The organism is Pseudomonas sp. CGJS7 (assembly GCF_036961695.1).
Map to the genome: position 1 here is coordinate 57,672 of NZ_JBAMDI010000026.1, position 42,228 is coordinate 99,899.

The window sequence follows — 42,228 nt, forward strand, 5'->3', positions numbered from 1 at the left end:
AGTTGGTGGCCAATCTTGCGACGCGGGCGGAGGTCGTCGACGACGGCGAGCGCCGATACCCGGTCAGCGTCGACGATGGCGATGCGGCGGGCAATGCCTGGGTGTGTTCGCCGCGCACCACGTATGGCGATTACGCCATCGAGGAAGCCGTGCGCTATGCGCCTTCGGTGGTCGCCCCGTTGTTGCGCGCTACTGGGAAGGGTCTGGACGGCTTGTTACGCCGTGCCGGTATCGACCGCGCCGTGGCGATCAATAACTGGTGGCTGTCCACCAATCTGTATCCGCGTTGGCGCGAGCGCAGTGTGGCCCGGCTTCTGGACCGGGCCTTGCAGCGCTGGCCGACGCATGCGGTTTGGCTGCGTTCGCTCAATCATTCTCAGCATTCGAACTGGTTGGCCGAGTGCGAGGCGCTGGGGTTCACATTGATCCCCTCGCGGCAGGTGTATTTGTTCGGCGATGTTGCCGAGTCGGCGCGGCAACGGCATAACCTGCGTACGGATCTCAAGCTGTCGGGCAAGCAGCCGCGGCGTGTTCGCGATGGCGACATCGGCCCGGACGATTACGCGCGCATCGCTTGGCTGTACGGGCGCCTGTACATGGATAAGTACTCGGGTTGCAATCCGCGCTATACCGAGCGTTTTCTGCGCGAGTGGCATCGCGCGGGGCTGCTGCGCTTCGATGGATTTCGCGATGAGGCGGGGAAACTGCTGTGTGTGGCCGGGGTGTTCGGCTTCGGTGGTACGCTGACCACGCCCATCGTCGGTTACGACACCGATCAGCCGCAGCGCATGGGGCTGTATCGATTGCTGACCGCAACCACCTTCGAGCGTGCTATCGCCGAGGGCCAGGCGATCAACTTCAGCGCGGGCGCGGCCGAATTCAAGCGCTTGCGCGGCGGGGTTCCGAGCATCGAGTACAGTGCGGTTTATGCTAAGCATTTGCCGCGAGCTACCCAGCGTGCGCTGGGGGCGTTGTCGGCGATCACGCGCGGGGTCGGTGTTCCGATCATGCGCAAGTATGGTTTGTGAAAGAAGGCGGCACCGGAGGGGCGACATGGAAGATCCAACGACCGCGAGTATTTCCCCAGGCGATGTTTATGAGGATGCCTTCTGCCATCCGTGCCTCTGCTTTGGTATCGACGACGCGGGTTTTGTCTGGGGCGTCTCGCTTATCGACGGCAGCTATCCGCGAACGACCGATCCGCATGGCAGTGGGATTCGCCGTTTGACGATTGAGCAAGCCTGGGAATGGAAGCAGCGCGGACCCGAGTCGATGGCTCAGGCCTGGAAGACGGAGCACGGGTTGGAGGACTAGCCGATGAATGAAGCCGTCCACATTCGCGCTTCCAATGGATGGCATCCATCCCATGCTTCGCGCTGGTTCGCGGTGCTGTGTTCGGCACGGTTGCGCGCCGCGCCGGTAGGCGTGACGGTGCTGGATCGTCCGATCGTGCTCGCTCGCACTAAGGCCGGCTATGCGTTCGCATTGGAAGACCGTTGCCCGCATCGTCATGCGCCGCTGTCGGCGGGCTTGGCTACAGGCGAGGGTATCGCTTGCCCTTATCACGGCTGGCGCTTCGATCCGCAAGGTCGGTTGTGCGCAATCCCGGGTATGCCGCCCGAATGCGTGTTGCCGAAGGTTCGCGTTCGCGCTGCGGCGGTGCGCGAGCACGATGGTTTGATCTGGCTGCGCCTGGATGGCGTCGACGAAGGCGATTTGCCGGTGATGGTGCTACGCAATCCGGCTGGGTCGCGGCGCTTTCTGTGGCAGACCGAATGGCGCGCGCACGTGGTCGATGCGGTCGAGAATTTTCTCGATCCGATGCATACGCATTGGATTCATCCGGGGCTGGTGCGGCGTGGCGGTGTGCGCGATGCGGTGACGGCGTGTTTTGAGTCAACCGAAGCCGGTTTCAACGTCTTGTATCGAGGCCAACCGCAACAGTCCGGGCTGCTTTACCGCTTGTTCGAATCCCCCCGGGAAAGCGAACGCGCGATCTTCGACGCGCCCGGCAGCGCTCAGATCGAGTACCGCTATGCCAACGGCGGGGTGGTGCGTATCAGTCTGCATTTCACGCCGCAGTCGGCCGAATGCACGGCGGTGTTCGCCACCCTGCACGTTGAGAATCGATGGGCGCCGGCGTGGTTGGTGCGGGCGGTGGTGTGGCCGTTTCTTAAGCGCGTCAACGATCAGGATGCGCGGATGTTGGGGTTGCAGGCCGACAATCTTCGACGGTTTCCGGGTGTGCGTGGGGCGTCGACTCAGCTCGATTTGGTTCGGCCCTGGGTCGAGGCGTTCTGGGAGACCGGGGCCGCGCCCGCGGAGGTGCGGGCGCGAGAGGTTGAGTTGTTGTTGTGAGGTGTGCGGATCAGGAGTGCTGAAAAGCAGCGCTGCGCGGGATGGGAAGGGCAAGATCAAAATGGATTCCGGCTTTCGCCGGAATGACGGTAGGTGGGTTTTCGCGTCGCCGCTTGTGTGGTCGGTCTGCGTTGGCGGGAAAAGGCCAAGTCAAAATGGGTTCCGGCTTTCGCCGGAATGACGGGGTGGGGGTGTGCGGGGCGGTGGCGACGATCAGTTGGCGCGGTCTTTCTGGTCCACTTCGATCGATATCGTCCGTCCGTCTTCACCCAGTTGGAAATCGGCCCAGCGACGCGGCATTGCGCGGACTTGGTTGGCGCGCATCGCCTTTGCGAGGTCTTCGGAAGTCGTGGTCGGATAGGTGTTGGCGCGGCCGATCTTGGTCCACACGCCTTGTTCGCGGGTGTAGACGTAGCAGCCCGAACCCCAGCGTTCGGCGTTGCACAGCAGGTAGTCGGCTTGGCCGTCGTTGTCCAGGTCCGGCGTCATCAGCACGCAGTCCGAATCGGCGTTGAGGCACTCGGGCGTTTCCAGTTTGCGGTCGAGCACGCCTTGCAGCCACGCTGAGTCGGGTGCGGCGACGCCGGTCGCGGGCTTGATCCGCTTCAGCGCTTCGGCGGCGGTGCGCGCTTGCTGGTCGCGTTTGTCTTCCTGGCGGTATTCCCAGGAGTTTTCCATCTTCAGTACCCGCTCGATGTGCGCGCGCCGCTGGGCGTCGAGTTTCGGGTCGGCCTTCATCGCCACCAGCGCCTGGTATCCGCGTCGGCCGGTGTCGAAACGCAGGTGGGTCAGGTCGAAGCGGCCGGTTTCGGTGCGGCCGTCGCGCAGCCGCGCGAGTTGGTCGTTGACGCTGAGGCGGTGCGGGTCGAGCAGCCACGAGTTCGCCAGCACCGCCAGCAGCAGAATCCCGAGCGATACGCCGACGTTGACGCGCTTGAGGTCGTGCAGCCAGCCGGCGCGCGGGCGCAATGCGGCGACGGCGTAACCGACGGCGTAAGCGGACAGCGCCAGCGAGGCCAGCACCGCCCAGAAGCGTTCGGTGGTCCAGCCGTATTGGCCGATGCGCAGGCTCAGTGCGTACAGGCCCAGGCCGGCGTAGATCGGCAGGCTCAGCAAGGCGGCGTCGACCACGCGGCGCAGCCAGCTCGGGTACGGAGGTGCGTCGTCGCCGTCTTGATAGACGGCGTTGACGAACAGCACCGTCACCGCGATCAGGCTCATCAGGATCAAGGTCGCCGAGCGCGTGCTCCACAGCGCGTCCAGGCCGGTGAACGGCAGGCTGACCACGAACAGCAGCGCGATCAGCGCGACCAGCGGCAGCAGGCCCTTGAAGATCGCGAACAGGATTTGCCGCGCCACTTGCACCGGTTTCTGTTGGGTGCGGCCGACCAGCACGCCCAGGCCGATCATGATCCCGGTGGCCAGGTGGATGAAGCTGCGGGTGCCGAACAGGTCGGCGAAGAAGCCGATGCCGATCAGCTTGAACAGCACCGCGCACAGGCCGAGCACCGCCCAGCAGATGCCGACGAAGACGGCGGTCAGGATCAGGGTGAGCGCGTTCTGCCAGCCGTGTTCGAACAGCGCGGTGTAGGGGGCGCGCCAGCGGCCGCTGTCGAGTCGGCATTGCAGGTAGGGCAGGGCGACGAACAGGGCGATGGCCAGGCTGGCGCCGAACGGCCACAGCACCGCGCTCTGCTTGATGTGCGGCGCGCCGGTGGCGCTCCAGCCGGCCCATAGCGCCAGCAGCAGGTAGATCGCGCCGACGCCGAGGGTGCCGGTCCAGAAGCGGGCGTCGTTCAGGCGTTGCACCGACAGCAGCATCACTGTCGGCACCGACAAGGCGATTACGTATGAGCACACTTCCAGGCCCGAGCCGTCGGGGGCGGCGATGCGGATCAGGTACAGCAGCAGGCCTTGCAGCAGGGCGACCAGGACGATGAAGGAGCGGGTCGCGTGGGAGAGCGAGGCGGGTGCGGGTTGCGGGGTGGGGCTCATGCGGTTCCTTGGCCTGGGCCTGTAGTGGATCGAGGCGCGGTTGCGATGCAGCGGCGCTGGTGCGGAAGGATACCCACGTATCTTGGGAGCAGGCAGATCTGCTCCCTCTCCCGCTTGCGGGAGAGGGTTGGGGTGAGGGGGGGAGCGTCTTAGGCGCGAATGCTTTCGCCCAGAAAGTTACGCGATCTGACGTGCCCTCACCCCAACCCCTCTCCCGCAAGCGGGAGAGGGGCTCAGTTGCGCTATTTGGCTGCGGGCTTCGTGGGCTTTTTCGCGGCGCTCGCAGCGGTCCGCTGCCAATACGGCTTGAGCTTCTCGATCCGCTTGTACGCCGGACAGGTCTCGCGATGCGCACCCGGCAAATAGCTCAAGCTCATCAAGAACTCGTTGGTGATCTCGCCACCAGTAAAACGGAAGGTGCGCTTGAACAACTTGATCCAATCGGCTTTAACCCGCGGCTTCCCGTCCAGCAACACATGCGCATCCAGCCATTGCGCAAACCCGCCGTGGCTGACGCGCAACTGCTGAATCACCTGAGCGTTATGGATAGCCGCATCGACCTTGAGCCGATTGCGGATGATCCCTGCGTCTTCAAGCAAACGCAGACGATCGGCCTCGCCGTAACCCGCGACGGTGTCGACATCGAACCCGCCGTAGGCACGGCGAAAGCCCTCGCGCTTGCGCAGGATGGTTTCCCAGCTCAAACCGGCCTGATTGATTTCCAGGATCAGCCGCTCGAACAGATCCGCTTCGTCGCGCTGCGGAAACCCATACTCGGTGTCGTGATAGCGGCCGTGAACGGGATGGCCCGGGGCGATGTCGCAGTAACCGGACATACGGTCCTCATGAGATAGACGGTCGGATCGGATTGTCGGCGGCGCGGGGGCGGGAAGCCAGCGCAGTCTCCTCGTCCCCGATGCGGCTCTCAGGCCCGAGGCGATCAAGGCGCTGAGCCCTTTTGCCTGCGCCGGTCCCAATTTGTGGCCACAAGACGGCGGTGAAGTTGGCCGGAACCGACCCGATTCGGCGTACCGCCACCCCGGCCACCGCCCGGTCCGGGCGCCCCAGCCCGGCCTGAACCTGCGGCGGTCCGCCCGTTTTCGCGACCCGCAGCCGCGCCCGGCACGCTAGAATGGCGCCATGCAAGTGACGCCCACGCCCCTCGCCAGTCAGGTTCTGATCGCGCTGCCTTCGCTGGCCGACACCAATTTTTCGCGCAGCGTCGCGCTGATCTGTCAGCACGACGACGACGGCGCGATGGGGATCGTGGTCAACCGGCCGTCGGAATACACCCTAGGCGAGGTCTTCGGCCAGATGGGCGTGGACGGCGGCGACGATGCGCTGCGCGCCCAGATCGTGCTCGCCGGCGGCCCGGTTCATCCCGAGCGCGGCTTCGTGCTGCACGACGGCGGCACCCGCTGGGATTCGACCCTGGTGATCGGCTCGGCGCTGTACCTGACCACCTCGCGCGACATCCTGGAGGCCATGGCCAAGGGCGAAGGCCCGGACAACGCCATCGTCGCGCTGGGTTGCGCGGGTTGGGGTTCGGGGCAGTTGGAACACGAGATCACCGAAAACGATTGGTTGACCGCGCCGGCCGACGCCGAGTTGCTGTTCGAGCTGCCGCTGGACGTGCGCTGGCATGCCGCGGCCGGCCGCATCGGCGTGGATTTCGCCCACCTGGCCGATTACGCCGGACACGCATGAGCACTGGCGCTTCCGATTCGATCCGACGCGACGGCACCGTCCTCGGATTCGATGTCGGTGCGCGCCGGATCGGCGTGGCCGTGGGCAGCGCGTTCGGCCATGGCGCGCGCGCGCTGGCGGTGATCGACGTGCACGGCGCCGGCCCGGATTGGGGCGCGATCGACCGTGTGTATAAGGAATGGCGCCCGGACGGTTTGATCGTCGGCGACCCGATGACTTTGGAAGGCGGCGACCAGCCTGCGCGCTTGCGCGCCCACGCCTTCGCGCGGCAGCTGCGCGCGCGCTACAAATTGCCGGTGGTGTTGGTCGATGAGCGTTCCAGCTCGATCGAAGCCGCACACCGTTTCGCCGCCGACCGCGCGGAAGGGCGCAAGCGCCGCCGCGACGCCGAGGCGCTGGACGCGGTGGCCGCGGCGGTGATCGTCGAGCGCTGGCTCGCCGCGCCCGACGATGCCACCGACATCGATCACATTTCGCATCCTTGAAGCGCCGCACATCATGACGACCCACGTTTCCGCCGCCGGCGGTTCGCGCCACCTGCTGAGCCTGCGCGAGGCTTCGCGCGAATCGCTCGAAGCCCTGCTGATCCGCGCCCAGGCCTTCGCCGAGGGCCATTACGACGCCCGCGCGCTGGCCGGCACCGCGGTGTGCACCTTGTTCTTCGAACCGTCCACGCGCACGCGCCTGAGCTTTCAGCTGGCCGCGCAGCAACTGGGCGCGCACGTGCTCAACTTCGACGCGTCCACGTCCTCGACCAGCAAGGGCGAGACCGCGCTGGACACGCTCAAGAACATCGAAGCGATGGGCGTGCGCGGTTTCGTGATCCGCCATCGCGAAGACGGCGCGGTCGCCGCGCTGGCCGCGCAGGCGCGCGCCGGCACCTGTCTGGTCAACGCCGGCGACGGGCGCAGCGCGCATCCCACGCAGGGGCTGCTCGACATGCTGACCTTGCGTCAGGCCAAGGGCGTGGATTTCTCCGGCTTGCGCGTGGCGATGATCGGCGACGTCAAGCATTCGCGGGTGGCGCGTTCGGACTTGCAGGCTTTGCGCGCGCTCGGCGCGGGCGAGATCCGGGTCTGCGGCCCGGCCTCGTTGTTGCCCGATGACGGCACGCTGGACGGTTGCGTCGTCACCCAGGATTTCGACGCGGCGCTGGACGGCGTGGACGCGGTGATGATGCTGCGTCTGCAGCGCGAGCGCATGGAAGAAGGTCTGGTGGCTTCGCTCGACGATTACCACCGCGATTACGGTTTGACCGTGGCGCGGCTCAAGCGCGCGGCGAGCGACGCGGTGGTGATGCATCCCGGTCCGATGAACCGCGGCGTGGAGATCACCGATGAGGTCGCCGACGGTCCGCAGTCGTTGATCCTGACTCAGGTCGCCAACGGCGTGGCCGTGCGCATGGCGGTGCTGGAGACCTTGCTCAAGGGTTGAGGCGGCGGCCCGATCCTTTATCGGCTGCGCTGTTGGGCGCGGCTGTTTTCATCGCTTTATTTGGAATTCGACATGATCGTGAAAGACAGCAACGGCACTGCGCTCGCCGATGGCGACTCGGTGTTGGTGATCAAGGACCTCAAGGTCAAGGGCACTTCGGTGACGCTCAAGCGCGGCACCTTGTGCAAGAACATTCGCTTGACCGACGACGAAGAGTTGATCGAGTGCAATGTCGAGAAGGTGAAGGGGTTGGTGTTGCGCACGGAGTTTTTGAAGAAAGCTTGAGGGCAAGAGCAAATCCCCCTTAATCCCCCTTTTTCAAAGGGGGAGAGCTTCGGGTGGGTTGCTCGCGGGCTGGGCGATCATCGTTTCGGGCGCAGCAAACCAACCACCACGCCAGCGTCTCCCCCTTTGAAAAAGGGGGATTAAGGGGGATTTGCTTTTAGCTCCGCAGCCCTCAAAGCCGCTGCGCGAACACCCAACTCCACAGCTCCGGCGTCGCATAGGCCCGATCCCAAGAGTCGTGGCCGACCCCAGCGAACTCGGTGTAACGCGCATCGCGCGCACCCGCACGCTTGAGCGCGGCAGCCATATCGCGCGACTGCGTCACCGGCACCGCATCGTCGCGGTCGCCGTGGAAGATCCAGACCGGCGTGTGCTTCAACCGCGCAGCCGCATCGTCGAACGCATCCCCGCCGGGCTTCACATCGCGCACGTACAGATCGCCGATGGCGGCCGGCGCGGTGATGCCGCCGCACACCGGCACCAGCGCGGCGAAGCGTCCGGGCTGCATCAACGCCAGTTCGTAGACGCCGTAGCCGCCGCGCGACAGGCCGGTCAGCGCGATCCGTTTAGGGTCGCCGGCGAACTCGCGCGTGGCCGCATCCAGCGCGGCCAGGGCCATGCGCGCGGTGTCGCCGGTCCACGACGCGTCGGCGGGCGACTGCGGGAAGACGGCGATGGCGGGAAATTGATCGGGGATGGTGCGGATATGCGGAGCCAGGCCGACCGCGAGTTGTCGCCGATTGTCGTCGCCGCGTTCGCCCGAGCCGTGCAGGAACAGCACCACCGGCGGATGCTCGCCGCCGGCGCTGCGTGCGGGCACGAACACCTGATAACGGTGGCGCGCGCCGTCGGCGGCGGTGAGTTCGCGTTCGAGGAAACGGCCGTGTTGGCGTGAGTCGGTCATGGCGGCGGAGGACGGAGCGGAAGCGGTAGGCGTGCCGGCGCAGGCGGAAAGCGTGGCGATCGAGGCGAGCAGCAAGGTGGCGAACAGGGCGTGGAGCGGACGACCGGGCATGAGCGTCTCCGGAACGGGCTGCCGGCATCATTGGCCGATGGCGGCGCCGGATTCAAGTGCGCGAGGCGCGAGAGCGTGCCCGCGAATCCGGACGCGCGATCAGACCGATTCGGCAAGACGCTGCCGCAGCAGGCTCTGCGCGGCCAGAACCGCTTCGGCGCTGAGGCGGAACTTGCGCTTGGGCGCGCCTTGTCCGGTCCAGGCGAAGCGACGCCACAGCGCCAACGGCACCCCGGTTTCGGTTTGGCCGCCGCGCAGGCGGCGCAGCAGCAGTTCGGTGTAGGTGTACAGCGCCAAGGCTTCGCGGAATGCGGCGTCGCGCATCAGCGCATCGACTTCGTGCTGCTCCAGCAGACGGTCGCAATCCAGCGCGATTTCGTCGAGCCAGTAGCGCATGGTCTTGTCGGCGCGATGCCTGTCCACCGGGCGCAGCCGGGTTGCGCGCAGCGAGGGGTTGTTGATGTACCAGCTGCATATCTCGCAAAAACAATGCGCGTCCGGCGAGTACAGCCGTTGCCCGGGGTCGGCCACCAGGCGTTGGCTGTCGCCGATCCGGCTTGCGAACAAGCGGCAAAACGCCTGCAACTGCTCCAGCGGCGGGCGCGCCGACGGCGGCAATTCGGCGTAGTAGCGTTGAATCCATTCCGCCGCGGCTTGTCGATCGGTGGCGTAAGCGTGCGCGGCCTGGAAACCGATGAAGCCGCGCTCGATGGCCTGGGCCATCCACTTCAACAGCGCGTAGCTTCGCGCCTGCAGATCCACTGCGTACTCGATGTCTGCTTCCTGCAACATGGCGCGATCTTAGCGGCGTGTTGCAAGCGGAGCCGAGGCCGTTCGTCGGTGGCTGAGCGGTTGCTTGCGGTTCGTCGATGCGGTGGGTTCACCGCGCAAGCTCATGCCCTCATTCCCGCGAATGTCGGCCCCGCTTTGCTTCGGCGGACCCGAGCATACAAAACCTTCAGCGTCATCCCTCCAGAACGTCATCCCCGCGAAGGCGGGGATCCAGAGACTTCAGCGCCATCCTTCCAGGCCGTCATTCCCGCGAACGCGGGAATCCAGCGACTTCAAGCGTTCTCGCACGAAAGGCACTGGATGTTCGGCTCCGCCGAAGTAAAGCGGAGCCCGCGTTCGCGGGAATGACGTTCTGGAAAATTCGATCGGGGTGGATGTTGTTGTTATCTCAGCGTCGGTATGCGATGACGCGCAGCCCGCTCAACAACCGTGGTGGCACGTTCATCGGCTCGTAGCGCCCGATCAACTCAACAAAATCACCGTAGCCAACCCAAGGAAGCTCAAGAACCCCATCACATCGGTCAGCGTAGTCAAAATCACGCCGCCCGCCAGCGCCGGGTCGAAACCCAAACGCTTGAGCGTGATCGGCACCAGCACGCCGCCAGCAGCGGCCGTGAGCAGATTGATAGTCAACGCGGTGCCGATCACCAACGACAAGCCCGGCTGGCGGAACCACAGCAGCACGATCAAACCCAGCCCGATGCCGAGCACCAGGCCGTTGATCAAGGCCACCGACAGCTCCTTGCGCAGCAGCACGCCGACGTTGGAGGCGCCGATCTGGCCCAGGGCCAGGCCGCGGATCATCAGCGCCAGCACCTGGGTGCCGGCGTTGCCGCCCATGCCGGCGACGATCGGCATCAGCGCGGCCAACGCCACCAGTTTGGCGATGCTGCCTTCGAATTGGCCGACCACGCTGGCGGCCAGGAACGCCGTGCACAGGTTGACGCTGAGCCAGATCAGCCGGCGCCGGAACGCGCGCCGCACCGGGCTGAACAAGTCTTCGTCTTCGTCCAGGCCGGCTGCGCTGAAGGCCTGGTGTTCGGCTTCTTCGCGGATGATGTCGACCACGTCGTCGATGGTGATGCGGCCAAGCAGGATGTTGTTGTCGTCGACGACCGGGGCGCTGATCCAGTCGTGGTCGGAGAATTGGCGCGCGACTTCGCCGGCGGTTTCGCCGACGTCGATGGCGGGTTGTTCGTCGTCGATCAGTTTGTTGATCGCGGTGCCGGGCTCGTGGGTCAGCAGCGCAGCCAGGGCGATGCGGCCCAGGTATTGGTGGCGGCGGCTGACCACGTACAGGTGGTCGGTGTGCTCGGGCAATTCGCCGCGCAGGCGCAGGTAACGCAGGACCACGTCGATGGTGGTGTCGGCGCGCACCGTCACCACGTCGGGATTCATCAGGCGGCCGGCGGTGTCTTCCGGGTAGGACAGCACTTGCTCGAGCCGCTCGCGGTTCTCGCGGTCCATCGACTTGAGCACTTCGTCGATGACGGTGTCGGGCAGGTCTTCGACCAGATCGGCCAAGTCGTCGATGTCGAGGTCTTCGACCGCGGCGACGATTTCGTCGGTGTCCATGTCCGCGAGCAGGCTTTCGCGCACTTCTTCGCCGACGTGGACCAGCACTTCGCCGTCGTCTTCCGGATCGACCAGCCCCCACACCACCACGCGCTTGCCCGGGGGCAGCGATTCGAGCAGGTTGCCGATCTCGGCCGGCGACAGGGTGTTGACCAAGCGCCGCACCGGCCCCAGACGACCGCTGTCCAGCGCATCGGAAAGCAGGCGCAATTGACGTGCGGTCTTGTCGTGGCGGACGGCTTCGGCCATGCGGTACTTCCTGGCGGGGGACGGGCGCGGCCACGAAGCCGGCGTGGGTCTGACGATACCGTCGCATTATCGCCCGCGATGGCGGCAAAACCCAGTGAAATCGATGGGGCGCGAGCAGGCGGGGCGCGGACGGCCCGGCGCCGCGCGCGGGCGGTGAACGTCAGTGAATCAAAAGCGCGGCGGCCGTCGATAAGCTCGCCCGACCGCCCGGGAAGGGCTCGCAAAGGAGCGCACACAGTGGCATTGGATCCGACGCAGATCGCAACGATCGTCGAGCGGCACTTTCAACCCTTGGTCGCGCCGCTGGATTGCGCGGCGCCGGGCAAGGCCCCCGGGATTCTGGTCGGCCTCACGCAGGGCACGCAGGTGCAGTACTTCCAGTTCGGCGAAGTGATGCTGGCCGAGCCGACCGGCGCCAAGCCGGCGCCGGAGGAGATCGTGGTGTGGATCGGCTCCAACACCAAGGTGGTCACCGCGACCTTGCTGGCCTTGACCCACAGCGCCGAGTCGCCGGCGGTGATTCCGGTCGGGCTGTACACCCCGGCCGCGCAGTTGTTGCCCAAGGGCATCGGCATCGGCAGCTATCAGGACCAGCCGATCCTGCTGCGGCATCTGGCCAGCCACAGCGCCGGCTTTCCCGATGGCCCGTGCGGGGAACAGAAATTCGGCGATTACACCTTCGAGATGACCACGAAGTTCTTGCGCACGTTCGCGCCGCCGTATCCGCCCGGGCAGCTGTATCACTACAGCGATCAGGGCTTCGCCTTGCTCGGCGCGCTGTTGTCGCACGCCTATCGCGCCGATGGCGACATCCTCGCCGGCGCGGATTGGGACGTCAGCTACCAGGCATGGCCGCAGATCGCCCGCCAGTACATCACCGCGCCGCTGGGCATGAACTGCACTCAGGTCGATTACATGCCGGTGATCGACCGGGTGGCGCAGGGGTTCGGCAACGGCGTCGCGGGGCAGGCGTATCCGAAGGTCGCCTCGCCGGTGTTGGTACTGGATTCGGCCGCGCTTGGCGCGGGCGCGTTGTCCTCGACGCTGGCGGACATGGTGCGGTTTTTGCAGGCGCAGATCGCGCCGCCGGCGGGGCCGCTGGGCGAGGCGATCGCGCTGACGCATCAGTTGCAAGGCGAGCAGTTGGCGACCGGCCTGGGTTGGCAACTGGGCAACGGCTACTTTTACAAGGACGGCTTGGTGCCGGGGCATGCCTCGTTCATGGCGTTCGATCCAGTCGACGCCATCGGCTTGTTCGCCTACGCCAACAGTTGGGGCGGCGATCATGGCGCGAGTTTGGGCGTGGCGACGCGCGAGGTGTTGGGAGAGTTGCGCGGGCCGCCGGCTTGGCCGGGGAAGCCGATGCAGCCGGTGTGGGCTCCGCAGTGTCCGGTTTAGTGGTGCTGGGGGAGTGGGATCAAGATCAAGATCAAAATGGGTTCCGGCTTTCGCCGGAATGACGGTGGGGAGGTTGCGCGGTTTATTGCCAGCGTGCGGGGTTATTGGCGGCGCTGGCCGCGAGACGGATGGATGTCCGCCTCGCGCGCGGTCAGGCTTTGAGCCAGGCCTCGATGCCCGCGCGATCCTTGGCCCGCAACAGCGCCGGCGCGCGCTTGCGCAGGGCGTCCAGGTTCAAGCCGCGGATCGCCCGGCGCAGTTCCAGCAAGGTCGCCGGGTGCAGGCTGAATTCTTCCAGCCCCAGCGCCAGCAGCAGCGGCGCGAAACTGGCGTCGCCGGCCATTTCGCCGCACACCGCCACCGGTTTGCCGCGTGCCTTGCCCAGCCGGATCACGTCGCGGATCACCCGCAGCACCGCCGGATGCAGCGGGTGGTACAGCTCGCTGAGCGCTTCGTTGTTGCGGTCGGCGGCGAGCAGGTACTGGACCAGGTCGTTGGTGCCGATGGACAGAAAATCGATCAGGCCGATGAAACCGGGCAGGGCGATCGCCGCGGCGGGCACTTCGATCATCGCGCCCAGCGGTACGTTCTCGGCGATCTCGTGGCCCTGCTTGCGCAGGTCCGCGGCGACCCGGGTCAGCAGCTTGCGCACGCTGCGCACTTCTTCGGTCGAGCTGATCATCGGCACCAGCACCCGCACCGGGCCGTAGCCGGAGGCGCGCAGGATCGCGCGCAACTGGGTTTCCAGCAGGCCCTCGCGCGCCATCGACAGGCGCACGCCGCGCACGCCCAGCGCCGGGTTGGGTTCATCGCGCAGCGCCAGACCGGTCTTGTCGGCCTTGTCCGCGCCCAGATCCAGGGTGCGGATGGTGACGGTGCGGCCGGTCATGCCGAGCACGACGTCGCGGTAGACGCGGAACTGCTCGTCTTCGTCGGGCAGCTCGTTGCGCTGCAGGAACAGGAATTCGGTGCGGTACAGGCCCACGCCCGCGGCGCCGAGCGCGTGCGCCTCGGCCACGTCGTCGCGCGATTCGGCGTTGGCGTAGAGCTTGATGTCGACGCCGTCGAGGGTGCGGGTGGGTTCGCGGCGCAGGCGGTGCAGTTGCTTGCGCTCGCGCGCTGATTCGCGCACCCGTGCGCGGTGCGCGCGCAGGTCGTCGGCGTTGGGTTCCAGGATCACCGTGCCGGTGAGGCCGTCGACCACCAGCGCGTCGCCGTCGTTGACCTTCAGCAGCGCCTGCGCGGCGCCGACGATCAGCGGCAAGTGCAGGCTGCGCGCCAGGATCGCGCTGTGCGACAGGGTGCTGCCGGCGGCGGTGACGATCGCCATCACCCCTTGCGCCTGCAACTGCGCCAGTTCGGCCGGGGCGACGTTGTCGGTGACCAGAATCTCGCCGGCCACCCCCTGGGTGTCGTGATCGCGCCGGTGCAAGGCCGCGTGGATGCGCCCGATCACCTGATCGATATCGTCCACGCGGCTGCGGAAGTACGCGTCGTCCATCGCCTCGAACACCGAGGCGATGCGGTCGCGCTGCAGGCGCAGGGCGTAGTCGGCGGCGTAGTGGCCGGTGCGGATCAGTTCGTCCAGGCCTTGCAGCAGTTCCGGGTCGTCCAGCAGCAGGGTGTGCAGGTCGAGGAACTCGCCGACCTCGTGCGCGAGCGCGCCGTGCAGGCGCTCGCGCAGGGTGTGCATTTCATTGCGCACGGTGTCGATGGCTGCGTGCAGGCGCGCCAGTTCGCCTTCGACCTGCGCATCGCCGATGCGTTCCTCGGCCACTTCCAGCGCGTGCGGCAGCCTGACCCGGGCGCGGCCCAGCGCGCTGCCTCGTGAGGCGCCGTGACCTTGGAATTCTTGCCGCATCCGCGCCTCCGGCTCAGCTGTCTTCGTCGAAACGGCGGTCGAACAGCGCGACCACGGCTTCGGCCGCGTTGGCTTCGTCTTCGCCGTCCACGCGCAGTTTGACGTGGGTGCCTTGGCCGGCGGCGAGCAGCATCACGCCCATGATGCTCTTGGCGTTGACCTCGCGGCCCTTGGCGGTGAGGGTGGCGTTGCTGCGGAAGGCCGACAGCACCTGCACCAGCTTGGCGGTGGCGCGGGCGTGCAGGCCCAGTCGGTTGGAAACGGTCAGGTCGCGTTCGATCATGTCGGGGTCCTCAGGCATTGGTCGAGCGCATCGTGTTCGATACGGCCGTGGCGCTTGGTTCGGTTGTGGCGGTAGTGCTTTATTGCGGTTCGCGTCATGCGTTCAAGGGGCTTGCTGAAAATGGATGCGGCAAACGTGGCCGCGCTCACGCATCGCCGCGCTAAGCCTCATCGAGGATCACGCCGTTGCGGGCGCCGGCGGCGGCGACCGCGGGCAGTTGGTCCAGGCCGAGCTCGGCGTAGTTCATCACCCGCATCAGCATCGGCAGGCTCAACGCCGACACCCGCCGCACCGGCGTGCCCAACTGGGCCACGCGCGCGGCCAGATTGCTCGGCGAGGCGCCGTACAGATCGGTCAGCACCAGCACGCCGTCGCCGTCGTCGACGCGGCGCAGCGCCGCGCTGGCGACCGGCAGCATCTGCTCCAGGTCCGCGTCGAACGGGACTTCCAGGGCTTCGGTGCGCAGCGGCAGCGGATTGAGCAGACGGCCGGCGACAGCGACCAGCGCGCTGCCGATTCCGGAGTGGGTGATGAGTAGGACGCCGACGGACATGCGACCAACTTAACAGAGCACGGTGACGGGCCGAAAGCGTCCGGGCGGTCGCGCGGCGATTTATCGCGGTGGGGCCGCGCCCGGCGGCGGATCGATGCCGCAGCGCAGCGTGCCGCGTCGGCGGTGGTGCGCCAGGGCGGGCGCGAAACTGCGGCGCGTGGTGGCGCGCGTGTCGGGCCGGTATCGAAACGCGCCGGCGCTGGGTTCGTCCGAACCGATGGTCGGCCGGCCAATCGAACGGGCCGCCCGTGGGCGGCCCGTTGCGGTGGACCCGATCGCCTCGCCCAAGCCTGTTCGGCCGGAGCGGGGCGGCGCCGTTACTGCTTGGGCGGCGTTTCAGTCTGGTCCTTGTCCGGCGGCGGCGGCGCGCTGTCGGTGGGTTGCGGATTGGCCGGCGGCGCGTCGGTGGGCGGCGTCTCGGCCGGCGGCGGCATGTCCGCCGGGGGCGGAACGGTGTCGCTCGGCGCGGTGGTATCGGCCGGCGCGGTGGCCGCCGGGTCGGGCGCCGGAGTCTCGGTCGGCGGTTTGTTGCAAGCGCTCAGCAGGCCGGCGGCGAGCAGGGCGCTCAGTGCCAGGGCGAGAGTGCGCGGGCGGGGACGCTGGATGTTCATCTTGATCCTTTGCTGATCGACTCAGCGGTGGGGAGAAGAAGGCGCGGGTCCGGTCGTGGCTGTGCGGACCGGCCGCGGGTCATTTGTCGCCGACGCGCTTGTTCTGGCCGGCCTGATATTCCGACAGCGAGATCGCGCCATCGCCGTCGAGATCGTGGACGGAGAAATTGGCGGCCAGGCGCGCGTCCATCGCGGCTTCGTCGCGGCTGATCTTCTGATCGCCGTTGGCGTCGAGTTCGCTGAACTTGGCCGGGCCGACCGCTTCGCCCGGCGGTGGCGGCGTGCGTGCGTCGTTGACCGGCGGTTCGGTGCGTTGCATGGCCGGATTCGGCGATACCGTGCCGGGCGGAGAACCGTTCTGAGCGAACGCCGATGGCGCGGCGGTGGCGGCCAACGCGACTAGCAGGGCCGAACTGAGGTTTCGACCGAGGCCGCGGATCATGAGGTTCATGTCGCTGCTCCGTGGTTGCGGGAACGCCGGGTCGGTGCATCCGGCGCAATTCGAACCTACGGGGCGCGGTGCAAGCGCGGCGGCACGGGGATGGGAAAATTTCGTAAGCGGCGGTGGGTTCCGCGGCGGGGGAGTCACCGCCGATTCACCTGTGGGGCGATGTTTGGCGAATTATTCGCGGTCGCGGTCGCGGTCGCGGTCGCGGTCGCGGTCGCGGTCGCGGTCGCGGTCGCGGTCGCGGATCGGTCACCGTCGCCGTCGCGGCTGCTGCTGCCCGCTGCATCGAAACTCCCCCACCCGTCATTCCGGAGAAAGCCGGAACCCATTTTGATTTTGCCGTTGCTCGAAACTCGAGACAGCAACAGCAACGTCAAAATGGGTTCCGGCTTTCGCCGGAATGACGGTGAAGGGGGTTTGAGTTTTCGTTTCGCCGGAATGGCGGTGGGTGAGGTTTTGGCGGGAATGGCGGTGAAACGAGCCTTACCCGCGCTCAATCCAACTCGCGATGATGCACCGCCACTTCATTCCACCCGCGCAGCCGCGCATGCTCGGCCAAGCGCTCGGCCAAATACACCGAACGATGCCGCCCGCCGGTGCAACCGAAGGCGATGGTCGCGTAGCTGCGGGTGCTGTCCGATTGCAGGCGCGGCAACCAGGTGTCGAGGAACTGGCTGATCTGCTCGACGTACAAGGCCACGTCGGCTTGCGATTCCATGTACTCGCGCACGCCGCCGTCGCGGCCCGACAACGGCCGCAGCGCCGGATTCCAGTGCGGATTGGGCAGCGCGCGCGCGTCGAACACGAAGTCGGCGTCGGCCGGCACGCCGCGCCGGTAGGCGAAGGATTCGAACAGCAGCGACATGCCGGCCTCGCCGTCGAGACCGAATTCGGTGATGACGTGGCGGCGCAGCTGGTGCACGTTGAGTTCGCTGGTGTCGACGATCGCGTCGGCGATCTGGCGCAGCGGCTTGAGCACTTGCCGTTCCAGCGAAATCGCATCGGCCAGGGCCAGCCCGAACTGGCTCAGCGGATGGCGCCGGCGGGTGTCGGCGTAACGCTTGAGCAATACCGAATCGCTGGATTCGAAGAACACCAGTTTCGGATCCGCGCCCAATGCGCCGACCGCCGACAACCACTCGGGAATATTGGCCAGATCGCTGTGGCGGTTGCGCACGTCGATGCCGACCGCGAGCTTGGTCGGCATGCCGTCTTCGGCCTTGATCACGTTCTGCACGAACTGCGGCAGCAATTCCGCCGGCAAATTGTCGACGCAGTAGAAACCCAGGTCTTCGAAGGTGTTCAAGGCCACCGACTTGCCCGAGCCGGACATGCCGCTGACGATGACCAGACTGAAGCCGCTGGCTTCAGGCAAAGGCTCGGCGTTCGCGCGCGTGGCGGTGGACGCACTGGCTTGGGGTTCGATGCCGCTCACGATTCGCCGCGCTCCAAAAAGTTGCTGTGCCGGGCGATGAACGCTGCGGCCGGGTCCAGGCCTTTCATGCGCAGGCTGTGCAGGCGCGTGGCCGCTTCGGTCAGCACGGCCAGGTTGCGGCCGGGCATCACCGGCAAGGTGATCATCGGCACGTCCAGGTCCAGCACGCGGCGCAGGCCGGTGTCGCCGGTCAGGCGTTCGATGCCGGCCGGTTTGGGTTCGCTCATCGGCTTGGTCAGGTGCACGATCAGACGCAGGTATTTGTTGTTCTTGACCGCGGTGTCGCCGAACATCTGGCGGATATTGAGCACGCCCAGGCCGCGCACTTCCAGCAGGTCCTGGAGCATGTCCGGGCAGGTGCCGTCGAGCACGTCCGGCGCGATCTGGGTGAACTCCGGCGCGTCGTCGGCGACCAGCCGATGCCCGCGCGTCACCAGTTCCAGGGCCAGCTCGCTTTTGCCCGAACCCGATTCGCCGGTGATCAGCACGCCGATCGAATAGATTTCCATGAACACCCCGTGCAGGGTGATCTGCGGCGCCAGCGCGCGGGCGAGGTGGTATTGCAGGTGATTGAGCAGTTCGTGGCCGCGTCGCGGCGACACCCACAGCGGCGTGTCGGTTTCTTCCGCGGCGATGCGCAGGTCTTCCGGGCAGGGTTGGTCTTTGCTGATGACCAGCGCCAGCGGGCGGAACTGGATGATCTTTTCGATGGTTTCCCAGCGCAGGCGCGAATCCAGGCCGTCGAGCCAGGTCAGCTCTTCGGTGCCCAGGATCTGCACTTTGTTCGGATAGATCGCGTTGAGGTAACCGGCGAGCGAGGGGCGGCGGGCGACGGTGTTGACCGCCTCGACCAATCGGCCTTCGCCGCGTTGACCGGCCAGCCAGCGCAAGGCGAGGCGCTCGCGCTGTTGTTCGAACAGTTCGCCTGCACGGATGCTTTTGCTCATGGACGCGAAGTCTACGGGATTCGGGTTACGCGAGCCTGATTGCCCCCTTTTAAAAAGGGGGCGGCGACTGCGGAGCGGGCTCGGGGGATTTGCGCGGGAGTAGAGCAAAAGCAAATCCCCCCTGGCCCCCCCTTTTTCAAAGGGGGGAACGCTTCGGGGAGGTGTGGTCGGAGCTCGGGCCGCGCTGCGGCGGCAATATTCGGGTTGCGCGGGTCTGATGGTTTCTGTTGCCCCCTTTGGAAAAGGGGGCGGCGACCGCGGAGCGGGCGCGGGGGATTTGCGCGGGAGTAGAGCAAGAGCGAATCCCCCCTAGCCCCCCTTTTTCAAAGGGGGGAACGCTTTCGGGGAGTTGCGGTGGGAGTTCAGGCCGCGCTGCGGCGGCAGTGGTCCAGCAGGCGGTAGCTCAGTTCGGCCACCGTCGGCGCCGAGCGCAGGTGTTCGCGGAAGCCGGCGTCGGCGAAGCGTTCGGCCAATTCGGCCAATAGCTGCAAATGTTGCTGGACGTGGTGTTCGGGCACGGCCATCGCCAGCACCAGATCGACCGGGCAACCGTCGGCGGCGCCGAAATCCACCGGTTGGGCCAGACGCAGGAACACCCCGCGGCTGGTTTCGAACAAGGGGCTGCGCCCGTGCGGGATGGCGACGCCGTGGCCGATGGCGGTGCTGGCGAGTTTTTCGCGTTCGCGCAGGCCCGCGTTGAGCGGGCCGGCGATCAGCGGGCTGCCTTCGGACAGCATGCGCGCGGCGGTTTCGAGCACCGCGTTGCGATCTCCGGGTTCTACCAGGATCGCAACGCGCTCCGCGCTCAACAGTTCGTAAAGCGGCATGACGGCGTTGTGGGTGGCTAGCGGTACGTGGCTGGCGCGGAGTTTACGCTAAGCCTCAGCTGAGTTCGCCGCTGCGGGCGAGGCTTTCGCCGCGGTGGTGGTCGACTTGTTTGCTTTTGTGCTTCATCAACAGGCGGTCGAGCTTGTCGGCGAGCAGGTCGATGGCGGCGTACATGTCGATCGCGGCGGCATCGCAGTGCAGGGTGCGGCCGGCGATGAGGATGGTGGCTTCGGCTCGATGGTCGGGCTTGTCGAGGCTGAGCTGGGTTCGCACGTCGAAGGGATGGTCGTAGTGGCGTTGCAGTCGGGCCAGCTTGGTTTCCACGTAATCGCGCAGGGCTGGGGTGACTTCGAGCTGCTGGCCGTGGGTTTCGATACGCATCGGGACCTCCTTCACGTCGCGGATGAATGCGGAACTCGAGGTTCCGTCCGGCCTTGCCGGACCTGGACGGAACCGGATGACGCCCTGGCCGAGGCCAGGGGGTCCAGCATCTCACGATGAGTTTGCGGCGCAAGGGGCGCGCTGGGTCCTTTGGTCTTAATCGCCGCGGAAGCGATTGATTCGGCGGGAATTTTTAGTCGATGTAAAAGTTTTGCAATGTGATTGGCCGCAAACGGCATGAGCGACGGACTAAGCCCCTCTCCCGCTAGCGGCGCCCGAAGGGGTGCAAGGCTGAGAGGGGTTGGGGTGAGGGCGTTCCAGGTTGCGGCGATGTTTGGACTTCGCGCGCCCTCATCCGCCCCTTCGGGGCACCTTCTCACGCTTTGCGGGAGAAGGGCGGGGCTCAGCCCATTCGCACGCGGTCTTGCGACGACGGAATGCTCATCGCCTCGCGGTACTTGGCCACGGTGCGGCGCGCGACCGGCACGCCGGTGGCCTTCAAGGTTTCGGCCAGACGCGCGTCGGACAAGGGCTTGCGCGGGTTCTCGGCTTCGATCAGGCGCCGGATCATCGCCTGGATCGCGGTGCTGGAGGCCTCGCCGCCGGCGCCGGTATCGATGCCGGAGGCGAAGAACGCGCGCAGCGGTACGGTGCCGCGCGGGGTGCGCGCGTATTTGCGCGCGATCGCGCGCGAGACCGTGGATTCGTGCAGGCCGACTTCGTTGGCGACCTCGCGCAGGGTCAGCGGTCGCAATGCGCTGTCGCCGAATTCCAGGAACGCGGCCTGTTGCTTGAGCAGGCAACGCGCCACCTTCAGCAAAGTGTCGCCGCGCGCTTCCAGGCTCTTGAGCAGCCAGCGCGCCTCTTGCAGATGGCCGCGCAGATAACTGGCGTCGCTGGCGCTGGCGTGGCGGATCATGCCTTCGTAGCCGCGATGGATGGAAATGCGCGGGCGCATGGTTTCCGACAAGGCCACGCGCCACAGGCCGCGCTGGCGCCAGATCACCACGTCGGGGGTGACGTAGGTATCGGTGGAGATCGCGCCCATTTGCGCGCCCGGACGCGGGTCGAGCGAGCGCAGCAGTTGCACCGCGACATCCACCTCGGCCGGATCGAGTTTGAGTTCGGCGGCAAGGCCGGTCACGCCGACCCGCGGCAGGCGTTCCAGCGGACCGGCGCAGATCTGCAGCGCCAGCGCCTTGCCCGGCGTGTCTTCGCTCAAGGTGCCCAGTTGCAGGCTCAGGCATTCGCCGAGCGAACGCGCGCCGGTGCCGACCGGATCGAAACGCTGCACCTGATGCAGCACGGTGACGACTTCTTCCTCGCTCACGCTGAGCTCGGGCGCCAGCGATTGGGCGATGGCCTGCAGCGGCTCGCGCAGGTAGCCGTCGTCGTCGATGGCTTCGATCAGGGCCACGCCGATGCTGCGGTCGCGGGTGGACAGCGGGCTCAGGTGCAGTTGCCACAGCAGGTGATCGAGCAGGGTTTCGGCGTCGGCGACTTGCTCGGCGGCGGGCGAGTCTTCGTCGTTGTCGGACGGGCCGACCCGCTCGTACCAGGTCTCGCCGTCGTCCATGGTCCACTCCGGCTCGGGCGTCGGCGCGTCGCTGCCGGGGCCCGGGCCTTCGCCGTGGTCGGCGTTCTCGCTGGAGGACGCCGAGGTCTGCGGCGGACGCGCGTCGTCCTCGCCGCCCGGCGCGGCCGGCTCGGTCCAGTCCAGCAGCGGGTTGCTTTCCACCGCGCTCGCCAGTTCAGCTTCCAGTTCCACGGCCGACAGTTGCAGCAGACGGATCGCCTGCCGCAATTGCGGCGTCATTACCAGCTGTTGTCCGAGAGAGGCTTGGAGGCGGGGCTTCATGGTTCGATGACTGACGCGACCCTGTAAAGGCAACGACCTGAGATGGCAGGCGGCCGAGTCGTGCATCGCGGGCGTCGTTCGCGCCCGGCAACCGTGAGGTTACAGACGGAACGTTTCACCCAGATAGACGCGACGGACATCGGGATTGGCCAGCAGCGCGTCCGGAGCCCCCTGCGCGAGCACGCCGCCGTCGTTCAGGATATACGCACGATCGCAAATGCCCAAGGTTTCACGAACGTTATGGTCGGTGATGAGGACACCGATCCCGCGATTCTTGAGATGGCGCACGATTCGCTGGATCTCGCCGACCGAAATGGGGTCGACACCGGCGAAGGGTTCGTCCAGTAGCATCAGCCGCGGGCGCGTGGCCAGGGCGCGGGCGATTTCCACGCGGCGGCGCTCGCCGCCGGACAGGCTGGCGCCGAGCTGGTCGGCGACGTGGGTGATCTGCAGCTCGTCCATCAGGCTGGCCAGTTCGCGCTCGATGCCGGCGCGATCGAGGTCGTCGCGCAGTTCCAGCACCAGGCGCAGGTTGTCGGCCACGCTGAGCTTGCGGAACACCGAGGGTTCCTGCGGCAGATAACCGACGCCGTACTTGGCCCGCGCGTACATCGGTTCGGCGGTGATGTCCTTGCCGTCGAGCACGATGCTGCCGGCGTCGGCCGGGACCAGGCCGACGATCATGTAGAAGCAAGTGGTCTTGCCGGCGCCGTTGGGGCCGAGCAAGCCGACCACTTCGCCGGCGTCGAGGGTGAGGCCGAAGTCGCGCACGACTTCGCGCTGGCGGTAGGCCTTGCGCAGGCCTTGGGCGACCAGCATCAGCCGCCTCCCTTCTTGGCGGGGGCGGGCTTGGTCGCGGGCTTGGCCGGCGCCGGCTTGGGCGCGGCCGGGGCGGGAGCGGCCGAGGCGTCCTTGTTCTTGGGCTGCAGGCGCATGCTCACGCGGCCGCCGGTGCCGCCGCTTTCGACCTGGCCGGTCTTCATGTTGTAGACGATGCGTTCGCTGGTGATGGTGTCGCCGGCGTTGTCGACGAAGGCGTTGCCGGTGAGGGTCACCATGTCCTTGGGCATGTCGTAATCGACTTTGTTGGCGCGGCCGGTGAACGGCCTGCCGTCGTCGAGTTCCTGCTTGAGGTTCACTTGCGAACCGGTCAGCGTGACGTAGCTGATGTCGCCGTCGGTGCGCTTGATGTCGGCCTTGGCCGAGGTAATCACCAAGGTGCCCTGGACGATCTTGACGTTGCCGGTGAGCGTGCACGGGCCGCTGTCGCTGCCAGCCGAGCAGTTCATTTGATTGGCGTCGGTATCCATGGGCTGATTGCGGTCGGAGCTGCGCGCGTGCGCGCTCATGACCGGCGCCAACAGCAGCGCGATCAGGCACAGGGCCGGAAAATTAGCGGGCTTTCGCTTCATAGCGCGCCTTGACGTTGGATTGGAGGATCACGTTCTTGGTCTCGAGGTCGGCCTCGAGGCCCAGACCGCTCAGTATAGTGCCGGGTTGGACCATGTTGACCGCGACGGCCGAGGTGGCCTTGTTCGCATCCGGGAAGACGTTCAGTTCCTCGGTGGCGATCTTGATCGGTTTGCCTTCGGCGTTGGTGCTGTCGGCATGGACTTGTCCGCGCAGACGCACCTCATCGGCCTCGGCGCTGACCCAGCCGCGCTGCGAGCGCACTTGCCACGGGCCGCCGTTGCCGCCTTCCTTCGGCGGAATCAGGAACAGCGGCGTGGTGATGTCCATGGTCTTGACCGTGGGATCGCGGGTCAGCTTGGGCGCGCGCAGGGTGAAGGACTCCTTGCCCTGCTTGTCGAGCACCACGGCTTCGAAATCGGTGAGCACGTAGTCCGGCCGGGTGCCGGCCTGGGCCGACTGCGGCTTGTCGCGCTGCGACCACAGCGCCCAGCCGCTGAGCGCGGCGGCGGTGAGCAGGATCAGGGTGAACCATCCGCGCCAGCTCATCCCAGCGCTCCGTTCAATACCGCTTCGGCGTGGCCTTGCGCGCCCAGCAGCAGATCGCACAGTTCGCGCGCCGCGCCTTCGCCGCCGCGCGCCACCGTGCGCCAGTGCACGCGTTCGCGCACCCACGGATGGGCGTTGGCCGGCGCCACCGACAGGCCCACGTGCGGCAGGATCCGCAGATCGGCGAGGTCGTCGCCCATGAAGGCGACCTGTTCCAGGGGCAGCCCCAAGCCCTCGGCGATCTGCTTGACGCAAACCAGCTTGTCCTTGATATCGCCGTGCGAATGCGCGCCGAGTTCGGCGGCGCGATGCGCGGCGATGGCGCCGCCGCGCGCGGTCACGAAATGCACTTCGATCCCGACCTTGCGCAGCAAGGCCAGACCTTGGCCGTCCTGCACGTGGAAGCTTTTGTACTCGCGCCCGTCGCTGTCGAAGGTCAGTCGGCCGTCGGTCAGCGTGCCGTCGACATCGAAGCAGGCCAGCCGGATGCGGGCGGCGCGTTCGCGGATCGCGGCGGGATAGTCGTTGAGGTGGCTGTAAGGCATTGAGCGAGGAGTGAGCGCAGAGGAGTGAGGAGTGAGCGGGGCGGTGATGGCGGGGGCGGCGAATTTTTTGCGGAACTGCGAAGCGAGCGGCCGCTCACTCCTCACTCCTGTGCGCTCACTCCTGGCCTTAAACCACTCTGGCCCGCAACAAGTCGTGAATGTTCAAGGCGCCGACCACCCGCCGTTCAGTATCCACGACCAGCAGACCGCTGATCTTGTGCGTCTCCATCAACTGCGCCGCTTCCACCGCCAGCGCGTCGGCGCCGATGGTCTTGGGCGAGCGGGTCATGACCTCGGCGATGCGGGTCGAACGCAGGTCCACGCCCGGATCGTCGAGGGTGCGGCGCAAGTCGCCGTCGGTGTATAGGCCGATCAGGCGTTGCCCGTCGTCGACCACCGCGGTCATGCCCAGGCGCTTATGGCTCATTTCCACCAACGCCTCGCTGACGGTGGCGTCGGCGGAGATCCGCGGCACGTCTTCGCCGGCGTGCATGATGTCGGTGATGTGCAGCAGCAGCCGGCGGCCGAGCGCGCCGGCCGGGTGCGAGCGGGCGAAATCGTCGGCGGTGAAGCCGCGCGCTTCCAGCAGCGCCACCGCGAGCGCGTCGCCCATCGCCAAGGACGCGGTGGTGCTGGAGGTCGGCGCCAGATCCAGCGGGCAGGCCTCGGCCGGCACGCTGACGTCCAGGTGCACGTCCGATTCGCGCGCCAGCGTGGACTGCGGCCGCCCGGTCATGCCGATCACCGCGTTGCCCTGGCGCTTGAGCACCGGCAGCAGCATCAGCACTTCGTCGCTTTCGCCCGAGTACGACAGGGCCAGGACCACGTCGGCGTCGGTGATCATGCCCAGATCGCCGTGCCCGGCTTCGCCCGGATGGACGTAGAACGAGGGCGTGCCGGTGGAGGCCAGGGTCGCGGCGATCTTGCGCGCGATGTGCCCGGATTTGCCCATGCCGGTGCAGACCACCCGGCCCTTGGCGGCCAGAATCAGCTTGCAGGCCGCGGTGAAATCGCCGTCGATGCGCGCGGCCACCGCCGCCAGCGCCTGCGACTCGATCTCGAACACGCGCCGGCCGCTCTCGGCCAGGCCGCTGTCGCTGGCGTGCGCGGGCAACAGGCGGGTGTCGGACAGGTTGGAGCCGGGAGCGGAGGCAGGTGGGGTCATGAGGGGGCCGGTCCTGGGAATTGCTGATTCAGTGTGTTTCAAGGGGGCGCCGTTTCGGACCGAGGGGCTTTCGGCTAGGCTAATCCGCTAATTCTAAGCGGTTCGTCCGCCCAGCGCCGTCCCGGCCGGCCGATCCGGGCCTGCCGGTCCGTCCTTCGGCCGGGTTCGATGCAGCCCGGCCCCACCGGCCCCCGACCCGCGCAGCGCCACCGCGCCGGCGCAGGCACCGCTTTCCCTACCCACGGTCCGGACCTCCGGGCCGGCCCATTGCAGAGGCTTTGAGTGAACGCCGAAACCATCCGTACCCTGATCGAACAAGGCCTGCCCGGCGCGCAAGCGCAGGTGCGCGGCGACGACGGCGTCCATTTCGAAGCCACCGTGGTGGCCGAGGCCTTCCGCGGCAAGCTGCCGCTGGCCCGCCACCGCCTGGTCTACGCGACCCTGGGCGAGCGCATGGGCGGGGAGATCCATGCCTTGGCGCTGAAGACGATGACGCCGGAAGAAGCGGGCAATCGGGAGTAGGGACTGGGGAACGGGAGGGCGGCCTGCGTCTTCCGACTTCACCTAGACCTCATTCAGCGCGGTCCGTCAGCTTTTACCATTCGCGATTCTCCATTTTCCGATTACCGGCGCACACACATGCAAAAAATCGTGGTCGAAGGCGGCCAGCCGCTCAACGGCGAAGTCCAGATTTCCGGCGCCAAGAACGCCGTCCTGCCGATCCTGTGCGCGACCTTGCTGGCCGACGCGCCGGTAACGATCCGCAACGTGCCGCGTCTGCACGACGTGCTGACCACCGCCAAGCTGCTCGGCGAGCTGGGCGCCGGAGTGACCAGCGAGGGCGCGACGATCACGGTCGATCCGACCACGGTCAACAGCCACGTGGCCCCGTACGAGTTGGTCAAGACCATGCGCGCCTCGGTGCTGGTGCTGGGCCCGTTGCTGGCCAAGTACGGCCAGGCCGAAGTCTCGCTGCCGGGCGGTTGCGCGATCGGTTCGCGGCCGGTGGATCAGCACATCAAGGGGCTGCAGGCGCTGGGCGCGGAGATCACGGTCGAGAACGGCTACATCAAGGCCCAGCGCAAGGGCCGGCTGAAGGGCGCGCGCTTCGTGTTCGACGTGGTCAGCGTGACCGGCACCGAGAACGTGTTGATGGCCGCGGCCCTGGCCGAAGGCACCAGCGTGATCGAGAACGCGGCGATGGAGCCGGAGGTGGTCGATCTGGCCGATTGCCTCAACGCGCTCGGCGCCAACATCGAGAACGCCGGCAGCGGCCGGATCGTGGTCCACGGCGTGGAGCGTCTGCACGGCGGCAGCCACGACGTGCTGCCCGACCGCATCGAAACCGGCACCTTCCTGGTCGCCGCGGCGATGACCGGCGGCCGCGTGGTCACCACCCGCAGCCGCGCCGACACGCTGGATTCGGTGCTGGACAAATTGCGCGACGCCGGCGCGACGATCGAAGTCGACGGCGACCGCATCACCCTGGACATGGGCGGGCGCCGCGCGCGTTCGGTGGATCTGGTGACCGCGCCGTACCCGGCGTTTCCGACCGACATGCAGGCGCAGTTCATGGCGCTCAACTGCATCGCCGAAGGCGCGGGCGTGATCAACGAGACGATCTTCGAAAACCGCTTCATGCACGTCAACGAACTGCTGCGCCTGGGCGCGGACATCCGCGTCGACGGCCACACCGCGGTGATCCGCGGCGTGCCCAAGCTCAGCGGCGCGCCGGTGATGGCGACCGATCTGCGCGCGTCGGCGTCGTTGATCCTGGCTGGGTTGGTGGCGCAGGGCGAGACTACGATCGACCGTATTTATCACCTGGACCGCGGCTACGAGAACATCGAGCAGAAATTGTCGGCGTTGGGGGCGAAGATTCGGCGGGTTGGTTGATTAGCACTGTCGACGCGGCCCGCTTGCCGCGACCTATTCCCTCTCCCGCTTGCGGGAGAGGGCTAGGGTGAGGGGGTGAGCGCTGACAAGCGCGAATGCTTTTGCTCTTCTTTGGCTGCCGGAGCGCCCTCACCCCAACCCGCCCCGGCCCAAACGCATAGCGTTTGGGCGTTCGCGGACGCGCGAGCCAATGGCTCGCAAGCAGCGTCCACTCACCCCGCAAGCGGGAGAGGGGGCAATAAAAAAGCCCCGCATTCGCGGGGCTTTTTGTTGGATCTTCGAAGCAGTCGGCAACGCGCCTCAACGCACCGCCTGCACCCGCAAATCGATCGCATCGCTACCGTTCTCGCGCTGCAAAATCCGCACCGGCACCGGCACGTTCGGCACCACCCACGCGATGGTTTCCTTGTCGCCGTTCTTGCTCGAGACCTTGGTCGCCTGCTGCGACTTGCCGCCGACGGTGATCGCTTCCTTGCCGACCACGCTGTAGGTCAGTTCCTTGACCCGGCCGCTTTCGACCATGCGGTAGCTCATCGGCTTGCCCGCGCCGGCGTCGCGCACCAGCGCCAGATTGACCAGCAACGCGTCCAGATCGCCGCTTTGCAGCTTGATCGGCCCGGCCCGGTCGGGCTTGATGTCGCCGGTCCAGGTCGCTTCGCCGCGCGACCAATCGTAATTGGCGGCGATGTTCTTCTTCTTGGCGAACACCTTGCTCGAATCGCTGCCGCTGAGCGGACGCAGCTTGCCGCCGGCCTCATCGAAGGTGGTGGTCTGGCGCAGCTCGGCCAGCGGGCTGGTGATCGACAGTTCGTACTTCCAGCGGCCGCCGTCGGCCTGGGCCACGGTCATGCGGCCGGCGCCTTGCATGCCCATGTAGCTGGCCGAGTAGTCGGCGCTGAACGGCTTGACCGCCAACGCCGGCGCGCTCACCGCGGCCAGGGCGACGGCCACGGCCGCGAGACGGAGCTTGGGGGAGGGCAATTTGGGGGAGAGCTGGGTCGTCATTGTTCGTTGACTCCTTTGTATTCGACCAGACGCAAATCGTAAGTGTCCTGGCCATCTTCGCGCTGCAGGATGCGCACCGGGGTGGGAACGCCGTCGACCACCCAGATCGAGGTTTCCTCGTTGCCGCTCTGCACGCGGTTGACGCGCATCGCGTTGAAACTCATGTCGTCGACCTTGACGCCTTCCAGCTCCTGGGCCACCAGGTATTGATGGGGGCGCAGGCGCCCGGAATCCACGAACCGGTAGTTCAGGGTCTTGCCGGGCTGGGCGTCGCGGACCACCGCCAGGTTGATCAGCAGGCCGCTCATGTCGCCGTCTTCCAGCGCGATGGGTTTGCGCCGGTGTTCCTTGATGTCGCCGCTCCATTGCGCGGTGCGCTTGGTCCAGTCGTAGCTGCCGTCGATCGTGCGCTTGGAGAACAACAGCTTACGCACCATGGTCTGGCTCAGCGGCCGATACGTGTCGCCGACCAGATCGAACAGCGTGCTTTGCTTGGCCGCCGCGCCGGTCAGGCCCATCATGCCGTGCTCGGCGCGGATGTCGAGGTCGATGCGCCAGTGGCCGCCTTCGGGCTTGACCTGCATGGTCGCGTCGCCCAGCGCCTTGCCGCCGTTGAACACCTGGTAATTGGCCACGAACGGCTCCAGCGCGAGCGCGCTGCCGGGAGCGGCCGCGCCGATCAGCGTGGCCAGAAGCAGGGGCAGGAGGGACTTCATGACGGGCGGGGCGAGTCCTGGAGCGCGGTGCGCAAGGGAGAAGCGTGGCGGGCCGGCGGGACGTCCGCGGCCGCCGTGGCGATCAGGCCGGGGCACCGCTGGCGGGGTCGGTCAATCGGCCGGCGAAATCTAAACGCAGCGGCGTAAATAGCGGATGACCGTCCAGGACGACGGTTGCGCCGTGTTCAGCCAGTCGGCCCGAGGTCGCCAATCTCATGACCGCGAGCAACAACGGATGCTCCACGCCCAGGACCCGCTCGGCCAGCGTATCGGGCGTGTCGCCGGGTTCGATCGCGACCACGGCCTGGCCGATCACCCCGCCCGCGTCGAGCTCGGGGATGACGAAGTGCACGCTGGCGCCGTGCTCGCGTTCGCCTTCCTCGATCGCCCGCGCGTGGGTGCGCAGGCCGCGGAACTTGGGCAACAGCGAGGGGTGGATGTTGATGGTGCGGCCGCGGAAACGTTCGACGAAGGCGTCGCCGAGAATGCGCAGATAGCCGGCGCACATCACCCAGTCCGGGCGCGCGGCGGCGACCGCGTCGGCCAGTTCGGCGTCGAAGGCTTCGCGGCTGGGATAGGCCTTGGCGTTGGCCGACCAGCGCAGCTCGGCCGGCACCCGCTGCAATGCGGCGGCGGCGGGTTTGTCGGAGAACACGCCGACGATTTCGCCGGCCAGCGTGCCCGCGGCGATCGCGTCGAGGACGGCCTGCAGATTGCTGCCGCGGCCCGATGCGAGGACGGCGATGCGGGGGAGCGGCTGGGGCATTGCGGCCGGGGGCGGTGGGAGCGGAGCGGCATTTTAGGCGATTACGGGGCGGCCCTCACCCCAACTCTCTCAGCCTTGCACACCCTTCGGGCGCCGCAAGCGGGAGAGGGGCTCCAGATCGCTGCGTTTGGCTCCCTCTCCCGCTTCGCGGGAGAGGGTTGGGGTGAGGGCACGCGAGCCCGCACTCAGAACTTCGCATCCACCGACACGAACCACTGCCGCGGCGCCCCGGTCAGCAAAGTCTGGAACGTCCCCTGCGGATCGCTATCGCGAAAACCATTGCTGCCCAACGTCGCGATATAGCGCTTGTCGAACAGGTTGTAGACGTTCAACCCCACCCGCAGAGATTTGATCTGCCCCACGTCCTTGCGCTGCCAACTCACCCCCGCATCCCACAGCCAGAACGCGTCGGTCCCCGCATCGTTGGTGTAGGTGTAGTAACGCTTGCCGGTGTACTTGCCGCCCAGCCGCAGCTCCACATCGCCGATGCCGTAACTCAGCTCGGTGGCGAACAATTGCTTGGGCGTGTCGACCACCTGCTTGCCGCGCACCTCCACCAGGGTGCCGCTGCTCGAATAGTTCGAGCGGTACTGCGAGCGGTTGTAGGCATAGCTGGTCAACCAGCGGAAGTGTTCGCCCGGCGTCCACACGAACGCGAACTCGCCGCCGACGGTGCGGACCTTGCCGACGTTGGCGAATTGATTCGGACAGCTGACCACGCCCGGGCAGGGCACGATCACCAATTGCCGGTTCTGGAAATCGACGCCGTACCCGGTGGCCGACAGCTGATAATTATCGTCGCCGTAACGCCACCCCATCTCCACGGTCTTGGATTGCTCGGGCTTGGCGCTGGCGCGGCTGAGGTCGAAGGAGGCCTGGGTCAACGACCACGCGCCGTTGACGCCGGGCCGGAACGCGGCCTGATTCTCGGCATAGTTGGCGAACAGATCGCTGCGCTCGTTCAACTGCCAGGCCAGGCCGAGTTGCGGCATGAAGTTGTCGCGCGCGCGCAGGCGGCCGCCGGCGCGGCCGGGGACGACGACGGTGCCGTCGGTGACCACGTCCTGGCCCTTGAAGCCGGCGTTGACGGTCAGGCGCTCATCGAACATACGCAGGGTGTCTTGCAGAAACCACTGCCGGGTGCGGGTATCGAAGCGCTGGCGGAACAGACGCTGGGCGAATTCGCCAGGGTCGAAGAAGCGTTGATCGTCGATCGGGCCGGCGATGTTGACGAAACTGCGGCCAGCGCCGTGCACGCTGTCCTCGAACCAGAACCCGCCTTCCAGGGTGTGCTGCTCCAGCGTGTACGCCAGGCGCGCGTTCAAGCCGCTGCGTTCGATGTCGTAACTGGTGATGCGCAGCGCCATCGGAATCGTCGGCGAGCTGATGTGCGGGGTGAACCAGTGGCCCTGGCCTTCGTTGCGGTGGTAGTAGGCGGTGGCGTCCAGACGCAGCCGGTCGCTGAGGTCGAACTCGCCGGTCAGGCTGGCCAGATCGTCGTTGCGCAGACCGCGGGCGAGGTAATACGCATCGTCCTTGTTGGTCGCGCAGCCGCTGAACCGGCCGTTGGCGGCGGCGAGCGCGCGTTGCCAGTCGGGCGCGTAGTTGTCCCACGACAGGCCGCAGCGGCGGATCAGGTCGAGCGAGAGATCCGGATCGTCGGTCTCGTTGCGGCGCGACGTCGACAGCCACGCCGAGACCCGGCCGCGATCCCACTGATACACCGCCTTGCCGTTGAACTGTTGCTGCTCCTGCACGCCCGCGCCTTTCCAGCGATCGGCTTCGCTGCGCATGCCCGAGACATAGGCGCTGAAGCCGGCGCGGTCGCCGGTGTCCACGCGCACGAAGCTGCGCAGGGTCGCGTTGTCGCCGAAGGCGACGCTGGCGCGCGCGCCGAATTCGCTTTCCGGATCGGAAGAGTGCAGCAGCAGCGCGCCGCCCAGATTGCTGGTCGACGGGATGCGCAGCGCGCCGGCGCCTTGCGCCAGTTCGAGCTCGGCGATGTTTTCCGGCAGGATCGCGCGATTGGGCGACAAGCCGTTGTTGTTGGCGTAGCTGTTGTCGCCGAGCGGAATGTCGTCGAGCGAGTAACCCAACTGATTCTGGGCGAAGCCGCGGATGGCGATGCGGTTGGACCACTCGTAGCTGCCCCACGGATCGGACGATACGAAGTGCACGCCGGGCAGTTTCTCCAGCACCTTGACCGGATTGGTGCCCGACGCGGTGGCTTGCAGTTCGACCTTGCCGATGCGCTGGACCTGGCGGGTTTCGCGATGGCCGATCACCGAGATCGTGTCCAGGGTGGCGGCATCGCCCGCGGCGGTGTCCAACGGCGCGCTGGTGGCGGCCAGGGCGTTAGCGGCGGCGTTGTTCACGCCGGCGGCGGATGGAGTTTGCGCGTGGCTGGCCAGGGGCAGCACGGCCAGCAAGGCCAGCGCCAGAGGAGTGCGGGTCGGGGTTTTCATGCGGTTCTCGTGGAATGCGCGCCACGGTCGTGGCGTCTGGCGGCATTACAGCGAGGGGATATGAAGTCCTGGGCGCGGCGCGCGGACTGCGCGGCGTACCTGTCTAGTCGGTCGTGGCCGAAAGCGTCCGTCGGCGTGGTGCCGGCGGAATGCGGCCCGATTCCGCGCCGTTTTCAGGCTTTTGTCGTGCTTGCGTTGCTCAACGCGTCGGTGCGGGCGCGCCCGGCGCAGGCGGGTCCGGCTGGGGCGGCGATGGCTGCTGCGTCTGGATTTGGGCATCTCGCATTGCTTGAATCTGTTGATAGCGCTCCTGCGCCGGCAAGGTCAATGCGTCGGATATCGGCGTCTGCGCGAAGTTGGCGGCCGGATCGGGCGAGGCCGTGGCGCCGACGCGGTAGACGAACAGCAATTCGCCCGCCGCGTGCGTCGGCGTGGCGTTGTTCGATGCGATCCGCACGTCGTCGTCGGGCTTGAAATTCATCCGCACCGCCATCGATAAAGCGCTCGCGCTCAAGCGTTCGCTGCCCTCGTCCCAGGGCTTGCCGATCTGCTTGTCGAGCCCACGGACGCCTTCGCGGATCTTTTCCAGCAAGACGCGATCGGCGTGGCTGGGCTCGGCCGGCACGGACGGGCCGTCGTAATGGACGGGCGGCGCCTGTGGACTGAGTTTCGGCGCGACGTACCGGGCGTAGTCGGACAAGTATGCGTCGCGATGGGTCAGCCGGCCGTCGGCATTCTGATCGCGCAGCGAGCTGCCCAAGGTGTAAGGCCGCTCGGGTACCTGAGCGGCGATGCGCTCGACCACCGCTTTGTCTTCGATCTCGCCGCTGCGCCATTGCTTGTAGCTCACCGCAAGCTCCAATCCGCTGAGGTAGCCGATGGAGTTGAACGGCAGGCCCATCTGGGCGAAGTCGGGATGCTTTTCCAGGTCCTTGAAGATCGGGAAGGCGTTGAAGATCGCCTGGGCTTCCAGCTCGGAGCGGTACTGGACGTACTCGTTCGCGGTCTTGCCGGTGAAGGGCGTGACGCCGGTGTTGTAGCGGTCGTGGCCGATTTCGTGGGCCAGGGTGCCGAAGGCGTGGAGTTGGGGGTAGAGCGGGGCATCGTCCTTTTGCAATTGATGCCATTGCTCTTGGTTCAAGTAAATCCTTGGCGGTGTAGATGCATGGTAGTACGGGAGATCGACATTGCTGCCTGTTTCGAACTTACCGCCCTGCTTGAAGAACTGATCGAAGTCGGCAACGGCATTCGGCGACGCCTCGATCCATTGGCGCATGCGAGATGGCATGAGTTGGAACTCAGCCGCGCTTCTGAGCGACTTGACTTCATTTGCCAGTGAGTCGTCGGCCATGGCTCTATCTTGGCGAAGGGCTGATGTGTATGTCGGTTACGCACCGCCGATCATTGGACGTTGTTTCGAAACGCACGGAGAACCCGTTTCGTTCGGCCTGGTACTTGGCGCCGCGATCTGCGCCGTGTTGATCGATGACGGTTGGTTCGATTGTGGCCCCGGTGATGCTGATGGCGCGCTCGACCGGAAGGCAGGGCTTATCGGCAACGCCGATATCGATACTGTTCGAGCGTTGGCGAATCCACGCGAAACTCAAAATGTGGCCATCGGACAAATGAGCCGGGCCTTTCCCGTATAGTTGAGGTCCTTGAAGCGGTTCCATCGTGAAGATTCGTTGCAGGGACGCGGTTACGCGCTTAGTCCCTTGTGGCTCATCCAATGGCCAGAGCAGCAGATTTTCCAGCGTGATCGAATCCTGTGCCGCAGAGGCGGCTGACGACTGCTTGCGCGACAAAGCCTTGTCAGGCGCTTGTGCACAGGCGCATACAGAAAGCGCACTCAATGCGGCTATACAGAAAATTGCATACCGAGTGCTCATTGTCGCTCCGCGCCCTTGGCTATTCACGGAGGTTGCCGCAAGTTTCGCGCAGCGACAAGCCGAACACGTTACTGCGCGGGTAAGTGACGCAAAAAAGAGCGCAGTCGTCCGTCTTTTCTGCCGAAGAAGTGGATCAGTACCGCCGCTCCCCACCCACCCAAACCGCCTCGATCTGCGGCAACCCGCGCGCCACCCGCACCCGCAGCAAATCCGCGCGCAAACCTATCGCGATCTCGCCGCGATCGCGATAGCCGATCGCCAGCGCCGGCGTGCGCGTCACCATCGCCACCGCGCGCGCCAGGCCGATCGATTCCCACGCGCCGAGTTGGAACGCCGCCAGCAACAAGCTGCCGGGCACGTAATCCGAAGACAGCGCATCCAAGGCCCCGGCGCGGGCCAGATCGGCGGCGGCGACGTTGCCGCTGTGCGAGCCGCCGCGGACCAGGTTCGGCGCGCCGGCCAGCACTTGCAGGCCGGCGGCGCGCGCGGCGATCGCGGTGGCCAGATTGACCGGAAATTCGGCGATGCGCGCGCCGGCCTCGACGGCTTCGGCGATGTGGCTCAGATCCGAATCGTCGTGACTGGCCAACGGCAGCCCCAGTTCGCGCGCCATCGCGATCACCACGCCGCGATGGGTATCGGCATGGCGTCTTTGCAACTGCCGCAGATGCTCGATCCGCGCCTGGAAGCCGTGGTCGTCGCGGGCGTTGCCGTGTCGCGCGCTGTAGGCGCGGTAACGATCCAGATCGTGGAATTGGCGCTGGCCTGGGGTGTGGTCCATCAGCGACAGCAAGCGCAGGCCGGGGGTGTCCAGCAACGGCCGCAAACGATCGGGCAGATCCGGACACGGCAGTTCGCAGCGCAGGTGCACGGCGTGGTCGATGCGCAGGCCGCCGTCTTCGCGCGCATCCGCCAACGCGTCCAGCACCGGACGCGGATCGACCGCTTCCTCCGCGTCTTCCTCGCCGACCGAAATCGCGTTGAGCGCGGTGGTGATGCCGGCGGCCAGCAATTGCGCATCGTGCGCGCGCAACGCGGCCGCCGCCGGCCAATGCGCGCCGGGGCGCGGCAGCAGGTGTTTTTCCAGATTGTCGGTATGCAGCTCGACCAGACCGGGCAACACATAGTCGCCGGCGCAATCGATCGCCGCGGGCGAGTTCACACGGCCTGTGCCGATATCGCGGATGACGCCGTCGGCGATGGCGACATGGCCGGCGATCACTTCGCCGGGCAGGATCAAACGGGCGTTGTCGAGCAGGATGGGATTCATCGTCCAGTGCGCGCGGGCAGCGGTAAGGCGGGTTCTGTCATGGCCATGCAATGCCGGCGGGTTCTCATGGCGGCTGATGCGGAGCCCGACCTGTCTAGTCAAGCAAGCGCAGATGGAGGTTGTGTGACACCGACCCAGACCGCCGCCGCCGATGATGCGGCCGCTCCGACCTCCACCGCTGCGTTGGCGTCGGCCGAAGCCGCGCAACGCGACGCCGCGCTGCCGTTGTGGCAACAGATCGAGAACGCGCTGCTCAAGGACATCCGCTCCGGCGCGCTGAGCGAGGGCGACAAGCTGCCTTCGGCGTTCGATCTGGCCAAACGCTTCGGCGTCAACCGCCACACCGTGCGGCGCGCGATCGAAGCCTTGGAAGAGCGCGGGGTGTTGCGTACCGAAACCGGCCGCGGCAGCTTCGTCCAGGAACATCCGTATCACTATCCCATCGGCCGGCGCACGCGCTTCGGCAAGGCGATGCACGATCTCAACGTGGAAAGCCGCTACCGCCTGATCGAGGCCGGCGTGCAGACGCCGACGCGCCTGGTCGCGCGCTCGCTGGGGCTGATTTCCGGCGAACGCGCGCATCGGGTGGTGTATTCCAGCGAAGTCGAAGGCCGCACCGTCGATCACAGCGAGGCCTGGTTCCCGGCCTCGCGCTTCCCGGGCCTGGACCGGGTGTTCGCCGAACAATTATCGGTGACCCGCACCCTGGCCGAATTCGGCGTACGCGACTACCTGCGCAAACACACCTCGGTGATGGCGCGCTTGCCGGGCGCCGAAGTCGCGCGGGTGCTCGGCCAATCCACCCGCCGGCCGGTGCTGTGCGTGCATTCGCTCAACGTCGATCCGCAGGGCGTACCGGTGCAATTCGGGGTGACCTCGTTCGCCGGCGACTGGGTGCAGCTGATGGTGATGACCGAACCGTGACATGAGCTTGCCAAGTCCTGGCGGCTATGCGGTTTGAGTCATGCCAGGCGTCGTCGACGCGGACTAGCCTGCCGGCTCCTTTCATCGCTGGAGCGGGTCATGTCGCGTCGCAGATCGCATCGTTCGGGTATCGCGTTGTCTGTAGTTCTGGCCTTGGCCTGTACGGCCGCGTCGGCGAAGACGCCGAAGGTGTTGTTTATCGGCACCGACGGTTTCCGCGGCGATGTGTACGGCAGCGTCGCCACGCCGAATCTGGATGCGCTGGTCGCCGACGGTTATCTCGGCCGCGAAGGCCTGACCGCCGACACCGCGATCAGCGGCACCGGTTGGTCGTCGTTGTTCACCGGGGTCGAGCGCGACAAGCACGGCGTGTACGACAACACCTTCAACGGCAAGAACTACGCCGCCTGGCCCGACGTGCTGAGCCGGATCGAAGCGGTGGCGCCGGCCAAGCGCACCGCGGCGGCGTTGTCGTGGGCGCCGCTGGCGACCCAGATTCCGTGGAAGGCCGATAGCGTCTACAACGCTGGCAGCGACGCCAATGTGTTGAGCAAGGCGCTGGAATGGTTGGGCGAAGCGACCGGCCCGGACGTGCTGCTGCTGGACTTCAACCAGCCCGATGAGGCCGGCCACGCCGGCAGCTATTTCAATCGCGACGCCGCCGGTTACACGGCGGCGATCCGCGGCATCGACGACCGCATCGGCAAGCTGATGGCCAAGCTGCGCGCGCGGCCCGGTTATGCCGATGAGGATTGGCTGATCATCGTCGGCACCGATCACGGCGGCTCGGTTCACCACGGCCGCAACACCCCGGAAGACCGCAAGACCTTGATCGCGTTCAGCGGCGAATCGGTGCCGGATCTGGGCCTGGAGCCGCTGCGTCTGGCGCCGCGGCAGGTCGATGTCGCGCCGAGCATCCTGGCCCATCTGGGGCTGGCGATTCCGGCCGGACTCGACGGCCGGCCGATGCACAAACCCCAGCGCGAAGCCGCGCCCGCGTTCGGCGCCAATCTGCTCGCCAATGCCGATGCCGAGTACTCGCGCGGCCGCATCGATCGCGGTTACGACAGCGACGTGCCGGGTTGGCGCAAGGGCAACGGCGGCCAGGCGGTGAGCTACGCGCAATACACCTGGTTGCCGGCGCGCCCGAGCGGCGGTGGCGAGAACCTGTTCATCGGCCGCGACACCTCGCGCAGCAACAGCTTGAGTCAGCGGGTGGACCTGCGCGGCCTGAACCTGCGCGACGGCGCGGCGACGTTCAAGCTCAGCGCCGATCTCGGCGCCTCCAGCGGACACCGCGCGCGGGTGTTCCTGCGTTTCTACGACTTGCGCGGAATGGCCAGCTTCAGCGCCGCCGGCGTCGGCCACGTGTTCCGCGGCGGCGACTACTACCGCTACGACATCGCCGCCGACCGCGTCGCCAGCGGTTATCCGCAATCCATCGCGCTCAACTGGCCGGGGCTGGAGAAATTCGCCGGCGGCGCCCGCGATATCGACGCGGCGTTCGAAGCCGGCAACGGCAAGGCGTATTTCTTCAAGGACGCGCAGTATCTGCGTTACGACCTGGCCGCGCGCAGCGTCGATCCGGGTTACCCGGCGGCGATTTCCGGCAACTGGCCGGGCCTGGAGAAATTCGCCGGCGGCGCCCGCGATATCGAGGCGGCGTTCTACTTCAGCCGCAGCAAGCTGTACTTCTTCAAGGGCGATCAATACATCCGCTACAACCTGGACAACGACCGCGCCGACCACTACTACCCCGGCAACCTGTCCGACAGCACCTGGCCCGGCAGCGGCTATTGGCCGGCGCATTGGTCGGGCGCGCTCAACTTCGCCAACAGCAAGTCGTATCTGTTCAAGCCCGGCGAATACTTGCGTTACGACCGCACCCTGGACCGCGCCGACGCCGGCTATCCGGCAAGCATCACCGCCGGCAACTGGCCGGGCTTGCAGAACCTGTACGCCGGCACCGCGTTCGAACTGGCGCCGGCTGGCGCCAGCGGCGCGATGCAGCGTTATGAGATCGGCGGCGCGGTGCCGGCCGATGCGCAGTGGGCCGAAGTCGAGATCCGCTTCGAACACGGCAACGCCCAGGGCGATGGGTTCGCCGACAACCTGAGCCTGAGCTTGCAACGCTGAGCGATGCTGTGCGATCGCCGCGCCGGTTCGCGCCGGCGCGGCGCAAGCTGAACGAACGGAGTTCACGCTCGGCGCGTTGCTGGATACAAGTTGTGATTGCGGCCCGCATGAAGTGTGACCACGAACGCGCAGTCGGCGTTGCAGTCCCAGATCGAGGCCGCGCTTCGCTTCCGCTTCGTGCCGGGATCGGCAAAGCTTCCCGCAGGGGAACAGGGAGCGGGATGTGGTCAAAGGCGAGGTCAGGCGTTCGATCGCGGTTGCGGGATTGTTTTTCGCGGCTCTGGCCGCGCCCGCCGCGGCGGGCGTGCCGCAAGCGCAGGCGTGCGCGGCGCCGACCGCGGTGCTGCCCGATCCGGCGCGGTGCCTGCGCGATCATGGGCTCGATGCCGGCGGCGACCGGGCCGGCTCGTTGCAGGCGCTGTACCAGCGCGAAATCGCCCACGTCGATCGACAGCAATTCGCCGAAGCCGGGCGCCTGCTCGACTGCGCCGAAGCGGCGATCGGCGCCGAGCCGACCGCCGCCGCCGCCGAAGAGCTGTACCGCCACCGCGGCGTGCTCGAATTCCGGCGCGAGTGCCCGCTGGAAGCGCTGGGCTGGTTCCGCCGCGCGCTGGCCCAGGGCGAGCGCGGCGGCAACCGGCTGGCCCAGGGCAAGAACTGGAAGAACATCGGCGCTGCGTTGCTGCGGCTGGGCGATTACCGCGGCGCGCTGCAGGCGCAGACCACCAGCCTGGCGCTGCTGCGCGAACTGCCGGGCGGTCAATCCGCGGGCACCCTCAACAACCTCGGCGATCTGTACCGCGACATGGGTGACACCGCCCAGGCCGCGCGTTATTACGGCCAGGCGCGCGAGGTGCATCTGCGCGCCGACCGGAAGGTCGAGGCGGCGCATACCCTGGAAGCCTGGGGCGCGACGCTGCTAGACAGCGGCGATGTCGACGGCGCCGAACGCCTGCTGCTGCAATCGCGCGATGAGCTGGTGCGGGAGAACAACCGCAAATACCTGCAACGCACCTACGCCGAACTGGCCCGCGCCGCGCTGACCCGCGGCGACGTGGCCGCGGCCGCGCGCTGGGTCGACAGCGGCCTGGCCGCGGTGGCGACCGGCGAAGGCGAGATCGTGCCGGCGCCGCTGCAGTTGCAGGCGATCCAGGTCGAACTCAAGCGTGGCCGGGCGCAGGCCGCGCGCGATCGTGCGCTCGCCGCGTTGCGGCCGATGGCCGCGCCCGACAGCGACCGTCCGAAATTGCTGGCGGCGCTGGCGTCCGCGCACGAGGCGCTGGGCGAATGGCCGCAGGCGATGGAGGCCTTGCGCGAATCCGAGCGCGCCGCGCGGGTCTTGCGCGAAGCGCAGTACGACCGCGAAACCAAGTGGCTGCAACTGCGTTTCGAAACCGCCGAACGCGACCGCACCATCGCCGCGCTGGCCGCGCAGAACCGGGTGCGCAGCCTGGCGCTGTGGTTGACCGTGGTCTCGGCGCTGGCCGCGTTGCTGGGCCTGACCGTGTTTTTCCTGCGCCGCCAGCAGCGCGCGCGGGTGAGCGAAGCGGCGCGGCGCGCGCGGCTGGATGAAGAAATCGACTACTACCGCCGCGCCGCCGACGAACTCGGCGTCGACCGCGCGCGCCTGCAGGCCGCGCTGGACAGCCGCGACGACGCGGTGCTGGTGCTCGACGGCGCAGGCCAGGTGCTGGCCGCCAACCGCGCCGCCAGCGAACTGATCCAGCCCGGCGCGGCCGCGCCGGTGGCCGGGCGCGGGTTCGGCGAACTGCTGGCCGGCGAGGACGCGCGCGGCTTCGCCCAGGCGCTGGAACACCTGGAAGAATCCTCGGCGCCGCAGCGGTTGGCGTTCTCCTTCGGCGGCGAACGCCTGCATGCGCAACTGAGCGAAAGCGGGCAGGGCGAGGGGTCGATCGTGCTCGGCCTGCAACGCGCCGGCCACGCGGCGGCGACCGAAGCCGCGTCCGGCGGCGACGTCGAGGCCGGCGAAACGGTCGCGCTCGACGTGGCCCCGGCCGGTCCCGGCGATGAGGCGCTGCGCACCTCGTTCCGACGCGCCCTGGTCGAGCTGATGCTGGCGGTGGTCGAGGCCTGGGAACGCAGCACCGGCCAGGGCCGGCTGGAACTGGCGGAAAAGAGCCGGATCTGGCGCGTCACCGTCGACGACGGCCGCCTGCGCGCGCGGGCGATGGAGCGCTACCTGAGCCTGTCCAAGCTGCCGCGCCAGCCGCGCTGGCGCGACGTGCTGCGCTCGGGCTATTACGTGCTGGCCGAATGCGCGCTCGACGAAGCCATGCGCGGCGAGCTGCAGCACCACGTCGACGCGGTGCTGGCTTACACCCGCCGCAACGCTCTGGTGTGAGCGGCGGCGGGCGCGGACGGCGCCGGCCTTACTTCGAGGCGGGCGCCGGAATGGTGTAGCAGATCACGCACATTCCCTGCAGCACGATGGTGCTGGGGGTGGCGGCCTTGTAGGTGTACTTGAGGTGGTGGTCCGGCGAGAGGTAGCTCGGCGGCGCGGTCACTTCGGCGACCGGAACCGGGCCGCTGGCCTTGCTCGCGTCCTTGGCGCCTTCCTGCAGCTTGGCGCAGTACTCCGCCGACATGATCCTGGCCACGTGCCAGTGGTCGACCTGGCCGCAGGACTTGGTCGAGACCCCGCCGCTGCCGGCGCCGGCCGGGCATGAACCGGGCGGCCGCCGCATCAGCTCGGCGTGGAAGTCGGCGACCTGTTTGGAGGTGAAGGCGAAGCGGCCGACCGGCTTGATCTGCACGCCGTCGAGGTAGCACTGCGGGTTGGACTGGTGGGCCTGGGCGCTGCCGACGGTCAGGGCGGCGGCGAACAACAGCGTCTTGGCGGTGGTGGCGGTGAAGCTCATTGCCTTGAACAGCGGGCGCATCGGTGATTCTCCAGGTTGCATCGCGGGGAGCGCGACGCAGTCAGCCTAGGAGCCGCCCGCCGTGGCGTCCAAGCAAATCGCGGGCACAAACGGGGACGATTTCCGCATTAACTTGCCGCAACTCACGCTCCTTGCGTGATCGCGTTCGCGGCCGCGCCGGTGGCGGCGCGCGCGGCCACCGAAACGTTCCCGTTTCGTCCCGGTTCGATCCCGAATCCTTCCTCGCAATGCGTGCCGCGCCGACGGTAAATGGGTGCGCAGATTTCGTCGCGGTCCATCCCGGAGGGGGCGGAGCGCGGCGACTCAACGGATCGCGCCCCGGGCCGCACCGGGGCGCGATCCGCTGAGACTGGCTAAGGAAGGCCCCGGGTCCGCGGGACTGGACCCGGCAACCTCCGGCGCGTCGCGCCGGAGCGATGGCCATCGGATTTGGCGCGATCGCTTCTTTCGCGGCTCGGGTCGAGCCTCACGGGCGGAAGCCGGCGAATGCGACGCATCGATGGGCACACGGACGTGCAACCCGCCTCGTACCGGCATGGATGTCGGTACGGTCGGTAACGCCGCGCGCCGTGCGCGGCG

The 42,228-nt window shown here is 67.2% G+C and carries 41 protein-coding genes (1 of these 41 cut by a window edge); 13 read left to right on the top strand and 28 right to left on the bottom strand.

The window, feature by feature from the left end:
- The 3 genes in view from V7787_RS17565 to V7787_RS17575 are tightly spaced (at most 25 nt apart) and all read left to right on the top strand, a layout consistent with a single transcriptional unit that may run on beyond the window.
- Positions 1–1,028, top strand: partial view of a hypothetical protein gene (locus V7787_RS17565; protein ID WP_336088798.1) — the 3' portion only. The gene continues 85 nt to the left of window position 1, outside the view; 1,028 of the gene's 1,113 nt are visible here — the last part of the coding sequence; its start codon lies beyond the left edge, outside the window; it ends in the stop codon at positions 1,026–1,028.
- A gap of 25 nt (positions 1,029–1,053) precedes the next feature.
- Positions 1,054–1,314 (top strand): hypothetical protein, encoded by a 261-nt coding sequence (locus V7787_RS17570; RefSeq protein WP_336088799.1) that lies wholly within the window; start codon positions 1,054–1,056, stop codon positions 1,312–1,314.
- 3 nt (positions 1,315–1,317) lie between these two features.
- On the top strand, positions 1,318–2,358 hold the full coding sequence (locus V7787_RS17575; protein WP_336088800.1) for a Rieske 2Fe-2S domain-containing protein: 1,041 nt from the start codon (positions 1,318–1,320) through the stop codon (positions 2,356–2,358).
- Between the two features lie 213 nt (positions 2,359–2,571).
- On the opposite strand, the gene V7787_RS17580 is transcribed toward V7787_RS17575, so the two are convergent.
- Complete coding sequence (locus tag V7787_RS17580; protein WP_336088801.1) at positions 2,572–4,353, bottom strand: DUF4153 domain-containing protein; 1,782 nt, start codon at positions 4,351–4,353, stop codon at positions 2,572–2,574.
- A gap of 242 nt (positions 4,354–4,595) precedes the next feature.
- Positions 4,596–5,297: a DNA-3-methyladenine glycosylase I gene (locus V7787_RS17585; RefSeq protein WP_336088802.1), complete on the bottom strand. Its 702-nt coding sequence runs from the start codon at positions 5,295–5,297 to the stop codon at positions 4,596–4,598.
- Positions 5,298–5,493: 196 nt separating this feature from the next.
- On the opposite strand from V7787_RS17585, the gene V7787_RS17590 reads away from it, so the two are divergent.
- From V7787_RS17590 to V7787_RS17605, 4 genes are all read left to right on the top strand, one after another.
- A complete protein-coding gene (locus V7787_RS17590) occupies positions 5,494–6,060 on the top strand; it encodes a YqgE/AlgH family protein (RefSeq protein ID WP_336088803.1) in 567 nt (188 codons plus the stop codon).
- Positions 6,057–6,545: a Holliday junction resolvase RuvX gene (ruvX, locus tag V7787_RS17595; RefSeq protein WP_336088804.1), complete on the top strand. Its 489-nt coding sequence runs from the start codon at positions 6,057–6,059 to the stop codon at positions 6,543–6,545. Before V7787_RS17590 ends, ruvX begins: the two co-directional genes overlap by 4 nt.
- Positions 6,546–6,558: 13 nt before the next feature.
- A complete protein-coding gene (locus tag V7787_RS17600; RefSeq protein WP_336088805.1) occupies positions 6,559–7,494 on the top strand; it encodes an aspartate carbamoyltransferase catalytic subunit in 936 nt (311 codons plus the stop codon).
- A 72-nt stretch (positions 7,495–7,566) separates the two neighbouring features.
- A complete protein-coding gene (locus V7787_RS17605; RefSeq protein WP_055903378.1) occupies positions 7,567–7,779 on the top strand; it encodes an alkylphosphonate utilization protein in 213 nt (70 codons plus the stop codon).
- Between the two features lie 172 nt (positions 7,780–7,951).
- On the opposite strand, the gene V7787_RS17610 is transcribed toward V7787_RS17605, so the two are convergent.
- The 3 genes from V7787_RS17610 to mgtE form a co-directional block, all read right to left on the bottom strand.
- Entirely contained in the window at positions 7,952–8,794 is an 843-nt protein-coding gene (locus tag V7787_RS17610; protein ID WP_336088806.1) for a prolyl oligopeptidase family serine peptidase, read from the bottom strand.
- A gap of 99 nt (positions 8,795–8,893) precedes the next feature.
- The gene (locus V7787_RS17615; protein ID WP_336088807.1) at positions 8,894–9,586 is read right to left on the bottom strand and encodes a hypothetical protein; all 693 of its coding nucleotides are present in this window, start codon (positions 9,584–9,586) and stop codon (positions 8,894–8,896) included.
- A gap of 462 nt (positions 9,587–10,048) precedes the next feature.
- Entirely contained in the window at positions 10,049–11,410 is a 1,362-nt protein-coding gene (gene mgtE / locus V7787_RS17620) for a magnesium transporter (RefSeq protein ID WP_336088808.1), read from the bottom strand.
- Between the two features lie 237 nt (positions 11,411–11,647).
- Here mgtE and V7787_RS17625 point away from each other — a divergent pair, with 237 nt between their 5' ends.
- The gene (locus tag V7787_RS17625; protein ID WP_336088809.1) at positions 11,648–12,808 is read left to right on the top strand and encodes a serine hydrolase domain-containing protein; all 1,161 of its coding nucleotides are present in this window, start codon (positions 11,648–11,650) and stop codon (positions 12,806–12,808) included.
- 151 nt (positions 12,809–12,959) lie between these two features.
- Here the strand turns inward: V7787_RS17625 and ptsP are convergent, their stop codons facing one another.
- The 15 genes from ptsP to V7787_RS17700 form a co-directional block, all read right to left on the bottom strand.
- Positions 12,960–14,669: a phosphoenolpyruvate--protein phosphotransferase gene (ptsP, locus tag V7787_RS17630; protein ID WP_336088810.1), complete on the bottom strand. Its 1,710-nt coding sequence runs from the start codon at positions 14,667–14,669 to the stop codon at positions 12,960–12,962.
- Positions 14,670–14,682: 13 nt separating this feature from the next.
- Entirely contained in the window at positions 14,683–14,952 is a 270-nt protein-coding gene (locus tag V7787_RS17635) for an HPr family phosphocarrier protein (RefSeq protein ID WP_336088811.1), read from the bottom strand.
- 160 nt (positions 14,953–15,112) lie between these two features.
- Positions 15,113–15,505 (bottom strand): PTS sugar transporter subunit IIA, encoded by a 393-nt coding sequence (locus V7787_RS17640; protein ID WP_336088812.1) that lies wholly within the window; start codon positions 15,503–15,505, stop codon positions 15,113–15,115.
- Positions 15,506–15,822: 317 nt separating this feature from the next.
- Complete coding sequence (locus V7787_RS17645) at positions 15,823–16,116, bottom strand: hypothetical protein (protein WP_336088813.1); 294 nt, start codon at positions 16,114–16,116, stop codon at positions 15,823–15,825.
- Positions 16,117–16,195: 79 nt separating this feature from the next.
- Positions 16,196–16,567 (bottom strand): hypothetical protein, encoded by a 372-nt coding sequence (locus tag V7787_RS17650; RefSeq protein ID WP_336088814.1) that lies wholly within the window; start codon positions 16,565–16,567, stop codon positions 16,196–16,198.
- A gap of 490 nt (positions 16,568–17,057) precedes the next feature.
- Positions 17,058–17,999, bottom strand: coding sequence for an RNase adapter RapZ (gene rapZ, locus V7787_RS17655; protein ID WP_336088815.1), 942 nt, complete (start codon positions 17,997–17,999; stop codon positions 17,058–17,060).
- Entirely contained in the window at positions 17,996–18,946 is a 951-nt protein-coding gene (hprK, locus tag V7787_RS17660) for an HPr(Ser) kinase/phosphatase (RefSeq protein WP_336088816.1), read from the bottom strand. Before hprK ends, rapZ begins: the two co-directional genes overlap by 4 nt.
- Before the next feature lie 362 nt (positions 18,947–19,308).
- The gene (locus V7787_RS17665) at positions 19,309–19,773 is read right to left on the bottom strand and encodes a PTS sugar transporter subunit IIA (RefSeq protein ID WP_336088817.1); all 465 of its coding nucleotides are present in this window, start codon (positions 19,771–19,773) and stop codon (positions 19,309–19,311) included.
- A 55-nt stretch (positions 19,774–19,828) separates the two neighbouring features.
- Positions 19,829–20,155, bottom strand: coding sequence for a ribosome hibernation-promoting factor, HPF/YfiA family (gene hpf / locus V7787_RS17670; RefSeq protein ID WP_336088818.1), 327 nt, complete (start codon positions 20,153–20,155; stop codon positions 19,829–19,831).
- Positions 20,156–20,558: 403 nt separating this feature from the next.
- A complete protein-coding gene (locus tag V7787_RS17675; RefSeq protein ID WP_336088819.1) occupies positions 20,559–22,079 on the bottom strand; it encodes an RNA polymerase factor sigma-54 in 1,521 nt (506 codons plus the stop codon).
- 33 nt (positions 22,080–22,112) lie between these two features.
- Positions 22,113–22,832 carry an LPS export ABC transporter ATP-binding protein gene (gene lptB, locus V7787_RS17680; protein WP_336088820.1) on the bottom strand — a complete coding sequence of 240 codons (720 nt, stop codon included), beginning with the start codon at positions 22,830–22,832 and terminating at the stop codon, positions 22,113–22,115.
- Positions 22,832–23,425 (bottom strand): lipopolysaccharide transport periplasmic protein LptA, encoded by a 594-nt coding sequence (gene lptA / locus V7787_RS17685; RefSeq protein WP_336088821.1) that lies wholly within the window; start codon positions 23,423–23,425, stop codon positions 22,832–22,834. Before lptA ends, lptB begins: the two co-directional genes overlap by 1 nt.
- On the bottom strand, positions 23,406–23,972 hold the full coding sequence (gene lptC, locus V7787_RS17690; RefSeq protein WP_336088822.1) for an LPS export ABC transporter periplasmic protein LptC: 567 nt from the start codon (positions 23,970–23,972) through the stop codon (positions 23,406–23,408). The genes lptA and lptC overlap by 20 nt, the downstream gene beginning before the upstream one ends.
- Entirely contained in the window at positions 23,969–24,517 is a 549-nt protein-coding gene (locus tag V7787_RS17695; protein WP_336088823.1) for a KdsC family phosphatase, read from the bottom strand. The genes lptC and V7787_RS17695 overlap by 4 nt, the downstream gene beginning before the upstream one ends.
- A 127-nt stretch (positions 24,518–24,644) precedes the next feature.
- Complete coding sequence (locus V7787_RS17700) at positions 24,645–25,682, bottom strand: KpsF/GutQ family sugar-phosphate isomerase (RefSeq protein WP_336088824.1); 1,038 nt, start codon at positions 25,680–25,682, stop codon at positions 24,645–24,647.
- A 282-nt stretch (positions 25,683–25,964) separates the two neighbouring features.
- Between V7787_RS17700 and V7787_RS17705 the strand changes: the two genes are divergently transcribed.
- Together V7787_RS17705 and murA are read left to right on the top strand one after the other, a co-directional pair.
- Complete coding sequence (locus V7787_RS17705) at positions 25,965–26,204, top strand: BolA family protein (protein WP_336088825.1); 240 nt, start codon at positions 25,965–25,967, stop codon at positions 26,202–26,204.
- A gap of 117 nt (positions 26,205–26,321) precedes the next feature.
- Complete coding sequence (gene murA / locus V7787_RS17710; RefSeq protein WP_336088826.1) at positions 26,322–27,578, top strand: UDP-N-acetylglucosamine 1-carboxyvinyltransferase; 1,257 nt, start codon at positions 26,322–26,324, stop codon at positions 27,576–27,578.
- A 300-nt stretch (positions 27,579–27,878) separates the two neighbouring features.
- Here murA and V7787_RS17715 read toward each other — a convergent pair whose 3' ends face one another.
- The 7 genes from V7787_RS17715 to V7787_RS17745 form a co-directional block, all read right to left on the bottom strand.
- Complete coding sequence (locus V7787_RS17715; protein WP_336088827.1) at positions 27,879–28,583, bottom strand: DUF3108 domain-containing protein; 705 nt, start codon at positions 28,581–28,583, stop codon at positions 27,879–27,881.
- The gene (locus V7787_RS17720; protein ID WP_336088828.1) at positions 28,580–29,299 is read right to left on the bottom strand and encodes a DUF3108 domain-containing protein; all 720 of its coding nucleotides are present in this window, start codon (positions 29,297–29,299) and stop codon (positions 28,580–28,582) included. The genes V7787_RS17715 and V7787_RS17720 overlap by 4 nt, the downstream gene beginning before the upstream one ends.
- Positions 29,300–29,381: 82 nt before the next feature.
- Positions 29,382–30,065, bottom strand: a complete 684-nt coding sequence (gene purN / locus V7787_RS17725) for a phosphoribosylglycinamide formyltransferase (RefSeq protein WP_336088829.1) — start codon at positions 30,063–30,065, stop codon at positions 29,382–29,384.
- 185 nt (positions 30,066–30,250) lie between these two features.
- Entirely contained in the window at positions 30,251–32,530 is a 2,280-nt protein-coding gene (locus V7787_RS17730; RefSeq protein ID WP_336088830.1) for a TonB-dependent receptor, read from the bottom strand.
- A gap of 199 nt (positions 32,531–32,729) precedes the next feature.
- Entirely contained in the window at positions 32,730–33,881 is a 1,152-nt protein-coding gene (locus tag V7787_RS17735) for an XVIPCD domain-containing protein (RefSeq protein WP_336088831.1), read from the bottom strand.
- A gap of 4 nt (positions 33,882–33,885) precedes the next feature.
- Complete coding sequence (locus tag V7787_RS17740) at positions 33,886–34,419, bottom strand: hypothetical protein (RefSeq protein WP_336088832.1); 534 nt, start codon at positions 34,417–34,419, stop codon at positions 33,886–33,888.
- A 133-nt stretch (positions 34,420–34,552) separates the two neighbouring features.
- Positions 34,553–35,689, bottom strand: coding sequence for an alpha-D-ribose 1-methylphosphonate 5-triphosphate diphosphatase (locus V7787_RS17745; RefSeq protein ID WP_336088833.1), 1,137 nt, complete (start codon positions 35,687–35,689; stop codon positions 34,553–34,555).
- Between the two features lie 123 nt (positions 35,690–35,812).
- On the opposite strand from V7787_RS17745, the gene phnF reads away from it, so the two are divergent.
- The 3 genes from phnF (at position 35,813) to V7787_RS17760 (ending at position 41,111) form a co-directional block, all read left to right on the top strand.
- The gene (phnF, locus tag V7787_RS17750) at positions 35,813–36,613 is read left to right on the top strand and encodes a phosphonate metabolism transcriptional regulator PhnF (RefSeq protein ID WP_336088834.1); all 801 of its coding nucleotides are present in this window, start codon (positions 35,813–35,815) and stop codon (positions 36,611–36,613) included.
- A gap of 99 nt (positions 36,614–36,712) precedes the next feature.
- A complete protein-coding gene (locus V7787_RS17755) occupies positions 36,713–38,749 on the top strand; it encodes a hemopexin repeat-containing protein (protein WP_336088835.1) in 2,037 nt (678 codons plus the stop codon).
- A 265-nt stretch (positions 38,750–39,014) separates the two neighbouring features.
- On the top strand, positions 39,015–41,111 hold the full coding sequence (locus tag V7787_RS17760) for a tetratricopeptide repeat protein (RefSeq protein WP_336088836.1): 2,097 nt from the start codon (positions 39,015–39,017) through the stop codon (positions 41,109–41,111).
- A 28-nt stretch (positions 41,112–41,139) separates the two neighbouring features.
- Here the strand turns inward: V7787_RS17760 and V7787_RS17765 are convergent, their stop codons facing one another.
- Complete coding sequence (locus V7787_RS17765; protein ID WP_336088837.1) at positions 41,140–41,649, bottom strand: hypothetical protein; 510 nt, start codon at positions 41,647–41,649, stop codon at positions 41,140–41,142.
- Positions 41,650–42,228: the final 579 nt, after the last annotated feature.

What these genes read in the sequence shown, in the direction of transcription:
- V7787_RS17570 (WP_336088799.1), top strand. Translation starts at nt 1,054, where the DNA reads ATGGAAGATCCAACGACCGCGAGTATTTCCCCAGGCGATGTTTATGAG.
- V7787_RS17575 (WP_336088800.1), top strand. Translation starts at nt 1,318, where the DNA reads ATGAATGAAGCCGTCCACATTCGCGCTTCCAATGGATGGCATCCATCC.
- V7787_RS17580 (WP_336088801.1), bottom strand. Translation starts at nt 4,353, where the DNA reads ATGAGCCCCACCCCGCAACCCGCACCCGCCTCGCTCTCCCACGCGACC.
- V7787_RS17590 (WP_336088803.1), top strand. Translation starts at nt 5,494, where the DNA reads ATGCAAGTGACGCCCACGCCCCTCGCCAGTCAGGTTCTGATCGCGCTG.
- ruvX (WP_336088804.1), top strand. Translation starts at nt 6,057, where the DNA reads ATGAGCACTGGCGCTTCCGATTCGATCCGACGCGACGGCACCGTCCTC.
- V7787_RS17600 (WP_336088805.1), top strand. Translation starts at nt 6,559, where the DNA reads ATGACGACCCACGTTTCCGCCGCCGGCGGTTCGCGCCACCTGCTGAGC.
- V7787_RS17605 (WP_055903378.1), top strand. Translation starts at nt 7,567, where the DNA reads ATGATCGTGAAAGACAGCAACGGCACTGCGCTCGCCGATGGCGACTCG.
- V7787_RS17610 (WP_336088806.1), bottom strand. Translation starts at nt 8,794, where the DNA reads ATGCCCGGTCGTCCGCTCCACGCCCTGTTCGCCACCTTGCTGCTCGCC.
- V7787_RS17615 (WP_336088807.1), bottom strand. Translation starts at nt 9,586, where the DNA reads ATGTTGCAGGAAGCAGACATCGAGTACGCAGTGGATCTGCAGGCGCGA.
- mgtE (WP_336088808.1), bottom strand. Translation starts at nt 11,410, where the DNA reads ATGGCCGAAGCCGTCCGCCACGACAAGACCGCACGTCAATTGCGCCTG.
- ptsP (WP_336088810.1), bottom strand. Translation starts at nt 14,669, where the DNA reads ATGCGGCAAGAATTCCAAGGTCACGGCGCCTCACGAGGCAGCGCGCTG.
- V7787_RS17635 (WP_336088811.1), bottom strand. Translation starts at nt 14,952, where the DNA reads ATGATCGAACGCGACCTGACCGTTTCCAACCGACTGGGCCTGCACGCC.
- V7787_RS17640 (WP_336088812.1), bottom strand. Translation starts at nt 15,505, where the DNA reads ATGTCCGTCGGCGTCCTACTCATCACCCACTCCGGAATCGGCAGCGCG.
- V7787_RS17645 (WP_336088813.1), bottom strand. Translation starts at nt 16,116, where the DNA reads ATGAACATCCAGCGTCCCCGCCCGCGCACTCTCGCCCTGGCACTGAGC.
- V7787_RS17650 (WP_336088814.1), bottom strand. Translation starts at nt 16,567, where the DNA reads ATGAACCTCATGATCCGCGGCCTCGGTCGAAACCTCAGTTCGGCCCTG.
- hprK (WP_336088816.1), bottom strand. Translation starts at nt 18,946, where the DNA reads ATGAGCAAAAGCATCCGTGCAGGCGAACTGTTCGAACAACAGCGCGAG.
- V7787_RS17665 (WP_336088817.1), bottom strand. Translation starts at nt 19,773, where the DNA reads ATGCCGCTTTACGAACTGTTGAGCGCGGAGCGCGTTGCGATCCTGGTA.
- hpf (WP_336088818.1), bottom strand. Translation starts at nt 20,155, where the DNA reads ATGCGTATCGAAACCCACGGCCAGCAGCTCGAAGTCACCCCAGCCCTG.
- V7787_RS17675 (WP_336088819.1), bottom strand. Translation starts at nt 22,079, where the DNA reads ATGCACGACTCGGCCGCCTGCCATCTCAGGTCGTTGCCTTTACAGGGT.
- lptB (WP_336088820.1), bottom strand. Translation starts at nt 22,832, where the DNA reads ATGCTGGTCGCCCAAGGCCTGCGCAAGGCCTACCGCCAGCGCGAAGTC.
- lptA (WP_336088821.1), bottom strand. Translation starts at nt 23,425, where the DNA reads ATGAAGCGAAAGCCCGCTAATTTTCCGGCCCTGTGCCTGATCGCGCTG.
- lptC (WP_336088822.1), bottom strand. Translation starts at nt 23,972, where the DNA reads ATGAGCTGGCGCGGATGGTTCACCCTGATCCTGCTCACCGCCGCCGCG.
- V7787_RS17695 (WP_336088823.1), bottom strand. Translation starts at nt 24,517, where the DNA reads ATGCCTTACAGCCACCTCAACGACTATCCCGCCGCGATCCGCGAACGC.
- V7787_RS17700 (WP_336088824.1), bottom strand. Translation starts at nt 25,682, where the DNA reads ATGACCCCACCTGCCTCCGCTCCCGGCTCCAACCTGTCCGACACCCGC.
- murA (WP_336088826.1), top strand. Translation starts at nt 26,322, where the DNA reads ATGCAAAAAATCGTGGTCGAAGGCGGCCAGCCGCTCAACGGCGAAGTC.
- V7787_RS17715 (WP_336088827.1), bottom strand. Translation starts at nt 28,583, where the DNA reads ATGACGACCCAGCTCTCCCCCAAATTGCCCTCCCCCAAGCTCCGTCTC.
- V7787_RS17720 (WP_336088828.1), bottom strand. Translation starts at nt 29,299, where the DNA reads ATGAAGTCCCTCCTGCCCCTGCTTCTGGCCACGCTGATCGGCGCGGCC.
- purN (WP_336088829.1), bottom strand. Translation starts at nt 30,065, where the DNA reads ATGCCCCAGCCGCTCCCCCGCATCGCCGTCCTCGCATCGGGCCGCGGC.
- V7787_RS17730 (WP_336088830.1), bottom strand. Translation starts at nt 32,530, where the DNA reads ATGAAAACCCCGACCCGCACTCCTCTGGCGCTGGCCTTGCTGGCCGTG.
- V7787_RS17735 (WP_336088831.1), bottom strand. Translation starts at nt 33,881, where the DNA reads ATGGCCGACGACTCACTGGCAAATGAAGTCAAGTCGCTCAGAAGCGCG.
- V7787_RS17740 (WP_336088832.1), bottom strand. Translation starts at nt 34,419, where the DNA reads ATGAGCACTCGGTATGCAATTTTCTGTATAGCCGCATTGAGTGCGCTT.
- V7787_RS17745 (WP_336088833.1), bottom strand. Translation starts at nt 35,689, where the DNA reads ATGAATCCCATCCTGCTCGACAACGCCCGTTTGATCCTGCCCGGCGAA.
- V7787_RS17755 (WP_336088835.1), top strand. Translation starts at nt 36,713, where the DNA reads ATGTCGCGTCGCAGATCGCATCGTTCGGGTATCGCGTTGTCTGTAGTT.
- V7787_RS17765 (WP_336088837.1), bottom strand. Translation starts at nt 41,649, where the DNA reads ATGCGCCCGCTGTTCAAGGCAATGAGCTTCACCGCCACCACCGCCAAG.